Consider the following 57,671-nt stretch of genomic DNA (forward strand, 5'->3'; position numbering starts at 1 on the left):
GGTTGGGTCGGCGGCCTGCGGCGGATAGCCGCCCGGGTATGACGGAAGCTGGCCCGCGTAGGCCGGATCGACGTGCGGCGGAAAGCCGAAGGTCGACGGCTCGGTGGCCCCGCTGCGCTGCCAGGGTCGATCGGAATCCTCCGGTCGATAAGGATCGGTCATACCCACCTCATGGATTGCAGGGTACCTGCGCAGCGCCGCCCACGACCGTGTCGTCGGTCAGCCCGTTGAAAACCCGGCGGCACCCAGCGCGCTGATCGTCATCGCTCGCAACACCGCTCGGGAGCGCTCCGGCGCGGCCGACTTGGCACCGGCCGGCTTGACGCTGTAGGGGGTCGAGTTCAACAACCCGAACACCGCGTGGGCCATCAACCGAGCGTCGGGTTCGGCCAGTCCGGCGTACCGGGCGCACAGCACACCTACCCAGACCTCGACGTACTGCCGCTGGGCGCTACGTACCTGACGCTGCGCGCCGGCCGGCAGCTGAGCCAGGTCGCGGTCCTGGATCCGGATCAGATCCGGCTCTCCGAGCGCGAAGTCGAGATGGAACTCGATCAGGCCGTCCAGCACCTCGTCCGGGTTCCGCCCGCCGGATTCGACGGCGCGCGCTCCGGCGAGCAACCGGGTGCTGATGCCGACCAGCAGTTCGACCAACAGGGCTTCCTTGTTGGGGAAGTGCCGATAGATCGCCGGACCGCTGACGCCGGCGGCCGCGCCGATGTCCTCCAGGCGCACCGCCAGGAAGCCGCGTTGTGCAAACAGCCGTTCGGCGGCGGCAAGCAATTGGCTGCGCCGGTCGGATTTCAGCCTGCTTCGTCGGCTGGCCGGCTCGTCGTCGGCGGGAACGGATGCTGCCATCGCGCCTCCGCTCAATCGTGGACAGCTGAGTTAATGGTCACTAACGTAGCACCCATCCCTGGGGCCGAACCGGCTCCGGGCGACTCCGGTGGAGGACTGATGGCAACGGCGGGACGGCCCGCAGCTCGCGGCGATGTGTCCTACGCTCGCGGCGAGACCCGACCGGCCTTGCTGCAGATGACCATCGGAGCCTGTCTCGCCGCCACCGCGAGCGCGCACCCGGATCGCGATGCGCTGGTTGACTTTCCGGCCCGACGGCGATGGAACTATGCGCAGCTGTGGCGCGATGTGCGCCGGCTGGCGACCGGTCTGCTGCAGCTGGGGATCACCGCGGGGGACCGGGTCGGCATCTGGGCGCCCAACTGCGCCGAATGGGTGCTGACCCAGTACGCCACCGCTGAGATCGGCGCGATACTGGTCACCCTCAACCCCGCCTACCGCTCCCACGAGCTGGCCTACGCGCTCAAGCAGTCCGGGGTTGCAATGGTCATCGCTGCCCCGCGGTTCAAGACCTCCGACTACGTCGCGCTGCTGGGTGAGGTGGTGCCGGCGTGTCCGGACCTGCGTGAAGCGGTGTTCATCGGCAGCGCGCGTTGGCGTGAGCTGGCCGGCACACCCGCCGACACGGTGGCACTGGCGCACGCCTCCGGATCGCTGCGGGCCACCGATCCGATCAATATCCAATACACCTCGGGCACAACCGGTTACCCGAAGGGTGCGACGCTCAGTCATCACAACATCCTCAACAACGGCTACCTGGTCGGCGAGTTGCTGGGTTACACGCAGCTGGACCGGATCTGCCTGCCCGTCCCGTTTTATCACTGCTTCGGGATGGTGATGGGCAACCTGGCGGCCGCCAGCCATGGTGCGGCCATCGTCATCCCGGCGCCCGGCTTCGATCCGGCGGCCACGCTGCGCGCCGTGCAGGACGAGGCCTGCACCAGCCTCTACGGGGTGCCCACCATGTTCATCGCCGAACTCGAATTGCCCGGCTTCGCCGACTACGACCTCACCAGCCTGCGCACCGGGATCATGGCGGGCTCACCGTGCCCGGCGAAGGTGATGCGGCGGGTGATCGACGACATGCACATGACCGAGGTCGCCATCTGCTACGGCATGACCGAGACGTCGCCGGTGTCGACCCAAACCCGCAGCGGGGACTCGCTGATCCAGCGGGTGGAGACCGTCGGACGGGTGGGGCCGCACCTGGAGATCAAGCTGATCGACCCCGCCACCGGCCACCCGGTGCCGCGGGGACAGGTCGGCGAACTGTGCACCCGCGGCTATTCGGTGATGACCGGCTACTGGAACGACCCGGCTAAGACCGAAGCGGCCATCGACGCCGAAGGCTGGATGCACAGCGGCGATCTGGCCGTCATGGACGACGACGGATACGTGCGGATCACCGGGCGGATCAAAGACATGGTGATTCGCGGCGGGGAGAACATCTACCCGCGTGAGATCGAGGAGTTTCTGCACAGCCACCCTGACATCCTCGACGCTCAGGTCATCGGTGTGCCCGACGAAATCTACGGTGAGGAACTGATGGCGGTGGTCATGCTGCGCGACGGGGCGGGGCCGCTGACCATTGACCGACTGCGCGAGTTCTGCACCGGCCGACTGGCGCACTTCAAGGTGCCGCGGTACCTGCGCGTGGTAACGGAGTTCCCGATGACGGTCACCGGCAAGGTCCGTAAGGACGAGGTGCGTCGACAGGTGATCGAGCAGCTGGGTGACGGCTGACAGGACAGCGCGAGAATGGTATTCTCTGCTGTCAGTTAATCAACATTAACTGAAAACGAGGAGGCGCGGGTGGCGATAGACAAGGTCGTGGCGACGGCGGCAGCAGCCGTGGCCGACGTGACCGACGGCGCGTCACTGGCGGTGGGCGGGTTCGGACTCTGCGGCATACCGGAGGCGCTGATCAACGCCGTCCTGCAACTCGGTGTCACCGATCTGGAAACCGTCTCGAACAACTGCGGCGTCGACGGCATCGGGCTGGGAGTGCTCTTGGAACACAAGCGGATCCGACGCACCGTGAGCTCCTACGTCGGCGAGAACAAGGAATTCGCCCGGCAGTTCCTGTCCGGGGAGCTCGAGGTGGAGCTGACCCCGCAGGGCACGCTGGCCGAGCGGCTGCGGGCCGGGGGTGCCGGGATCCCGGCGTTCTACACACCGACCGGGGTGGGCACCCAGGTCGCCGACGGCGGCTTGCCGTGGCGCTACGACGGTGCCGGCGGGGTGGCGGTGGCCTCACCGCGCAAGGAGACCCGGGACTTCGACGGGCGCACCTACGTGCTGGAGCGGGCGATCCGCACCGATTTCGCGTTGGTGCACGCCTGGAAGGGCGATCGGCACGGAAACCTCGTCTACCGGGAGGCCGCGGCCAACTTCAACCCGGACTGCGCCGCAGCGGGCCGGATCACCATCGCCCAAGTCGAGCACCTGGTCGAGCCCGGCGAGATCTGTCCCGCCGAGGTGCACACCCCGGGTATTCACGTGCACCGGGTGGTGCACGTACCGAATCCGGAGAAACGAATCGAACGGGAGACGGTGCGCTGATGACACGCACACGTGACGAACTGGCCGCACGGGTCGCCGCGGAGTTGGAAGACGGGCAATACGTCAACCTGGGCATCGGGTTGCCGACCTTGATTCCCAACCACATCCCCGACGGTGTCAGCGTGGTGCTGCATTCGGAGAACGGGATCCTCGGTGTGGGGCCGTACCCGCGCCGCGAGGACCTCGACGCCGACTTGATCAACGCCGGCAAAGAAACAGTGACCGTCCTCCCGGGCGCGTCGTTCTTCTCATCGTCCGCGTCCTTCGGGGTGATCCGCGGCGGCCACCTCGACGTAGCGGTGCTCGGCGCCATGCAGGTGTCAGCGGTCGGCGACCTGGCCAACTGGATGATCCCCGGCAAGATGATCAAGGGCATGGGCGGGGCGATGGACCTGGTGCACGGGGCGCGCCGGGTCATCGTGATGATGGAACATGCCGCCAAGGACGGCAGCGCCAAGATCGTCGAACAGTGCACGTTGCCGCTCACCGGCGCCCGCTGCGTCGACCGCATCATCACCGACTTGGCCGTCATCGACGTCACCGAAGCGGGCCTCGAGTTGGTGGAGACCGCGCCCGGCGTCTCCGTCGATGAGGTGGTCGCGAAAACCGGTGCCCCGTTGAATCTTTCGAAGGTGTCATGACGGCCCCAGCATTCGCCGACGAGCACCGACGGCTGGTCACCGAGCTCAACACCAAGCTGGCGACCGCGGCGCTCGGCGGTAGCGAGCAGTCCCGGCAGCGGCACGTGTCGCGGGGCAAGCTATTGCCGCGCGACCGGGTCGACCGGTTGCTGGATCCGGGCAGCCCGTTTCTGGAGCTGGCGCCGCTGGCCGCCGACGGCATGTACGACGACGAGTGCCCCGGTGCCGGGATCATCACCGGGATCGGGCGGGTGTCCGGGCGGGAATGCGTGATCGTCGCCAACGACGCCACCGTCAAGGGCGGCACCTACTATCCGGTCACGGTCAAGAAGCACCTGCGCGCCCAGGAAGTCGCGCTGGGCAACCGGCTGCCCTGCATTTACCTGGTGGACTCCGGCGGCGCGTTTCTGCCCCGTCAGGACGAGGTGTTCCCCGATCGCGAGCACTTCGGCCGGATCTTCTACAACCAGGCGACCATGAGCGCGGCGGGCATCCCGCAGATCGCCGCGGTGCTCGGCTCCTGCACCGCCGGCGGCGCCTACGTTCCCGCGATGAGCGACGAGGCCGTCATCGTCCGCGAACAGGGCACCATCTTCCTGGGCGGCCCGCCGCTGGTGAAGGCCGCCACCGGAGAGGTGGTGACCGCCGAAGAACTGGGCGGGGGAGACCTGCACTCCAAGGTCTCCGGGGTCACCGACTATCTGGCCGATGACGATGAACATGCGCTGCGCATCGTCCGCCAGATCGCGCAGACCTTCGGGCCGAGATCCGAAAGCCCCTGGGAAATCAAGCGTTCCGTGGACCCGAACCATGACCCCGCGGAGCTCTACGACGTGGTCCCCCCGGACCCGCGGGTGCCCTATGACGTGCGGCAGGTCATCACCCGCATTGTCGACGGCAGCGAGTTCAGCGAGTTCAAGGCCGAATACGGCAAGACCCTGGTGACCGCGTTCGCCCGCATCCACGGCCACCCGGTGGGCATCATCGCCAACAACGGAGTGCTGTTCGGTGAGTCGGCGCTCAAGGGCGCGCATTTCATCGAACTGTGCGACAAGCGCGCCATCCCATTGGTGTTCTTGCAGAACATCGCCGGTTTCATGGTCGGCCGCGACTACGAGGCCGGCGGCATCGCCAAACACGGCGCCAAAATGGTCACCGCGGTGGCCTGCGCGCGGGTGCCCAAGCTGACGGTGGTGATCGGCGGGTCCTACGGGGCGGGCAACTACTCCATGTGCGGCCGGGCGTATTCGCCGCGATTTCTGTGGATGTGGCCCAACGCCCGGATCTCGGTGATGGGTGGCGAGCAGGCTGCGTCGGTGCTGGCCACGGTGCGCGGTGACCAGCTCGACGCGGCCGGCAAGCCCTGGTCGCCCGAGGACGAGGAGGCGTTCAAGGCCCCGATCCGGGACCAATACGAGGCGCAGGGCAACCCCTACTACTCGACCGCACGGCTGTGGGACGATGGCATCATCGACCCGGCCGACACCAGAACAGTGCTGGGGCTGGCGCTTTCGGTCTGCGCTAACGCGCCGCTGGACCCGGTCTCCTACGGCGTCTTCCGGATGTGACCCAGATGAATACAGCCATGTTCGATACGGTCCTGGTAGCCAATCGCGGTGAGATCGCAGTCCGGGTGATCCGCACCCTGCGCCGGATGGGGATCCGGTCGGTGGCGGTCTACAGCGACGCCGACGCCGGAGCGCGGCATGTGCGCGAAGCCGACACCGCGGTGCGGCTCGGCCCCGCGCCGGTGCTGGAGAGCTACCTGTCGATCCCCGCGGTGCTCGAAGCCGCCGCGGCCACCGGCGCACAGGCGATTCACCCCGGCTACGGGTTCCTTTCCGAGAACGCCGGATTCGCCGCCGCCTGCGAGGCGGCCGGGGTGGTGTTCATCGGGCCGCCGGCGCGCGCCATCGAGGTGATGGGCGACAAGATCTCCGCGAAGAACACCGTCACCGCCTTCGATGTACCGGTGGTTCCCGGCATCGCCCAGCCGGGCCTGACCGACGACGAGCTGACCGGTGCGGCAGCCGAGATCGGCTACCCGGTGTTGATCAAGCCGTCGGCGGGCGGCGGCGGCAAAGGCATGCACCTGGTCGACGACCCCGCGCAGCTGCGGGCTTCGCTGGCCACCGCGCGACGTGAGGCGGCGTCCGCGTTCGGCGACGACACGCTGTTCCTGGAGCGATTCGTGTTGCGGCCCCGCCACATCGAGGTCCAGGTGCTCGCCGATACCCAGGGCAACGTGGTGCACCTCGGCGAACGGGAATGCAGTCTGCAGCGACGCCATCAGAAGGTGATCGAGGAGGCGCCGTCACCGCTGCTGGATGCTGCGACCCGGGACCGGATCGGGACCGCGGCGTGCAACACCGCCCGCAGCGTCGACTACGTCGGCGCCGGCACGGTGGAGTTCATCGTCTCCGCGGATCGCCCGGACGAGTTCTTCTTCATGGAGATGAACACCCGGCTGCAGGTCGAGCACCCGGTTACCGAAGCGATCACCGGCCTCGACCTCGTCGAGTGGCAGCTGCGGGTTGCCGCCGGCGAGAAGCTGCCGTTCGCCCAGCACGAGATCACGTTGAGCGGACACGCGATCGAGGCCCGGGTGTACGCCGAAGACCCCGCGCGCGGCTTCCTGCCCACCGGCGGGCGGGTGCTGGCGGTGCACGAACCCACCGGCCCCGGTATTCGGGTGGACTCGTCGTTGCAGGACGGCACCGTGGTCGGCAGCGACTACGACCCGATGCTGTCCAAGGTGATCGCGCACGGCGCCGACCGGACGCAAGCGCTGGCGCGGCTCGATGCGGCGCTGGCCTGCACCGCCGTGTTCGGCGTGCAGACCAACGTCGAGTTTCTGCGGTTCCTGCTCGCCGACGAGCGGGTGGTCGTCGGGGATCTCGACACCGAACTGCTCGACACCAGGTCGGCCGACTTCGCGCCGGCACCCGCCCCTGACGACGTGCTGGCCGCCGGCGGCCTCTACCGCCAATGGGCGCTGTCCGGCCGTAAATCACTGTGGGCCAACCCCAGCGGATGGCGGATCGGCGCGTCGGCACCGGTACGCACCGAGATGCGCACGCCGCTTCGGTCGGAGACGGTGTCGGTGTGGGGGCTTCCGGCGGCCGCGCGGGTGCAGGTCGGCGGCGGGGAGATCCACAGCGGCAGCGCCGAAGTGGAGGGCGACCGGCTGACGGTGACACTGGCGGGCCGACGACGCCGTTACAGGTTCGCCGAGCACGACGGGCAGCTGTGGATCTCCGATGAGCGCGGCACCTGGCAGCTGCGTGAAGCCCAGGAAAGCACCGTGGTGCGGTCCGCCGTCGGTCCGCGCAGCGCCGAGATAGTCAGCCCGATGCCCGGCAGCGTGATCGCGGTGAATGTCGCGTCCGAAACGCCGGTCGACGAGGGCGATCCGGTCGTGGTGGTCGAGGCGATGAAGATGGAGCACACCTTGACCGCGCCGATCAGTGGCCGGGTGCAGGTATTGGTATCGGTGGGCGATCAGGTGACGGTGGACCAGGTATTGGCCCGACTGATTCCCGAATCAAGTGAGGACGAGCAGCAATGACGACAATCACGGCAGGCGAGCTGCCCAAGGAGTACCAGGATCTGCAGCACACGGTCGCCGAGTTCGCCCGCACCGTTGTCGCGCCGGTGTCGGCCAAACACGACGAAGAGCACAGCTTCCCCTACGAGGTGGTCGCCAAGATGGCGGACATGGGGCTGTTCGGCCTGCCGTTCCCCGAGGAGTACGGCGGGATGGGCGGCGACTACTTTGCGCTGGCGCTCGCCCTGGAGGAGCTCGGCAAGGTCGACCAGTCCGTTGCGATGACACTCGAGGCGGGGGTGGGCCTCGGGGCGATGCCGATCTACCGATTCGGCACCGAGGAACAGCGGCAGACCTGGCTGCCCGACCTGGTCGCCGGCCGTGCGCTTGCCGGATTCGGCCTCACCGAGCCCGGTGCCGGTTCGGATGCCGGCGGCACCCGCACCACCGCGCGGCTGGACGGCGACGAGTGGGTCATCAACGGCACCAAGCAGTTCATCACCAACTCCGGCACCGACATCACCTCGTTGGTGACAGTCACCGCCGTCACCGGGACCGCGCCCGACGGCCGCAAGGAGATCTCCACGATCATCGTCCCTTCCGGCACACCGGGTTTCACCGTCGAACCGGCTTACAACAAGGTGGGTTGGAACGCCTCGGACACCCATCCGCTCACCTTCGTCGACGCCCGTGTCCCGCAAGCCAATCTGCTCGGCGAAGAGGGCCGGGGGTACGCGAACTTCCTGTCGATCCTCGATGAGGGCCGCATCGCGATCGCCGCGGTGGCCACCGGGGTCGCACAGGGTTGCGTCGACGAGAGCGTCAAGTACGCCGGTGAGCGCGAGGCATTCGGCCAGCCGATCGGCTCCTACCAGGCGATCAGCTTCAAGATCGCGCGGATGGAGGCGCGCGCTCACGTGGCGCGCACCGCCTACTACGACGCCGCGGCGAAGATGATGGCGGGCAAGCCGTTCAAGAAGGAGGCGGCGATCGCCAAGATGATCTCCTCGGAGGCGGCGATGGACAACGCCCGCGACGCCACCCAGATTCACGGCGGGTACGGCTTCATCAACGAATACCCGGTGGCCCGCCATTACCGGGACAGCAAGATCCTGGAGATCGGCGAGGGCACCACCGAGGTGCAGTTGATGCTGATCGCACGGTCGCTGGGACTGTGATGAGCACCGGCAACGACCGCGAGCGGGAATCTCGCGACACAGCAGCGGCGTGTCGCGTCGCAGAATTGCGAGTCGACGAACGAGAGGGGACAGGGCGTGGGTAAAACCGTCGAGCAGCGCGGACTGTGGTTCGAGGAGTACGAGATCGGCACCACGTATGCCCACCGCCCCGGGCGCACCGTCACCGAGGCCGACAACGTGCTGTTCACCACGCTGACCATGAACACCCAGTCGCTGCACCTGGATGCGGCCTGGGCCGCCGAGCAGCCCGGCTTCCGTGGTGAGCGGCTGGTGAACTCCATGTTCACCCTGTCCACGCTCGTCGGGCTGTCGGTCGCTCAGTTGACGCTGGGCACCATCGTGGCCAACCTCGGATTCTCGGAGGTGTCGTTTCCCAAGCCGGTGTTTCACGGCGACACCCTCTACGCCGAGACGGTCTGCACCGACAAGCGCGAGTCCAAGAGCCGTCCCGGGGAGGGCATCGTGACGCTAGAGCATGTCGGGCGCAACCAGCACGGCGACGTGGTGGCCCGCGCGGTGCGGACCACGTTGGTGCGCAAGCGGCCGGCAGGAGAGTCGGCATGAACCTGCTCTCCACCGGACCGGCCTGGCTGTTCTGCCCGGCCGATCGCCCGGAGCGCTACGCAAAGGCCGCCGCGGCAGCCGACGTGGTCATCCTCGACCTGGAGGACGGGGTGGCCGCCGCCGACCGGCCCGCTGCCCGGGAAGCGTTGCGGGACAACCCGCTCGACCCGGAGCGGACCGTGGTGCGGATCAACCCTTCCGGTACCGAGGATCAGTCGCGCGATCTGGCGGCGCTGGCCGACACCGCCTACACGACGGTGATGCTGGCCAAGACCGAGTCGGCGGCCCAGGTCGATGCGCTGGCGCCGCGGCAGGTCGTCGCGCTGGCCGAAACCCCGCGCGGCGTCGTGTTCGCGACCGAGATCGCCGCCGCGCAGGCCTGTGCGGCGATGATGTGGGGTGCCGAGGACCTGGTCGCCGCCATGGGCGGGGGCTCCAGCCGTCACGTGGACGGCAGCTATCGGGACTTCGCCCGGCACGCGCGTTCGACGGTGCTGCTGGCGGCGTCGGCGTTCGGGCGTGCCGCGCTCGACGCCGTCTACCTCAATATCGGTGATCTCGACGGGTTGCGGGCCGAGGCGCTCGACGGCGCCGCAGTCGGGTTCGCCGCCACGGTGTGCATCCATCCCACCCAGGTTGCGGTGGTGCGCGACGCCTACCGACCGGCCGAGGACAAGATCGACTGGGCGCGAAGGGTACTCGCCGCGGCACAGCACGAGCGGGGCGTGTTCGCCTTCGAGGGACAAATGGTGGACTCGCCGGTGCTGCGGCACGCTGAGGCTATCCTGCGGCGTGCGGAGTAACGCCTACCGACAGGAGCGACGGCGCGTGCGCATCACCCGGATCGTCGAAAGATCGGTGCCGTTGAGCGGCGAGATCGCCAACGCACTGGTGGATTTCTCCCGGCACACCGTGTCACTGGTCGCCATCGTCACCGACCGGATACGGAACGGAAAACCGGTGATCGGCATCGCGTTCAACTCGATCGGCCGGTTCGCTCAGGGCGGCATCCTGGCCGATCGGATGATCCCGCGGGTGCTGCGCGCCGACCCGGAGTCGCTACTCGACGATGACGGCCACATCGACCCCGCCCGGGTGCTGTACCAGGCGCTCGTCGACGAGAAGCCCGGCGGCCACGGCGACCGCGCCGGCGCGGCGGCGGCCTTGGAACTGGCGTGCTGGGATCTCAAAGCGAAACTCGCCGACGAGCCCGCCTACCGCACCATCGCGCGACACTTCGGCCGCAACTTGGGCTGGGATGGGGCCGTGCCAGCGGTTCCGGTGTACGCCGCAGGCGGGTACTACTATCCGGCAGACGGCGTGGACCGGCTCCGGACCGAGATGCGTGGCTATCTCGATCTGGGCTATGACGCGGTCAAGATAAAGATCGGCGGCGCGCCGATGCGCGAGGACCTGGACCGTATCGAGGCGGCCATCGACGTGCTGGGCAGCGGCGCACGGGTGGCCGTCGACGCCAACGGTCGATTCGACGCCACAGCCGCTGGGCAGTGGGCGCAGACGCTGAGCCCCTACGGCCTGCGCTGGTACGAGGAGCCCGGCGACCCGCTGGACTTCGTGTTGAATGCCCAGCTGACCACCGGTTACCCGGGAGCGATCGCCACCGGCGAGAACCTGTTCTCCGCGCGTGACGTGACCAACCTGGTGCGCTACGGCGGCATGCGCCCGGGCCGCGACATCTTCCAGATGGACGCGGGACTCAGCTACGGGCTGACCGAATACGCCCGCATGATCGAGGTGCTCGAGTCACACGGCTTCGACCGCGGTTGCGCCTTCCCGCACGGCGGCCACCTGATCAACCTGCACATCGCGGTGGGACTGGGCTTGGGAGGCTGCGAGTCCTATCCGGGGGTGTTCGCACCCTTCGGCGGCTACTCGCCCGGATGCCGGCTGGCCGGTGGCACCATCGCGCCCACCGACGCCCCGGGATTCGGGCTCGAGGAAAAGCCCGACCTGCTCGCCGCGATCGCCCTCATGGAGGCATGAGCAGGTGAAGGTCGCGGTCATCGGATGCGGCGCCATGGGATCGATCTACGCCGGGCGACTGGCTGCCGCCGGCAACGACGTCCTGGCCCTGGACCGCTCACCCGCCCACGTCGAAGCGATCAACCGGGACGGCTTGCGCATCAGCGGGCCGCAATCCGATCAGGTGGTGGCGATGCGGGCGGTCACCGTGGCGCCGGCAGAGCCGATGGACCTGGTGGTGCTCGCGGTCAAAGCCGCCGACGTCGCCGCCGGGGCTGCCCAGGCACTGCCGCTGCTCGGCGAGGACACACCGGTGCTGACCATCCAGAACGGACTGGGATCGGCCGACACCGTCGCCGACATCGTGGGAGCCGAGCGGGTGGCGGTGGGCATCGCCAGTGGTTTCGGCGCGTCACGTCCCGCGCCCGGACACGTGCATCACAACGCCATGCGGGCAGTCCGGTTCGGAGCCTTTGCGGCGCTGCCGTTTGCGGCGGTCGAGGAGACCGCGCGAGTGTGGACCGACGCCGGATTCGACGCGGCCGCAGTCGCCGACATCGCCGCGATGCAGTGGGAGAAGTTGATCTGCAATGTCGCCTACAGCGCGCCCTGCGCACTGACCGGCATGACGGTGGGGCAGGTCATGGACGACGCAGATATGGGACCGGTCAGCCGCGCCGCCGCCACCGAGGCCTGGGCGGTGGCCCGCGCCGCCGGGATCGACATCGCCGTGGCGGACCCGGTTGCGCACGTCCGGGACTTCGGGGCGCAGCTGCCCGACGCCAAGCCGTCGGCACTGCTGGACCACCTGGCCCGCCGGGTCAGCGAGATCGACGTGATCAACGGCGCGGTAGTGCGCCGGGCGGCACCGGCCGGCCAGCAGGCCCCCGTCAACGCGACACTGACCGCGCTGGTGAAAGCCGTTGAACGGCAGTGGATGACGCCCGACGGCTGAACACCTCGCCGGGAGGCGTTCAGTTCGGGACGCGGTGCCGGTGGCGGGGTTAGCCTCAGACCCGTGACCGATGACAAGGCGCGGGTGGACCTGCACGGCGCCCCGCAGACCATGCTCGCGACGCTGTACGCCAAGGCGCTGGACGCGGACCTGCCCCACCCGATCCTGGGTGATCACTACGCCAAGGCCGTGGTCGAACGCATCGACTACGACTGGAGCGCGACCACGATCACCGCCGCCCGGTCACCGTCGGTGACCACCCGCTCGGCGCACTTCGACGCCTGGGCCGGCCAATTCCTGGCGGTCAACCCCGACGCGGTGGTGCTGCATGTGGGGTGTGGGCTCGACGCCCGCTATCTCCGGCTGCAGCCCGGCGAGGGCGTCGACTGGTATGACATCGACTATAGGTGCGTCGCCGACCTGCGGCGGCGGCTACTTCCTGCGCGCGAACACAACCACGTGGTGGCGGCATCGGTCACCGACCCGGCGTGGTTGGCCGAAATCCCCACGGGTCGACCGACATTGATGGTCGGCGAAGGGCTGACCATGTACCTCACCGAGCGCGACGGCCTCGCCTTGCTGCGTCGCGTGGTCGAGCACTGCGTGCGCGGGGAGTTGCAGTTCGACGCGTTCAGTTCGCTGGCCATCAAAACACAATGGTCCAACGCGGTGGTGCGGCGTTCCGGCGCGAAACTGCACTGGGCGATCAACGGCCCCGACGACATCCTGGCGGCGGTGCCGGGCACCCGGCTGCTGCAATGGGTCCGCTGGTTCGAGTCGGACACCTACGGGCGGCTTCCCCGCCGCTACCGGGCGCTGAGCAAAGTGGTGTCGCGGGTTCCGGCGGTGGCCAACATGTCGCAGTATCACCGCTACGCCTTCTGACGGGCACACCATTGACGAATTACGTTACGTAATGTAAATATTTGGTTCGTGGGCAGGGACAGTCGGGCGACGGCTCCGCAATCCGCCCCCGCCGCCCGCGGACGGCCGCGCAATCCGCGCACCGAGCGGGCGATCGCCGAGGCCGCCCGCCGGCTGCTCGCCCGGGATGGCTACGACCAGGTGTCCATCGAGGCGATCGCCCGTGAGGCGGACGTCAGCCGTCCCACGGTCTACCGGCGCTGGCCGTCGAAGACTCACCTGGTCTTCGACGCGGTCTTCGGCTCGAGCGTCGGGGACCTGCTGACCAGTTCGGGCGACTTCGAGGCGGACCTGCGCCGGTTCGTGGCCGGGGTCTTCGCGTTCTGGCGCTCGCCGGAGGTGGCCGCCGCGGCGCTGGGCATCTTGGCCGACCGCCACCGCGACCCGGAGCTGTTCATCCGCACCCAGCAGCTGCTCGACGAGCAGACCCGCACCGCGTTCGGGGAACTGATCAGCACCGGCATCGACCAAGGCGTGCTCGACGCCGACGTCGACGTCGAGATCGCCTACGACCTGCTGGTGGGCACCAGTTTCTATATCGCTCAGGTGCTGGCCGCCGATGCCGTCGACTCCGCCGCCGACCGACTCTGCTCCCTGGTGCTGCAAGGAATGCGAAAGAAGGAGAACCGTGATGGGTGACGAGTCGTCGGAGCTGTCTCAGGCATTCGGGGACCTGCTCGAAGAGGTTCGCGCCGTTGAGCAGCGGCTGTTGGGCGCCGATCCGCCGCTGCCGGAGGCCGACATCCTCGACGGCTACCGCTGGGCGTTGAGCCTGCTGCGGGTGGCCGCCGACGCCTACATCTGGGGGGACGCTGACAAGCCGATCCTGGTCGACGTGATCGGCCCGTACCTGAAGTGGGGCGGTGACAACTCCGACGCCTTCTACCAGCTGGCGCCGATCGACCCCGGCCGCAGCTACCGGGTCACCGGTAACCGCGGCGAGGCGGTCTATCTGTCGATGACGGTCTACGGCGGCCCCGACGACGGCCGCTACAGCGACCGCATCATCGACACCATCAACGACCGTGACCTGGGATGCGACACCGACGGTGCCTTCGAGTTCGTCATCAGCGCCACTGAGCAACAGGGCAATTGGCTCAAGCTCGAACCCGACGCGGTCTTCATCCTGACGCGCGACTACTGCACCGAGCCGGGCACGGACCGGCGAGCCCAATGGAAGATCGAGGCGCTCGACGACACGCCGCGTCGCCCCGATGGCCGCGCCGACCTGAGCCGGCGGATGCGCGCGGCGCGGACCTGGATCCGCGAGCAGGCCGCCATGGCACCGGTACGACTACCGGCCAACGAGCTGCAGGACCCCTACCCGGTCCCGAGCCGCACTGTCGGCTGGGCCGCCGGTGACGCCGCGTACGCCATGGGGGCCTACCAGCTGCAACCCGGCCAGGCCCTCGTCGTCGACGGAACCTCACCGGAGTGTGTGTTCTGGAACATGTGCCTGTGGAATCCGTTCCTGCACACCTACGACTACACCCGTGAGCGGGTCACGATCAACGGTGCCCAGGTCGGCTACGCGCCGGACGGCTCGTGGCAGATCGTGATCAGCGACACCGACCCCGGGCATCCGAACTGGGTGTCGACCGGGGGCCGATCGAGCGGCCTGATCTGGTTCCGCTGGTTCCTGCCGGAGACAACCCCGGACCCGCTGAGCTGCCGGGTCGTCGACATCGCTGAGCTGAGCTCATGAACAGCCCGCGCCCGGCGCCGATCCGCCTCGATGACCTCGCCAGGCCGGTGTTCCCGGAGGCCGCCGCGCCGATGCGCGACGGGCTGGCCGGCTACGGCGCCGCGCTGCAGCTGACACCCGAGGCGCTGCTGCAGACCGCGACCGAGCGAACGGGACTGGACAACTGGGGCGACAACGCATTCCGGGAACGTCTCGACGTCCTGTGCGGATCGCTGGTGGACGAGGCCGAGCTGTCCGGCGTGGGGCGAGCGATGGCGTTCGAGCAACTGGCCGGTCACCTGGTCAACCGGCTACGACTCGAAGACCTGATCGCGACGAACCCCGAGATCGAAGACGTCGCGATCGAACGCCCGATCATCATCTGCGGGCTGCCCCGCACCGGGACCACCCATCTGCACAACCTGATCGCCGCCGACCCCGCGCTGCGGTATTTGCCCTACTGGGAAAGTCTGGAGCCGATAGCCACCCCCGGCGAGCCCGATCCGCAGGCCCGGCGTGACCGCTGCGCGGTCGGGCTCGACCTGATCAACACCTCGATGCCCGAGTTCAAGCGCATGCACGACATGACCGTCGACCACGCCCACGAGGAGATCCAACTGCTGGGCAACGACATCTCCGGAATGCTCTTCGAGTGCAGCTATTTTCTGCCGACCTTCGCGCAGCACTACAAGGCCCACGACCAGACCGCGTCATACGCCTACCTGAAACGCAGCCTGCAGGCGCTGCAATGGCTGCGCGGCGGCTCCCGCTGGGTGCTCAAATCGCCGCAGCATCTGGAACAGTTCCCGGCGCTGTACGCGACCTTCCCCGACGCCACCTTCGTTGTCACCCACCGGGACCCGGTGGAGGTGACGCAGTCGATGACAACGATGATCAGCTATGCGGCGCGAATGGGATGCGACCGTCCGGACCCGGTCAAGATCTCGGCGTACTGGTTCGACCGTGCCGACGACCTACTCAGCGGGTGTCTGGCCGATCGCGACGTGCTGCCGGCGGCGCAGTCCATCGATGTCCGCTTCGATGACTTCATGGCCGACGAGGACGGCACCGTCGCCGCCATCTACCAACTGGCCGATCAACCGCTCGATGACCGGGCGCGGCAAGCGATGACTCAGTTCTGCGCCGACCACCCCCGCGGCCGCTTCGGCACGGTGGACTACCAGCCGGCCGACTTGGGGCTGAACACCGACGAGATCGCCGAACGGCTGCGTGACTACCGGAACCGGTTCGTCGCCGACTGATCGGAGGCCAATCCGGGCCATTGAGGGCCATCGGTGTCTAAGGGCACTTTCTCCTGGTAGCGCCATCACCGTAGCCTGGCGATCATGATTCAGTTGGGGTCACCGCCGTCCGCGGCGCCACCGGTAAAGCGCCGCCGCGGCGGGCCGCGCGGGCCGGTGTTCCTGGGCGCCAACATCGTGGTGCTGGTCTGGCTGGCCGTCTCGGTGGCGTTGCTGATCGGCCACAACGCCATCGCGCACCCGATCTGGCTGCCGATGCATGCGCTGCTGCTCGGCGCGGCCACCAACGCGATCGTGATCTGGTCGGGACACTTCACCACGACGCTGTGCCGGGTCCCCGATCCGCCGCACTGGCACCTGGTGGCCAAACTCGCCGTGCTCAATACGGGCGTGATCGCCGCCCTGGCGGGTGTCGCCTGGAACGCCGGGGCGCTGACCGGCGTCGGCGGCGCCGTCGTGGCCGTCGTCGGCGTCGCTCACGGCGCGGAGTTGATCGCGATGAAGAAGTCGGCGCTCTCGGCGCGCTTCGACTATCTCGTCGGCTTCTATCTGGCAGCCATCGTCGCCCTGTTGATCGGATCGGCGGCCGGCGCCACCATGGCCTTCGGCGTTGCCCGGTGGTATGCGCGGTTGTGGACGACCCACGTGCACGTGATGCTCTACGGCTGGATCGGACTGACCGTGGTGGGCACGCTGTTCACGCTGTGGCCCACCACGATCCGCGAGAAGATCACCCCGCGCAGCTTCGCGATGGCCCGTCGTGCGCTGCCGACCCTGACGGCTGGTTTGGCGATCGCCACGGCGGGCCTGCTCGCCGACAGCTGGTGGCTGGCGGCGGCAGGTCTGGCGGGTTACGCGATCGGCGCCGGTCTGGCGATCGTCGGCCTGTGGCCGGGACGAAGCTTCACCGGCCCGGCGGCCTGGATGCTGGTCGGTGCGACCGGCTGGCTCGGGGCGGCCGTCGTGACGGAGGTGGTCGCGCTGATCGCGGGCCGCTCCGTCGATGTGCTGCCCGCATTCGTCGAGCACACCCTGCTGCCGCTGCTGGCGGTGGGTTTCGTCGCTCAGATCCTGCTCGGTGCGCTCAGTCAGCTGCTGCCGATCCTGGTGGCCCACGGCCCGCCGATTCGTAAGGCCGTCATCGCCTACCTGGATCAGGGCTGGCAGGTGCGGGTGGTCGCGATCAACGTCGCCGTGCCGCTGGTGGCCGGGCCGTGGCGCGGGCCGTTGCCCATCGTCGGCTGGGTGTTGGCCGCCGTCGCGGTGGCCAGTTTCGTGCTGCTGGCGCTGCGACTGGCGCTGCCGGTGGCGCTGCGCGGACCGATCGACGTCGAGGCGATCAAGCCGCACTCCGCTGCGGTGACCGGGGCGGTCGCGGTGGCTGCGGTGGCCGCGGTCGCATCGGCGCTGACACTGGGGGCGCCGGCCGCCTCGGAAGTGGCTGACGTCGCCGGTGAGGCACATACGGTCGAGGTGACGCTGAACAACATGCGGTTCTCCCCGGATGTGCTCGAGGTGGCGGCCGGAACCCGACTGGTGCTGCGGGTCACCAACATCGACGGGCTGCCGCATGACCTGCACGTCGACACCGGCGAGCACACGCCGCGGCTGAGCCGCGGCCAGACCGCGGTGCTCGACCTCGGGGTGATCCGCCAAGACCATGACGTTTGGTGCGACGTGCCCGGCCACCGGGCCGCCGGGATGACGATGACAATCCGCGCCGTCGGCGGCGTGCCACGCCACCAGCACACCGTCGGTGACCACGGTGGGGGAGTTCCCGCGCCGGAAACGCTGGACCTGGCCGCCGACCCGTCGCCGGGATGGCGCCCGTACGACGCGGTGCTGGCGCCGGCAACACCCGGCGTGCACCGGGTGGAGCTGCGCGCCGTGGACCGCGAACTCGAAGTCGCGCCCGGCCGCCGCGAGATCCGCTGGACCTTCGGCGGTAGCGAGCCGGCCCCCACATTGCACGGCCGGGTGGGGGACACCTTCGAGATCACCTTGATCAACGACTCCAGCATGGGCCACGGGATCGACTTTCACGCCGGGGCGCTAGCACCCGACCAGCCGATGCGCACGCTGGAGCCGGGGGAGCGGCTGGTCTACCGGTTCACCGCGCGACGGGCCGGCGCCTGGCTGTATCACTGCAGCACCCCGCCGATGACGCTGCACATCGCCAACGGCATGTATGGCGCGGTGATCATCGACCCGCCCGGGCTGCCGGCCGTGGACCGGGAATACGCCCTGGTCGGCGCGCAGCTCTATGCCGCAGCGCCCGATGCCGACGCCAAGACGACCGCGATCCGGGCCGGACAGCCCGACGGTTGGATGTTCAACGGCACCGCGGCCCAGTACATGCACGCCCCGCTGCCGGCGCGCGCCGGTGAACGGGTGCGGGTCTGGGTGGTCAACGCCGGGCCCGGCGACACGATCGCCTTCCACATCGTCGGCACCCAGTTCGACACCGTCTACAAAGAGGGTGCCTGGCTGCTGCGGCCCGGCGACCCCTCGGCCCCGGCCGGCGGCTCCCAGGTGCTGGACCTGGCGACCGCCCAGGGCGGTTTCGTCGAGCTGACCTTCCCTGAAGCGGGGCATTACCCGTTCATGGACCACGACATGCGGCACGCCGAGAACGGCGCCCACGGCATCTTCGAGGTCACGGATTAGTCGGAACGCGTCATTTACGGTGTGGCAGTTCTGATTCCGGCTAGCAGCAGTTCCAGGGCTCCGGCGAAGTCGTCGGCCGGCGTCGAGCGTTGACTGACTTTGCTGAGCGCAGCAATGCGGCGGTGTTCGTCGCCGGCCAACGCACCGATGTAGCCGGCGGCCTCGCGCTGTTGCTGGTCGCGATCCCCACCGGCCGACCTCGCGGGCAATTCGACCTGCGCACTGCCCATCACCAGGCTCAACACCGCCCGAAAAGCCGTGAGGAGGGGTCCATCGGCCAGCTTGCCGCGGCTCAGCGCTTCGATGAGGCTTTCGGCGACAACATAGCTCGACGACGACATGGTCCGGCGGGTGAGCACCAAGGGGATTGCGTTGGGGTGATTGTGGACCGCCTGCCACATGGCCGTCGCGATCGACCGGACGTCATCGACCCAGTCGTCGCTCGCCGGCGGGACTTCGACGTCGGCAATCACTGCCTCGGCAACGAGGGCTTCGAGTTCATCGCGGTTTTGCACATAGTTGTAGAGCGTCATCGGTCCGGTACTCAGTGCGGCCGCAAGCGATCGCATGCTCAAGCCGGATAGACCCTCGAGGTCGACGATTCGCAGGGCGGCCGCCTGAATCTCGGCCACGGTGAATCGCGCTCGCATGACCACCTCCACTTGACACGTACAACGTACGTAATATACAACACGTACAACGTACGCATTGGAGAATCGCATGCCGTTAGCCACAACCAGGACCGAATTCGACTCGCATGGCACCCGCTGTGCCGCATGGTTGACGTTGCCCCGCGCGCCCGGCCCGCATCCGGTGATCGTTCTGGCGCACGGGTTCGGGGCCAATCACACGATGTCGATGGCCCAATACGAGCAGCACTTTGCCCGGGCGGACATCGCCACTCTGGCGTTCGACTATCGCCACACGGGGGAATCCGGCGGTCTGCCACGGCAACGCCTCAGCCTGCGTCGGCACCGGGAGGACATCTCGGCGGCACTGGACTTCGCGCGCAACGTTCCAGAACTCGACCACACTCGAATGGCTCTGTGGGGCACCAGTCTCGGCGCGATGCACGTCCTGAAGGTCGCCGCGGTTCGCGATGATCTGGCCGCCGTGGTAGTGCAGTGCCCCATCGTCGATGGCTTCGCGACGGTTCGCCGGTTCGGGTTCGGCGCAGCTCTGCGGCTCGGGCCTGCCATCCTCGCGGACGCCGTCCGACGGCTACTCAATGCCACACCGCACTATGTGCCGATTGTCGGCCCGCCGGGCAGCTCAGCGGCGGTGACCGTGGCAGGTGCACAGGACGGTTGGAACGGGGTGGTCTCGCCGGGCGGGTCGTTCGACAACCGGGTCGGGGCGTCCGACGTGCTCGGGATCGCAGTCACCAGCGCACTACGGTCTGCCGGCGGCATCGCGGCGCCCTTGCTGGTGTGCGTGTCCCAGCGTGAGACGTTGATGGACCCGCGGCATGCGGTCGCCGTGGCGCGGCGAGCTCCACTTGGTGCGGCCCGTCACTACGACAGTGACCATTTCGACGTGTACCACCAACCGCTACTCGACACCGTGCTCGCTGACCAGACCGACTTTCTGCGGAGGAACCTCGATGTATCCAACGCGTGAGTTGCTCTTTGACCACGACATTCGGTTCTTGGCGGCGGTTCGGGAGTTGTCGGCGACGGATTGGGCGCAACCGAGCCTGTGCTCGCAGTGGACCAACCACGATGTGCTGGCGCACCTGGCTATGGGCTACCGGGCCTCCACCGTGCGGATGGCTGTCGAAATGGGACGACACGGCGGGTCGTTCGACCGTGCTAACGCGGCGCTGGCGCAACGGCTCGCTCGGCGGCGGTCCCCAGCGGAGTTGATCCAGGACTTTGCCGCCGGGATGGCGGCGCCACGTGGCCTCGGCCGAGTCTTCCCGCGGCGTCTTCTGCTGGGGGATCACGTGATTCATGAGCTGGATATCCGCTTCGGGCTCGGGCTGAAGTCAACGGCCGGATTGCCCCAGCTGGCGGCGGTGCTCCACACACAGGTGCAGATACCGAACCCGTTCATTCCTTCGCGTTCCTGGACCCGCGGCTTGTCGTTGCACGCTGTCGACCTCGACTGGCATAACGGCGACGGGCCCCCGGTCACCGGTACAGCAGCGCACCTGGCCTCGGTACTCGCGGGTCGGCCCTGGGCGCTGAGGCACCTCAGCGGCGACGGAGTCGACGTGTTACGGCGTCGCTTGGGTGCCCCGGCTGCTCCAAACAGCTGAACCCCTACCTGGTGACGCGGTTTGGAACGGCGATCAACCGGTAGCCAGCTGGCCATCACGGTCTGCGGTAGCGCGTCAAGTAGGAAGGCAGTGAGATCCCCGGGTCGAGGTCGTCGGCCGGTTCGGGCGATCCGGCGGCCATGGCCAACGGGACGACCCCGGCCCAGTACGGCAGTGTGAGGTCTTCGGGATCGTCGACCGGACCGCCGGTGCGCACCTTCGCGGAGACTTCGACCATGTCGAGCGCCAGCACGGCGGTCATGGCCAGCTCACGTTCGTTCGGGGGTCGGCTGTCGGCGGCGCGGCCAGACGCGGCATGGTCGACGAGGGCGGCCAGCGCTTCGCGCTTCTCGCCGCTATCAGCGACCAGCCGCGCCGCGCCCCGGACGATCACGGAGCGATAGGCCAGCGAGTGGTGCAATGCCGAGCGGGCCAGCACCAAGCCGTCGATCAGCGTGACGGTGACGCAGACCGGCAAGCCGGCCGGCGCTTTCGCGGCTGCCAGCATCGGGCCGCTTCCGGTGGAGCCGTGCAGATAGAGGACCTCGCCGTGCCGAGCGTGGGTAGTGGGCAGCACCACCGGGGAACCCTCGCTGAGGTAGCCGAGGTGACAGATCAGCGCCTCATCGAGGATGCGGTGGACGGTTTCGCTGTCATAGCGCGCCCGTTCCCGGTATCTGGTGGGCGTGGTGCGAGCCGTGGGTGCATAAGACCGAGCCATCACGGTTGCCTTTCAATAATGTAATAGTACATACTGAAATATGTGACGGTACAATATCCTATTGCCGGGGTGGGTGCCGAGTCGATAGCCGCCAGCATCGAAGCGGGCATCTCCGACGGCCTGCTGGCACCGGGATCTGCGTTACCGTCGATCCGCGACCTGGCCGTTCAGCTCGCCGTGAACCCCAACACAGTCGCCGCCGCCTACCGGTTACTGCGCGACCGCGGGGCCGTCGAAACCGCCGGGCGGCGGGGAACGCGGGTACGGGCTCGGCCGGCGACGACACCACGGTCGCTGCGCGGGCTCACGGTCCCCGCCGGCGTCCGCGACCTCTCAACCGGCAACCCGAACCCGGCGCTGCTCCCGATCGCCACCGCCAGGCTGTCGCCGCCCGCGACGCCGGTGCTCTACGGGCAGCCATCCGTCTCACCGGAGTTGGCCGACTACGCTCGGGCCACCCTGGCCGCCGACGGGGTGGCGGCCGAGCATCTCGCGGTGACATCAGGTGCCCTCGATGCGATCGAGCGGGTACTGGCGGCTCACCTGCGTCCCGGAGACCGGGTGGCCGTCGAGGACCCCGGGTGGGCTAACCTGCTGGACCTGCTCGGGGCGCTGGGGCTGGTTGTGGAGCCGGTCGGCGTCGACGGCGACGGACCACTGGTCGCCGACCTGGCGCGGGCGTTGCGCCGCCGAGTACGGGCGGTGGTGGTGACCAGCCGCGCCCAAAACCCCACCGGCGGCGCGATCTCGGCGGTGCGTGCCGATGCGTTACGCACCGTGCTGGCTGAAGCCGGCAACGAGGTGCTGCTGATCGAAGACGACCACTGCGCCGGCGTGGCGGGGGTGGGACTGCACCCGCTCGCCGGGGCCGTGCGGGACTGGGCGTTCGTGCGGTCCGCGGCCAAGGCCTACGGCCCGGACCTGCGGCTGGCACTTTTGGCGGGGGACCGTCGCACGATCGAGCGGGTGCACGGCAGGCAGCGGCTCGGACCGGGCTGGGTCAGCCATCTGCTGCAGGACGCCGCTGTCGGCATGTGGCGCCACAAGGCAGCCACGCGGCTGGTGGCCGACGCCGAAGCCGTCTACACCGACCGGCGCACCCGGCTGTGCGCGGCGCTGGCGGATCGCGGCCTGGCGTCCCACGGCCGCTCGGGGCTCAACGTGTGGATCCCGGTACCCGACGAGTCGGCGGCGATCACGCGGTTGTTCGCCGCGGGCTGGGCCGCGGCCCCGGGCAGCCGGTTCCGAATCGGCAGCTCGCCGGGAATTCGCATCACCATCGCCGATCTCGCCGCCGCCGAGATCGAACCGCTCGCCGATGCCCTAGCCGATTCGGTGGGTGGCGCCGGATACGCCAGCGTCTGACGAGCCGACACGTCAACGCCGGGGCGTGCGATGAACCAGGGCGGCCGATCTTCGCTGGCATAATGAGAGCAGCGTCACAAGGAGGCTCGCATGGGCCAGCTGCCAGGCATCACCGGTCCCCAGGTCGCCCTCGAACCTGTGCAGCTGATCGGGCCCGACGGCGCACCGACGGCGGAGAATCGCTACAGCCGGGACCTGCCCGAGGAAACGCTGTGCTGGCTCTACGAACTGCTGGTGCTCACCCGCGAGCTCGACACCGAGCTGGTCAACTTGCAGCGCCAAGGGGAGCTGGCGTTGTACGCCTCCTGCCACGGACAGGAGGCGGCTCAGATCGGCGCCACCGCCTGCCTGCGCAAGACCGACTGGCTGTTCCCGCAGTACCGCGAGCTGGGAGTGTTCGTCGCCCGGGGAATCCCGGCATGGAACGTGGCGGCCGCCTGGCGCGGAACATGGAACGGCGGACTGGAATTCACCGCGAAATGCTGTGCGCCGATCTCGGTTCCAATCGGCACCCAGGCGCTGCACGCTGTGGGTGCCGCGATGGGCGCGCAACGCCTCGGCGAGGACTCGGTCACCGTCGCGTTCGTCGGCGACGGTGCCACCAGCGAGGGAGACGTCCATGAGGCGCTGAACTTCGCCGCGGTGTTCGGCGCCCCATGCGTGTTCTATGTGCAGAACAACCAGTGGGCGATCTCGGTGCCGCTGCATCGGCAGACCGCCGCTCCGTCGCTGGCGCACAAGGCGATCGGCTACGGGATGCCCGGCATCCGGGTGGACGGCAACGATCCGTTGGCCTGTTATGCGGTGATGGCCGAAGCGGCCGAGCGGGCCCGCGCCGGCGGGGGCCCCACCCTGGTCGAGGCCGTCACCTACCGGCTCGGCCCGCACACCACCTCCGACGATCCGACGCGCTACCGCAGCAGCGCCGAACTCGAGGGCTGGAGGGTGCTCGACCCGATCCCGCGTTACCGCAACTATTTGCGCAACGCCGGCGTATGGACGCAGCGCCTCGAGGACCGGGTCGCGGCCCGGGCGCAGCGGCTGCGCACCGAGTTGCGGGACGCGACGGTCGGTGCGACCGATTTCGACGTCGACGAGGTGTTCGCCACGGTGTTCGCCGATCTCACCCCGGAGCTGCAGCAGCAGCGCCGCGCGCTGCGTGCCGAGCTGGCGACGGAGCGCTGATGACCCAGATCCTTGAGCCGCCCACCCGCTCGCCGGCCACGGCCCCGACGACCGGGCCGAATCCGGGCATCGAGCACCTGACCATGGTGGCCGCGCTCAACCGGGCGCTACGTGACGCGATGGACGCCGATCGCAAGGTGCTGGTGTTCGGTACCGACGTCGGGGTGCAGGGCGGCGTGTTCCGGGTGACCGAAGGCCTGGCCGAAACCTTCGGCGAGCAACGCTGTTTCGATACCCCATTGGCCGAGTCCGCGGTGATCGGGATCGCCGTCGGGCTGGCGGTGCGCGGCTTCGTGCCCGTCCCGGAGATCCAGTTCGACGGGTTCAGCTACCCCGCGCTGGACCAGATGGTCAGCCACCTGGCCAAATATCGGACCCGGACCCGGGGCGAGATACCGATGCCGGTCACCGTGCGCATCCCGTCATTCGGTGGAATCGGTGCGGCCGAACACCATTCGGAGTCCACCGAAACCTACTGGGCTCACACCGCGGGGCTGAAGGTGGTGGTTCCCGCCGATCCGTCGGACGCCTACTGGCTGCTGCGGCATGCCATCTGCGCGCCGGACCCGGTGATCTTCCTGGAGCCGAAGCGCCGGTACTGGGCCCGCGGCGCCGTCGACACCGCTCGCCCGCAGCCGGGCATCGGTTGTGCCGCGGTGCGCCGGACCGGTGCCGACGTCACCGTGCTGACCTACGGTGGCGGGGTGGCCACGGCGCTCTCGGCGGCCGAAATCGGTGCGCGGCAACATGGGTGGAGTCTGGAAGTGGTCGACCTGCGGTCCCTGGTCCCGCTCGACTTCGACACCGTTGCGGCATCGGTGCGGCGCACCGGCCGATGCGTGGTGCTGCACGAGGGCCCGCGAAATCTCGGCTACGGTGCCGAATTGGCGGCCCGTGTGCAGGAGGAACTGTTCTACGAACTGGAGGCGCCGGTGTTGCGCGCCACCGGATTCGACACCCCGTACCCGCCGGCCCGGCTGGAGCGGTTGTGGCTTCCGGGACCCGACCGGCTGCTGGACTGCGTCCAGCGCGTCCTGGAGGCGCCGTGAGCACGGCACAGATCCAGACGTTCGCGGTTCCCGACCTGGGTGAGGGGCTCGAAGAGCTCACGGTGACCCGCTGGGACGTGGCCGTCGGCGACGAGGTGGAACTCAACCAGCCGCTGTGCACGGTGGAGACGGCCAAAGCCGAAGTGGAGATTCCCAGCCCGTACGCCGGGCGGATCGTCGAACTCGGTGGTGCCGAGGGTGAGGTGCTCGCGGTCGGAGCGCCGCTGGTGCGAATCGACACCGGTCCGGCGGCGGACTCTCCGGACGCGACCCCGGCCGGGCGTGCGCCGGTGTTGGTGGGCTACGGCGCCGACGACACCGTCGACACCAGCCGCCGAGCGTGCGCGAGCAGCCCCCGGCCCAAAGCCAAGCCGGGCGCCCGCAAGCTCGCTGCGGAGCTGGGCGTGGATCTGGGCGGCGTGCCACCGGGCCCGCGCGGGGTGATCACCACCGACGGCGTGCTGGCCGCGGCGACCGGCGACCGGCCGGCCGACGAATTGCACCCGGTGAGTCCGGTGCAGGCTGCGATGGCACAACGAATGGCCATGTCCCGCAGCAGGATCCCCGACGCCCATGCCGCCGTACAGGTGGACTGCGCCAACCTACTGCACCTGCGCGACCGCCTTGCCGACGGTGTGGAGGGCGCGTCGATCACGCCGTTCACACTGACGCTGCGACTGCTGATTCTCGCTCTGGCCCGTCATCCGGTGCTCAACGCGACCTGGGTCGACGCGCCGGAGGGCCCACAGGTCCGCGCCCACCGCGCCATCCACCTCGGATTCGGGGTGGCCGCCCCCCGTGGCCTGCTGGTCCCGGTGGTATTCGACGCGCACCGCAAGACCACCCGGGAACTCGCGGACTGCGTGACGCGGCTCATCGCCGGCGCGCGCGCCGGTAGCCTTCGACCGGCCGAGTTGCAGGGGTCGACGTTCACCGTCTCCAACTTCGGCGCTCTTGGCATCGACGACGGGGTGCCGGTGATCAACTACCCCGAGGCGGCGATTCTGGGGATGGGTTCGCTGAAGCCGCGGCCGGTGGCCATCGACGGCGCCGTCGTCGTCCGCCCGCAGATGACTCTGACCTGCGCGTTCGACCACCGTATCGCCGACGGTGCGCAGGTCGCCGAATTCCTCTGTGCGCTACGCGATCTGATCGAACAACCCGATACCGCGCTGCTGGACCTGTAGCGCTGCTGCTCAGCGGCGTCGCGCGGCGGCCAGCCGAGACGAGAACTCCGGTGATTCCACGGTCGCCGCCTGCGGACCCAGTTCGGTGCGTTTGGCGAACTCGTGCTGCTCGCCCTCGACCGCGCCCGGAACAGCCGTGGTGCGCATCGTGGCTTTGGTCGCCAACACCACCTCTCGCGGAGCCGACGCCGGCCCGGTGGCCAACGTGATCGCCGCGTCGACCGGATCGTCGGCGACCTGCAGGGCCAACCCGTGCTGCACGGCGGCCCGGGCGTCGAAACGCATACCGAACAACAGCGCCGCCCGGGCAACCTGGGGTCCCACCGCCCGATGCAGCATCCAGGTGGCGCCGCCGCCAGGATGCAGACCCAACTGCTGGAACCGGGCGTCGAACACCGCTGCCGGGCCGGCGATCCGTACGTCGGCCGCCAGTGCCAGATTCAGCCCGGCGCCCACGGCGGCGCCGTTGACCGCGGCCACGGTGGGCAACGTGCACTGCGCGACCGCCATGAAGCCGTCGTAGAGCGCCAGCAGCCCGTCTTCGGTGGCAGCTCCGAGGGCCGACAGGTCAGCGCCGGCGCAGAACGCCCGGCCCGCGCCGGTGACCACCACCGCGTGCACGCCGGTGTCGGCTTCGGCCCGCTGCACCGCTGCCCGCAATTGTGCCGACATCGCGCCGGTGACCGCGTTACGCCGGTCGGGATCATTGACGGTAATCAACGCCACCCGGTCAGCGACGCGGAACAAGACGAGATCGGATTGTGTCATCGACGATGACGGCATCGGAACCCGGTCAAGCGACCCAGGCGATGATCACGGCGGACACCGCAATCAGCGCGATCATGAAGACCGTGTAGAGGATGAGGGTGCGTTCGTGGCCCATGGACCTGCCTTTCCAGGTTTACCCGGCATCATTGCGGGTTTCCGGCACTATGTCACGCAAAGTGCCGTTGCGCTTCGCCTCGTTGGCGCGCCCCCGGCAGGACTCGAACCTGCGACCACAAGATTAGAAGTCATGTTTTAGGTATACTCCCATCATGTCGGTTAGGCAAACATGCAGGTCACGGTATCGTCATCTATGGTCATCTACGGCCACCTGCGGCTAACGTAGGGTAGCACGTAGAGACTGATCGGAGTCCACATGACCGAATGCCCAACCCCTCGCCTCAAGTCCTACGACACCGAGGCCGATGTCCCCGCCAAGGCATACCTGTGCGCCTGCGGAAACTGGCACGCCAAGCCCCGCCGTCCGCGCGGCGACGGCGGCCTCTACAAGACCGCAGACGGACGCTGGACCGCCCGCGTGGAACTGCCCCGCGCCGCCGACGGCACCCGCCGCTGGAAACGCATCAGCCGCAGCAGCCGAAACGAGGCCATCGCCGAACTGAAGAAAATCCGCAAGGAAGTCGACTCCGGCCGCATCGCCGCCACCGACAAGGCCACCGTTGAGCAATGGCTGCACCGATGGCTGACTGAGATCCATCGCGGCAAGATCCGCCCCGGCACCTACCAGGGCTACGAGCGCATCATCCGCCTGCATATCAACCCGCGCATCGGCGACAAGCGCCTCGATCAGCTCACCGCCGCCCACATTCGGACGATGAGCGAGGGCATCTCATCGACCCGCAACGCCCAGCTGGCCCACGTCATCCTCCAACGGGCCTTGCGTGACGCCGAGCGCGAAGGACTCATCGGCCGCAACGTGGCCCTACTGGTGGACAAACCCGGCCACGTCCCCGCCGAACGGGAGCCGCTGACCGCCGACCAGGCCAAGCACCTGCTGCGGTCGGCGATCGATCACAAGGACCCGTGGGCGACTCGCTGGGCCGCCGCACTGCTGCTCGGGGCGCGGCAGGGTGAATGCCTCGGGCTGACATGGGACCGCCTCGACCTCGAGGCCGGGATCGTCGACTTCTCGCTACAGCTACAGCAGTTGCCACAGATCCATGGGTGCGGGGAGCGTCACAGTGACGACACGTGGCCGTGTCACCGTAAGGCGCCCGCCGCCTGCCCGAAGGCCAAGCTCGACATCCCCCGAACCTTCAAGCCCATCATCCTCGACGGGGCACTCGCCCTGACGCCACCGAAGACGAAGGCCCGTGTCGTTCCGATCCCGGCACCGCTGGGGGAGATGCTGAAACGCCACCCCCGCGGCCGGAAGAACCCGCACAACCTCATCTGGCATCTGCCCGACGGACGACCGCAGGACCGCTACAGCGACTACCAGGCTTGGCAAGCGGCGTTGGCGGCCGCCGGACTACCGCCGGCCCCCCTGCACATCGCCCGCCACACGACGGCCACACTCCTGATGCAGGCCGGGGTTCCCGAAGAGATCCGCATGGCGATCCTCGGACATGCGGGCGCACAGGTGCATCGAGGGTATGCGCATGTCGACCTGTCACTGTCTCGCGCGGCGATGGACGGGGCACTCAAGGGACTGCTGGGCTAGTCGAAGATTCCCTGGTCACGCGCTGGCCGCATGTCGGGCATTCCCTCGCCAAGAAAACTGCCCCGGTCTTGCATGTGCGCGATCCAGCGTCCCCATGCTTTCGCGTTCGGATCGCCTTCGCGCTGTGCCGCCTCCACTTCGTCATCAAGAACCAGTGACACGACCGCCTTCAGCGGTATGCCCTTCGCATCATCGACGGAGCCGGGTCCGGTGACTACCGCATAGCAGCCGTCAGGATGTATTGCGCTGGTGACCACGACCCGCTGACCCACCACAGGCGGGGAGTCGAACGGCCAGAAATAGGCGTAGCGATGTTCGGGGCCGTTGTCCGGAACCTCTTCCTCGTAGAGTTCCTGGTAGGCGATCCTGACGACCGGCCGCTCGTGCCGCGGTGGCGGCACCGGCCGTCTTCGTCGCCAAGGGGGCCGCATGTTCCCGAACCCTAGTTCACTTCCTATTTCTCCATGGTCACTTTGTGGCAACAGGATGGTTGTGGGTGTGTCGTGGCACGTGATGTTTGGTTAACGTCCGGAATCTAGGGGCTGTCCCGAAGTGAGGATGCCTTGGACGACCCCGGCGAGTTGGAGCAGTTGCAGATTGAATACGTTCAGCTCATTGAGGACCATCCGCCGAGCACGTGGTCGCCGAACCTATTTCGCGTCGTCAATGCGGCGATTTGCCTTCAGTTCGGCGGCGGTCTTCCTGGCGGATTCGTCGGCAGCGGCCGCCACCTGACCCTCGTTCGATGACTTCAGCCGCTTGCCCTTGGGCGTGATCGCACCGTCACCGCCCCGCAATAGCAGCTTCGCATTGGGGTCGGACCGGCGCACAACCTCTGCCAGTAACTCGCGGTTGGTGGCCGCCTTGAGTGCGTCGGCGATCCCGACGACCTGAACGTCGGAACCCCGTAGATAGCCGGTATCCACCAGCGCATCTACCGGCGATACTCCGCACGCGCGCGCCAGTGTGATGACCAGGTCCGGGTCGAGGCGTCCAGCGGCGAGCTGGCGGCTGATCTTTGACTGCTGGACGCCGGCCTTAGTGGCGATGCTGCGCTGACTTTGGCCACCAGATGCTGCGCTGAGCCACTCTCCATGTTCCATGCGATGCACTATAGCATCGCCCACTGACGTGTGCTCACCTGGGCTTTTAGCGGAACGACTCGCCGCGAATCGCCACGTCTTTGCAAAACCGGATCGAATGATGCATAGTCGGTTCATACCGAACTGCTAACGCATCAGTGATTCATTGGGAGGGTCGCGCCAGATGCACCGAATCCGCCTACGGCACGGCGTAATTGACCAGATCAAGCAAGACCGAAACCTCGACAGCGATGCCCAGATCGGCGCAGTCCTCGGCGCCACCGTCGCCGAGGTGGAGCAGATGCGGCACGGCGCGGCGATCTCCCCCGAGATGGCCCTGCTGGTCGCCACGATCCAAGGTACGATTCCGGCGGCGCTTCGTTCAGTGTCTCCTCGGTGACGCCGTCGGCATCCGCGAAGTCCTCGTCCCGGCGCCGCTTTCCGGGCATTGCAACCTCGGTAGCCTGCGTGAACGGATCCATGGTGGGTGCCGTTTTCGCACGCTGCTCCATGATCGGTGGCGGCAGCGGAGTGCTGGCGTAGAGTACCTGAACCTTGTCGGTGAGTATGCCCGCAGCCAAGACCGCACCACCCAAGCCCAGATTGCCTGGCCACCACAGTACGTATTGCCGATACCCGGGAGGCTCCGGAATGCCATCCCCGCCGCCGATTGGGGTACCCCAATTCCTCCTCGATACTCAGCTGATGCTCGCCGGGCACATACTCCACCGATTCGAGCAGGCTGCCGTCCCAGTTGCGTGGATGTTTGCGCACCCCGATACGAGACCCCTTCCCGTCGACCAGAACAATCCCAAACCCGTTGCCCTTGATCGCCTTCAAAGTCGAGTCCTCGGTCTGGCGACGCCACCTCGAGAACAGCAACGTCTCCAGCAGCGTGCATGACACGGTGATTCCTCGGGGATCGTTCCCCTGATCGACGTACCGGTCCGGAACCTCCGCCAACCTCGCACACAGATCGCCATGCGTTTCGCCCAACACGAGAGCATGCTGCTCGACGAACTTCTCCACCAGCAGTTGTGGATTGTCGTGTAGGTCCATGGGGTGAATTTTTACCCCGGTATCCCACATCGGCCGGCGCGCCACGCCGTGCAAACTTGGAAAATGTTTGGCCAACCATACCTAAGAGGATACATGTATACGATGATTAATGTGCAGGTAAACACGCTGATTGACCAATAGAACGTGTTAAACCTCTGATAAGCGGTCCGGGGTCCATTCCCAATCGGGCCGCATCGTCACGCGCTTCGTCGGCGCACTGCTCCCATGCCGTGGCGACGGCGAGAACTTGGGCGGCGGTGACCGAATTCTCCTGTGCGGCAACCGGCTCGACCAGATGTCCATCCTCTGCGTAGGGACTCACGTAGTGTCCGTGCTCTACGCCGATATTGCCTTGACCTGCGCCCCCGGCAGGACTCGAACCTGCGACCACAAGATTAGAAGTCATGTGCTCTATCCACCTGAGCTACGGGGGCAATACAGCCCAGTTTATCGGCTGGTGGCAATGGAGCGGCGCCGGTCTCAGCACGCCGGCCGGTGAAACCAGCGGGAACCGACGGTCACACCGCGCCAGCGCCATGAGCCAAGGAACGCCCGAGAAGGGCGGTGTCGAACAACCACCACAGTTGTTCGACATGCTTTAGCGTTGAATGGTGCTCGTGAAGAGGGTGAATCAGGAGGGGAACGTGGTGGTCGCGGCGTCGGTGCGCGGGGCAGGCACTGGCGGCGAGCCCTCGGGAGCTTCACATGGGTGACCTCATCGACGCCACGGGCCTGCCCACCGAACTGGGGGCCGTCGACTACCTGTTGCACCGCGGCGAGGCCAATCCTCGCACCCGGTCGGGAATCATGGGCGTGGAGTTACTCGACACCACCCCGGACTGGAATCGTTTCCGGAGCCTGTTCGAGAACGTGTCCCGGCGGGTACTGCGATTGCGCCAGAAGGTGGTGGTGCCGACGCTGCCGACGGCGGCGCCGCGCTGGGTGGTGGACCCCGACTTCAACCTGGATTTTCACGTGCGCCGGCTCCGGGTGCCCGAACCCGGGGGGCTGCGCGAAGTGCTCGACCTGGCCGAGGTGAGCCTGCAATCACCGCTGGACATTCAGCGGCCGCTGTGGTCGGCGACGTTGGTGGAGGGGTTGGCCGGCGGGCGCGCCGCCACCATGCTGCATCTGAGCCACGCGGTCACCGACGGTGTCGGTGGCGCTGCGATGTTCGGACAGATCTACGACCTGGAACGCGACCCGCCGGCCCGAGCCATGCCGCCGCAACCGGTGCCGCAGGACCTGTCGTCGAACGATTTGATGCGCGACGGCATCAACCACCTGCCGGCCGCGGTGCTCGGCGGCACCCGCGACGTGCTGTTGGGGACGCTGTGGGCGGCCACCCGCACGGTTCGTGATCCGTTGTCGGCGGTGGCCGGCGTCATCGGCTATGTCCGCTCGGGCGCACGGGTGATGAGCCAGGCCGCCGAACCGTCGCCGCTACTGCGGCGACGCAGCCTGAGCAGCCGCACCCAGGCGCTCGACATCCGGCTGGCGGATCTGCACCGGGCCGCCAAGGCCGGCGGCGGATCGATCAACGACGCCTACCTGGCCGCGCTCTCCGGGGCGCTGGGGCGATACCACCGGGCGCTGGGTGTCCCGATCGCCACGTTGCCGATGGCGATTCCGGTAAACCTGCGTGCCGAGGCCGATCCCGCGGGCGGTAACCGGTTCACCGGGGTGAATCTGGCCGCCCCGATCGGGGTCGCCGACCCGGTGGAGCGGATGAAACGGATCCGGGCCCAGATGACCCAGCGGCGCGAAGAACCCGCGATGGACGTGATCGGATCCGTGGCGCCGCTGCTGAGCGTCTTCCCGACGCCCGTGCTGGAGAAGATGACCGAGTCGGTGGTCGCGGCCGACGTGCAGGCCAGCAACGTGGCCTTCTATCCCGGCGACACCTACATCGCGGGTGCCAAAGTGTTGCGGCACTACGGAATCGGTCCACTGCCCGGTGTGGCGATGATGGTGGTGCTGATCTCCCGCGGCGGCGAGTGCACCATCACGGTCCGCTACGACCGGGCCGCGGTCCGCGACGAGAAGCTGTTCGGCACCTGTCTGGTGCAGGGATTCGACGAGGTGTTGGCGCTCGCCGGTGACCCGGTACCGCGCTGTGTGGCGGCATCGTTCGAGTCGGATGCCGAGTCATGACCGGTGAAAAGTCGCCGCCGCGCGACATGCGGCTGCCCGGATCGGTGGCTGAGATCGCCGCCAGCCCGCCCGGTCCCAAGATCGGCGCCTTCTTCGACCTCGACGGCACCCTGGTGGCCGGCTTCACCGCCGTCATTCTCACCCGGGAACGAGTCCGCAGCCGCGACATGGGGATCGGGGAGCTGTTCGGCATGATCCAGGCCGGGCTCAATCACCAACTCGGCCGCATTGAATTCGAGCAACTCATCACCAAGGCGTCGTCGGCATTGCGGGGCCGCTCGATCAGCGATCTCGACGAGATCGGCGAGCGGTTGTTCGCGCAGAAGATCGCCGGGCGTATCTACCCGGAGATGCGCGAAGTGGTGCGCGCCCATCAGGCCCGCGGGCACACCGTGGTGCTGAGTTCCTCGGCGCTGACCATCCAGGTCGAACCGGTCGCCCGTTTCCTCGGTATCACCAACACCCTGACCAATGCCTTCGTTACCGACGAGAACGGTGTGCTCACCGGGGAGGTGGCCGAACCGATCCTGTGGGGACCGGGGAAAGCCGCCGCGGTGCAGAAATTCGCCGCCGAACACGACATCGATCTGCAGGACAGCTATTTCTACGCCGACGGCGACGAGGACGTCGCGTTGATGCATCTTGTCGGCAACCCCAGGCCGACCAATCCCGAAGGCAAGATGGCCTCGGTCGCGCGCAAGCGGGGGTGGCCGATCCTGCGGTTCAGCAGCCGCGGCAGTGGCGTCGTCGGTCAGCTGCGCAACCTTGCCGCGCTGGGATCGATGGTGCCGGTGGGCGCCGGCGCGATCGGGCTGGGCCTGTTGAGCGGCAGCCGGCGCCGGGGCGTCAACTTCTTCACGGCGTACTTTCCGCAGCTGCTGCTGGGCCTCAACGGTGTGCGGCTCAACGTGATCGGCAAGGAGAACCTCACCGCAACCCGACCCGCGGTGTTCATCTTCAATCATCGCAACCAGGTCGACCCGGTCATCAGCGCAGCGCTGGTGCGCGACAACTGGATCAGCGTCGGCAAACGAGAGCTGGAACGAGACCCGATCGCCGGCCCGCTGGGAAAGCTGACCGAGATGGTGTTCATCGACCGGGACGACGCGGCATCCGCGGTGGAATCCCTGCACGCGGTCGAGGAACGCGCCAAGCGGGGACTGTCGGTGGTGATCGCACCCGAGGGCACCCGGGTCGACACCACCGGGGTAGGGCCGTTCAAGAAGGGGCCGTTCCGTATCGCGATGGCGGCCGGGATTCCGATTGTGCCGATCGTGATCCGCAACGCCGAGGTGGTCGCCGCCCGGGACTCGATGAGCGCCAACCCCGGCACCGTCGATGTCGCGGTGTTCCCGGCGATTTCGGTCGAGGACTGGACAGTCGACGACCTGGCCGACCGAATCGCGGAGATCCGTCAGCTCTATCTGGACACGCTGGCCGACTGGCCGGTCGACGAGTTGCCGCAGTGGTCGCCCACGCCGGCCAAGAAGTCCGCCGCCAAGAAGACGCCGGCCAAAAAGTCCGCCGCCAAGAAGACGCCGGCCAAGAAGGCTTCCGCCAAGAAAGCGGCGGCGCCGAAGGCGAAGAAGACCGCCGGCCCGAAAGAGGTGCCGTGACGACATCCCCGGCCACCGACCCCGCCGATCACTCCGGATCCACCGTGACCGGCGACACGCTCGTGCTGGCATTCGTGTCGTCGGACGTGGAGGCGGGCCTGGTCCGGGATTGGGTGGATCGGTACCGGCAGGCGAATCCCGATGTGCTCGCCGAGCTGTTCCCGCTGGAACCGGACAGGCCGCCGTCGACGATGGCTCGGCTGGTGGGACAGCTCGAACGCGACGAACAGCGCTCGGTTCTGCCGGTGCGAGTGTTCTGGATGCCGCGTGCCGGAGCGTCAGCGCTGTCCCGAGTGGCCGCGCTGCTGCCCGGCCGTAACCCATACCGGCCCGGTGAGCGTCAGCAACGTCAGATCGTGCGTACCGACTCGGCGCTGGCCCGGGTGGTCGCCGGTGAACCGGCCACCGTCGCCCAGCTGCGCGAGCAGTGGCGTGAGAACACCGTCGGCGACAACCCCCGCGACTTCGCGCACTTCGTCACCCGGCGGGCGGTGCTGGCGCTGGAACGTGCCGAATACCGAATCCTGGGGCCACAGTACAAGTCGCCGCGGCTGGTGAAGCCGGAGATCTTGGCCTCCGCCCGTTTTCGCGAGGGACTCAAGGCCATTCCCGGTGCCACGCTCGAAGAGGCGGGCAAGATGCTCGACGAGCTGTCCACCGGGTGGAGTCGTGTCTCCGTCGACCTGGTCGGGGTGCTGACCCGGTTGCTCAGCCGCGGCTTCGACCCCGAGATCGACTACGACGAGTATCAGGTGGCCGCGCTGCGCACTGCGCTGGAAAGCCATCCCGCGGTGCTGCTGTTCTCCCACCGCTCCTACATCGACGGTGCGGTCATGCCGGTCGCGATGGCCGAGAACCGGCTGCCGCCGGTTCACGTATTCGCCGGGATCAACCTGTCTTTCGGATTGATGGGACCGCTACTGCGCCGGGCCGGGGTGATCTTCATCCGGCGTAGCATCGGCAACAACCCGCTCTACAAGTACGTGCTCAAGGAGTACGTCGGCTACGTGATGGAGAAACGGTTCAACCTGAGCTGGTCCATCGAGGGAACCCGGTCGCGCACCGGCAAGATGCTGCCCCCCAAGCTGGGGCTGATGACCTACGTCGCCGATGCATACCTGGATGACCGCACTGATGATGTGCTGCTGCAAGGTGTTTCGATCAGCTTCGATCAGTTACACGAGACCGACGAATATGCCGCCTACGCCCGCGGTGGGGAGAAGACACCGGAGGGTGCTCGCTGGCTCTATCGGTTCATCAAGGCGCAGGGCGAACGCAGCTACGGCAAGATCTACGTGCGTTTCCCCGAAGCGGTGTCGATGCGCCAGTACCTCGGTGCCCCCGACGGTCCCGCGGCGACCGATCCGGATGCCAAGCGGCTTGCCATGCAGAAGATGGCCATCGAGGTGGCATGGCGGATTCAGCGCGTCACCCCGATCAGTGCCACCGGTCTGGTGTCGGCGCTGCTGTTGACCACCCACGGGCTGGCGTTGACGCTGGACCAGATCCATCATTCGCTGCAAGACGGTCTGGACTTTCTGGAACGCAAGCAGACCCCGATCTCCACCAGCGCGCTGCGGCTGCGCAGCCGCGACGGGGTGCGCGCGGCGGTCGATGCGATGTCCAACGGGCACCCGGTCACCCGCGTCGACGGGGGCCGCGAGTCGGTGTGGCGGATCGCCCCCGAGGACGAGCACGCCGCCTCGTTCTACCGCAATTCGGTCATCCACGCCTTCCTGGAGACCTCGATCGTCGAGCTGGCACTGGCTCACGCCCGTCGCGGCGAGGGTGACCGGCTCGAGGCGTTCTGGACTCAGGCGATGCGGTTGCGGGACCTGCTGAAGTTCGATTTCTACTTCGCCGACTCGGCCACGTTCCGCGACAACATCGCCGAGGAGATGTCCTGGTTCTCCGATTGGGAGTCGCGGGTCGCCGCCGGTGGCGCCGAGGTCGACGGGATTCTGTCGGAGAAGACCCCGGTGACCTCCGATGTCATGCTGCGGGTTTTCTTCGAGGCCTACGAGATCGTCGCCGACGTGCTCTGCGATGCGCCGGCCGACGTCGGCGAGCAGGAACTGACCCAGTCGGCCCTGGGGGTCGGCCGCCAGTACGTGGCGCAGGGGCGGGTCCGCAGCAGTGAGTCGGTGTCCACCTTGCTGTTCGCCACGGCATGCCAAGTCGTCGCCGACCAGGAGCTGTTGGAGAACACCGCGGACCTGGCCGAGCGCCGCCGGGCGTTCCGGGCTGAATTACGGAGCATCCTGAAGGACTCCGACCACATCGCCCGGATCGCCCGGGAGGCATTCGTCGCCCGAGACACCGAGATGCGCCGGCATTGGCGTGGAGTGGCCGGCCAATAGCGCCGCGGCGCCTCGATACGCGGAGTTTCGGGAGCGCACCATACGCTGGGACCATGACCTCTGCTCCGGCCACCCGTGCCCGCTCGGCCAAGTTCGTGCCGGTGCTGGCCGGGGTGGCGATCCTGGCCGGCGGTACCGCCGCCGCGATCGCCGCGTTGTCGCTGGCCGATGCCCTGACGGTGACCGGCCTGCCCGATCCGGGCCCGGTGACGACCCTGGGCCTGCCGTTCGTGCGGGCGGTCGGCGAGATCGCCGCGGTGTTGGCGGTCGGCTCGTTTCTGCTCGCCGCGTTCCTGGTGCCGCCACAATCCAGCGGTGTGCTCGACGTCGCCGGCTACCGCGCCCTGCGGCTGGGCGCCGTGGCGTCGGGGATCTGGGCGGTGTGCGCGGCGCTGCTGGTGCCGCTGACCATCTCCGATGTCTCCGGACACCCCCTGTCGGAGTTCCTGAATCCGGCCACCACCTGGTCGCTGACCGGGATGATCAACACCGCGTCCGCGTGGCGATGGACGGCAGCTCTCGCCGCGGCGGTGACCTTGGTCAGCCTGGCGGTGCTGCGCTGGTCCTGGACGCCGGTGCTGCTGGCGGGTTCGCTGTTCACCCTCGTCCCGCTGGGTCTGACCGGGCACTCGGCGGCCGGCGGCTCACATGATTTGGCCACCAACAGCCTGCTGATCCACCTGGCCGCGGCCGGGCTGTGGGCCGGCGGTCTGTTCGCGCTGTTGGTACACGCGCTGCGCGGCGGTGAACACGCCGGTCTGGCGGCCCGGCGGTTCTCCGCGGTGGCGTTGTGGTGCTTTGTGGCCATGGGATTGTCCGGGGTGCTCAACGCGTTGGTGCGCGTCGCCCCGTCGGACCTGCTGACCAGCGAGTACGGCCGATTGGTGCTGGCCAAGGTCGTCGCGCTGTGCCTGCTCGGTGTGCTGGGCTGGCAGCAGCGGCGCAGCGGGGTCGCGGCGCTGCAGACCGACCCGCCGTCGAGCGCCGCGCTGATCCGACTGGCCCTGGTCGAGGCCGCTATCCTCGCGGCCACCTTCGGGATCGCGGTCGGACTGGGGCGAACCCCTCCGCCGCCACCGCCAGTGCTGAACCCGTCGGTGCCGATGGTGAAGATCGGCTACGACTTCGCCGGCCCGCCCACCGTGGCGCGGATCCTGTTCGACTGGCGGTTCGACGTGATCTTCGGCACCGCCGCAGTGGTGCTGGCTGCCGTCTACCTGGCCGGTGTGCTGCGCCTGCGGCGCCGCGGCGACGCCTGGCCGGCGGGCCGCACCACGGCTTGGCTGCTGGGCTGTGCGACGCTGCTCGTCGCCACCTCGTCGGGAACCGGGCGCTACATGCCGGCGATGTTCAGCATGCACATGGTGGTGCACATGCTGCTGTCGATGCTGGTGCCGATCCTGCTGGTGCTGGGCGGGCCGACCACGTTGGCGCTGCGGGCGCTGCCGGCCGCCGGGCGCGGCGAACCGCCCGGAATGCGGGAATGGCTGTTGGCGGCACTGCACAGCCGGGTCTCGCGATTTTTCACCAACCCGGTCATCGCGGCGGTGATCTTCGTCGCCGGCTTCTACGGGCTGTACTTCAGCACCATCTTCGACTCGATCGTCGGCAGCCACGCGGGGCACGTCGCGATGAACGTGCACTTCATGCTCAGCGGCTACCTCTTCTACTGGGTCGTGATCGGGGTGGATCCCACTCCGCGTCCGATCTCACCGCTGGCCAGACTGGCGGTGGTGTTCGCCTCGCTGCCGATGCACGGCTTCTTCGGGGTGCTGCTGATGGGCATGCACAAGGTGCTGGGCGAGTGGTTCTATGCCAGCCTGGGGTTGCCCTGGCACACCGACCTGGCCGGTGATCAGCACCTGGGTGGGGGAATCACTTGGGCGGCAGGGGAATTGCCGCTGGTGATGGTGATGATCGCGCTATTGGTGCAGTGGCATCGCAGTGATAGCCGGACGGCGAAACGGATGGACCGGTCCGCCGACCGGGACGACGACGCCGAGTTGGCCGCCTATAACGCGATGCTGGCCCAGGTGGCTCGCCGCGACGCCCTCGGGCGGCACTGACGCTATTCGCGCAATCCGGTCTCGGCGATGGCGTCCGCTTCCTGCTCGGTTGCCACCGAAGGCCCCGAGCCCGGCAGCACCTTCCCGGCCGTCTCGGGCGTGAACCACAGCGTGATCGCGCCCACGACGCCCGCGGCCATGAGGATGAAGGCCGGCAACATCACGTTGCCGGTTCCCGAGACCAGCGTCTCGGCGACCAGCGGAGTGGTGCCACCGAACAACGAGACCGAGATGTTGAATCCGATGGCCACCGCGAAAAAGCGCACCTGGGTGGGGAACAGCGCGGGCAGCGTCGACGGTGTGGTGCTGTTGAAGCACACCAGCATCAGCCCGATGAGCAGCACACCGAGTAGCCGGATCGGATAGCTTCCGCCGTGGCGGATCAGTAGGAACGCCGGCACGGAGCCGAAGATCAGTAGGCTGCTGCCGGTCCACAGCAGCGGCTTGCGGCCGATGCGATCGGACAATCTGGCCAGCGGCATCACGACGATCAACATCATCACCAGCGCCACCACGATCATCGTCAGCCCGCGGCTGCCGCTGATACCGCCGACCTGTTTGAAGTACGTCGGCAGGTATCCGGTGAGCATGTAGTTGGTGACGTTCTCCGCCAGCACCAGGCCCATGCAGATCAACAGCCCGCTGCGCTGTCCCACGACGGTCTGCCGGAACTGCTGCCACCCGGTTTCGCCGGCCACCGAGTTGTCCTCACCGGCCTGCCCCAGCTCTTCAAAGGCCGGTGATTCATCGATGCGCAGCCGCATGTACAGCGTGACGAACGCCAGTGGCACGCCCAGCAGGAAGGGGACTCGCCAGCCCCAGTGCAGCATGTCCGAAACCGGCAGTTGGGACTGGATCAGCGTGACCACGCCGGCGCCGGTGATGTAGCCGCCCAGTGTGCCCAACGGCAGATATCCGGTCAGCGCGCCCCGGCTGCGGTCCGGGGCGTGTTCGCTGACGTAGGTCATCGCGCCGACGTACTCGCCGCCGGTGGAGAAGCCCTGCATCAGCTTGGTGATGATCAGCAGGATCGGAGCCCAGACCCCGATCGCCTCGTAGGACGGCAGCAGTCCCGTGATGGTGGTGCCGATCGCCATCAGCGAGACGGTCATGATCAGGACCTTCTTGCGGCCGATGCGGTCACCGAGCGCGCCGAAGAATATCCCGCCGAACGGCCGCACCGCGAAAGCTGCCGCCAAGGTGCCGAACGTGGCGATCAGACCCACCGCGCTGGAGCTGTCGCCGGGGTAGAAGACCTGCGCGAGCGTGGTGGCGAGGAAGCCGTAGATGCCGAAGTCGTACCACTCCATGAAGTTGCCGACAGCAGTGCCGGCGATCGAGCGTTGCATGGCTTTTGGGTCCGAGACCCGGATTTCGTCGCGTGCCCATGTGCTGCGGTCGGTGTGTGCACCGCTGCCGGACTGGCCTTTGGTATCCACCGCTAAGCAAGGTATACCAACGGTTTCATCGTGGTGCGGTGCCCCTGCCGGGTCCGCGTGGTCGAGGGCACCTAGCATGACGGGCATGCGCAGGCTTCCCGCCGTACTGACTGTTGCGAGTGCCGCCGCTGCCCTGGTCGCCGGTTGCTCGTCCACCCCGCCAACCGCGCCGTCGGTTTCGTCGTCTGCTGTCACCTCGACAGTCGCGCCGACCACCGCGCCGGCCTCCGCGCCGACGGCGTCGTCGGCTCCCGAATCACCGTCGGCTGTGGAATCGCCCACGTCTTCGAAGCCGTCGGCCACGTCCTCGAAAAAGGCCAGCGAGCCACTACCGACCGCCGCAGCGATTCTCAAGGATTCCAGCGTCACCACCGCAGCAGTCGACAGCGCGCACCTGAGTCTGTCGGCGAGCAGCAGTATCGAGAACATGGCGATCAGCGCGCTCGACGGCGACGTGACCCGGCAGCCTGCCGAGGCGGCGAAGGGCTACGCCAAGATCAGGTACCGGGGGGCGCCGGCTTACGTGGAGTTCGTGGTGTTCGGGGGCGACCTCTACGTGTCGCAAGATGAGGGCCGGTGGATCGACTACGGGCCTGCCGCGAACTTCTACGACGTGGCGTCGATCCTGAGCCCGGATACCGGACTCGCCGAGATGCTGACCGAGTTCATCGACCCGGAGGTCGAGGGCCGCGAGACGATCGAGCTGGGCACTGACGAAGTGCACACCGTCCGGATCAGCGGCCAGGTGTCGGCCCGCGCGGCGAAGAAGATCGTGCCGCAGTTGCAGGCCACCAAACGCACGTCGTGCACGGTCTGGATCCAGGAGACCGGTGATCATCACCTGGTGGCGCTCAAGCTGGCGTCCGGTGCCGACGAGTCCGTTGTGATCACCTTCTCGAATTGGAATGCGCCGGTGAGCGTCGCCAAGCCGCGGGTGTAGCACCGCTGTCGGGGTTATCCCCAGTTCGTATTCCTTCCACAGCCGGCCGTGACAGCCACGGTCGGCCCGCCCCGGTTGTCGGCTGCTGCGGGCTCAATGGGTGCAGCACCGGCGGGCTGATCGCGTCCGCCGCAACCAGGAAGGAAACCCGCAATGTACGAAACGAACTTGACCGTGGTGGGCAACGTGGCCTCCGATCCGATCCGCCGCCGGGTGGGGGAGCACGAACTCATCAAGTTCCGGGTCGCAAGCAACTCGCGCCGGCGTGGCGCCGACGGCAACTGGGAGGCGGGCAACTCACTGTTCGTCACGGTCAACTGCTGGGACAAATTGGTCACCGGAGTGGGCGCATCGTTGAGTAAGGGCCTGCCGGTCGTGGTGGTCGGGCACGTGTTCACCAGCGAGTACGAGGACAGGGACGGCGTTCGGCGCTCATCGGTGGAGCTGCGCGCCACGGCGGTCGGACCGGATCTGGCTCGGTGCGCCGCGCGCGTCGAGAAGATCATCGCCGCCGGACCGGACCAGCCGCCGGCCGCTCTTCCCGCCGACGCCGACCCGGGGCTTGCGGACGGGGAACCGGGTGCCGAGGCCGCTGACACCGCCGAGGCCGACGATGGGATGGCGCTGACCGCCTGACCAGCGCCCGACGGTCGCGCCGGCTCGACCGCCTAGGATGGGCCGCGAGCAAATTCGCGAGACCAGGAGGCGACACCGCGGTATGGCTGAGTTCATCTACACGATGAGGAAGGTCCGCAAGGCGCACGGCGACAAGGTCATCCTCGACGACGTCACGTTGAGTTTCCTGCCAGGCGCCAAGATCGGTGTGGTCGGCCCCAACGGGGCCGGCAAGTCGAGCGTCTTGCGGATCATGGCGGGTCTGGACACCCCCAATAACGGCGACGCGTTCCTGGCTCCGGGGGCCAGCGTCGGCATCCTCCAACAGGAGCCGCCGCTGAACGAGGAGAAGACCGTCCGCGGCAACGTCGAGGAGGGCCTCGGCGACATCAAGGTCAAGCTGGATCGGTTCAACGAAGTCGCCGAACTGATGGCCACCGACTACTCCGACGAGCTGATGGAGGAGATGGGCCGGCTGCAGGAGGAGCTCGACCACGCCAACGCATGGGACATCGACTCGCAGCTCGAGCAGGCCATGGACGCGCTGCGCTGCCCGCCGCCCGACGAGCCGGTGACCAACCTCTCCGGTGGTGAGCGGCGGCGCGTCGCGCTGTGCAAGCTGTTGCTGTCCAAGCCTGATCTGCTGCTGCTCGACGAGCCCACCAACCACCTCGACGCCGAGAGTGTGCAGTGGCTGGAATCGCACCTGGCCAGCTACCCGGGCGCGATCCTGGCGGTGACCCACGACCGCTACTTCCTCGACAACGTGGCGGAATGGATCCTCGAGCTCGACCGCGGCCGGGCCTACCCCTACGAGGGCAACTACTCGACCTATCTGGAGAAGAAGGCCGAGCGCATCGCGGTGGCCGGCCGCAAGGACGCCAAGCTGCAGAAGCGGCTGCAAGAGGAGCTGGCCTGGGTGCGCTCGGGCGCCAAGGCGCGTCAGGCCAAGAACAAGGCCCGCCTGCAGCGCTACGAGGAGATGGTGGCCGAGGCGGAGAAGACCCGCAAACTCGACTTCGAGGAGATCCAGATCCCGGTCGGGCCGCGGCTGGGCAACCTGGTCGTGGAGGTCAAAAACCTCGACAAGGGCTTTGGCGGGCGCATGCTCATCAAGGACCTGTCATTCACGTTGCCCCGCAACGGCATCGTCGGGGTGATCGGCCCCAACGGTGTCGGCAAGACCACACTGTTCAAGACCATCGTCGGCCTCGAGGAACCCGACAGCGGCACGGTCAAAGTCGGCGAGACCGTCAAGCTGAGCTACGTCGACCAGTCCCGGGCGGGCATCGACCCGAAGAAGACGGTCTGGGAGGTGGTCTCCGACGGGCTCGACCACATCCAGGTGGGGCAGAACGAGATCCCGTCGCGTGCCTACGTGTCGGCGTTCGGCTTCAAAGGCCCCGACCAGCAGAAGCCGGCCGGAGTGCTCTCCGGCGGCGAACGCAACCGGCTGAACCTGGCGCTGACCCTCAAAGAGGGCGGCAACCTGATCCTGCTCGACGAGCCGACCAACGACCTGGACGTCGAAACCCTGGGTTCGCTGGAGAACGCGCTGGTGAACTTCCCGGGCTGTGCGGTGGTGATCTCCCACGACCGCTGGTTCCTCGACCGCACCTGCACCCACATCCTGGCCTGGGAAGGCGACGCGGATGATGAGGCCAAATGGTTCTGGTTCGAAGGCAACTTCGGCGCCTACGAGGAGAACAAGATCGAACGCCTCGGAGCCGAGGCGGCGCGTCCGCATCGAGTGACCCACCGCAGACTCACCCGCGACTAGTGTGAGGCCGGTAGCGGCGCTGCCGGAGCTGACACGTGCTCAGGAGGGGTGGGGATGACGGAATCCACCGAGCGGCGAACAGCCGCATGGACAACGCTTCCCGATCCCGCTCAGCCACACGACATCCCCGACTGGGTCGCGGGCGCCTATGTCGCCACCTACCGGGGCCCACACAGCGATGCGCTGACCGGCGACGATCGGTCCGGTGAGGATTTGGCCGGACGGGCCGCGGCTGTGGTGACGCCGTCGTTGCTGGCAGCCCACGCCCGGCTGGCGCAACACCGGCCTGCCGGTGAAACCCGGGTCGGCGTCTACGCCGCCGACGACGCCGCCGGTTTCGGCCCGGCCCTGCAAGCGGTCACCGGGCATGCCGGCATGTTGGTGGATTCCGTGGCGGTGCTGCTTCACCGGCTGGGGGTGGCCTACACCGGCATCATGACGCCGGTGTTCACCGTTGGCCGCGACGCCGACGGCGAACTTCGCTGGGTCGCGCCGAAGCCTTCGGACGGCGACAAGTCGGCAGACGGTTCGGCCGGCGAGACCTGGATTCATGTTCAGCTCTCACCGTCGGTCAGCCGCGAAGCGCTGGCCGAGGCCAAACAGCTGCTGCCCCACGTGATGGCCGACGTCCGCCAGGTCGCCACCGACTCGCAGGCGATGCACGATGCGCTCAACACCCTGGCCGGGGACGTCGAAACCAACGCGCACGGGCACTACACCGCGCCGGACCGCGACGATGTCGCCGCGCTGCTGCGCTGGCTGGCCGACGGGCACTTCGTGCTGCTCGGCTACCAACGCGGCGTGGTCCGTGACGGGCAGGTGCTGGTCGACGACGCCGACCGGCTGGGCGTGCTGCAGACGCGGAAGTCGGTGCGGCCCATGCTCACCGGTGATGACCTGCTGACCCTGGCGCAGGCCACCGTGCCCAGCTACATGCGTTTCGGCTCACACACCTACGTGGTGGTGATCCGGGAGAACACCGGTGAGGACATCGTCGCGCACCGTTTCGTCGGGCTGTTCACCGCCGGCGCCATGAACGCCGATGTCTTCGAGATCCCGGTCATCTCCCGGACCGTGCGCCACGCACTGGCGCTCTCGGAGAGCGAGCCGGGTCACCCGGGCCAGTTGCTGCTCGACATCATCCAAACCGTCCCGCGCTCAGAGCTTTTCGCGATCAGCTCCGAGCAACTGCTGAACATGGCGATGGCCGTTGCCAACCTGGGCTCGCGGCGCGGCGCGTTGCTGTTCCTGCGAGGCGACCGGACCGGGCGCTTCGTGTCATGCCTGGTGTACCTGCCGCGTGACCGCTACACCACCCCGGTCCGGCTGCAGATGGAGGAGATCCTGGCCGCCGAGTTCGGTGGCGTCGGCGTGGAGTACAGCGCCCGGGTCAGCGAAGCCCCTTGGGCGCTGATCCATTTCATGGTCCGGCTGCCCACTGACCCGAAGGCGCGCACCGTCGACACCTCCGAGGCCAACCGGGTGCGGATCCAGGCGCGGTTGACCGAGGCCAGCCGCACCTGGGCGGACCGGATGATCGGCGCGGCGGGCGGAACCCCGGTAGAACAGCACGCGCAGCACTACGCGGCGGCGTTCACCGGGACCTACAAGCAGGCCGTGACACCGGCAGAAGCCGTCGAGGACATCGCGATCATCGAGGCGGTGACCGATGGCTCGGTCCGATTGGTGGTCTCCGATTACGGCAAGGCCGACGCGGTCCCATTGACGTGGTTCCTCGGCGGACGCGGTGCCTCATTGAGTCAGCTGCTGCCGATGCTGCAGTCCATGGGTGTGGTGGTGCTCGAGGAGCGGCCGTTCACCGTCACCCGCACCGATGGTCTGACGGTGTGGATCTACAAGTTCAAGCTGTCGCCGCACCCCAGCATCGAGATTCCGCCAACCGACGCCGAACGCGACGCCGCCCAGCGACGCTTCGCCGACGGAGTCACCGCGATCTGGGAGGGCCGTGTCGAGATCGACCGGTTCAACGAGCTGGTGCTACGCGCCGGCCTGGCCTGGCAGCAGGTGGTGGTGCTGCGCGGCTACGCCAAATACCTGCGCCAGGCGCGTTTTCCCTACAGCGAGAGCCACATCGCCTCGGTGCTCAATGATCGCCCGGGCACCGCGCGGGCGTTGGTGGCGTTGTTCGAGGCGTTGTTCGATCCGTCCCGATCGTCTCGCGGCCGCGATGCGCAGGCGGCGGCAGCCGACGTGGCAGCCGATATCGACGCGGTGGTCAGCCTGGACACCGACCGGGTGCTGCGCGCGTTCGCCTCGCTGATCCAGGCCACGTTGCGCACCAACTACTTCGTGACCCGCGCCGAGTCGGCTCGCGCCCAAAATGTCTTGGCGTTCAAGCTGGACCCCCAATTGATCGACGAATTGCCGCTACCGCGGCCCAAATTCGAGATCTTCGTCTACTCGCCCCGCGTCGAAGGGGTGCACCTGCGATTCGGGTTCGTCTCGCGCGGTGGACTGCGGTGGTCGGACCGTCGTGAGGACTACCGCACCGAGATCCTCGGACTGGTCAAGGCCCAAGAGGTCAAGAACGCCGTCATCGTCCCGGTCGGCGCCAAGGGCGGATTCGTGGTCAAACGCCCCCCGATGCCCACCGGCGACCCCGGCGCCGACCGTGAAGCCACCCGCCAGGAGGGCATCGCCTGCTACAAGCTGCTGATCTCGGGCATGCTCGACGTCACCGACAACGTCGACCACGTCACCCACGCCGTCAGCGCGCCCCCGGAGGTGGTGCGCCGCGACGGCGACGATGCCTACCTGGTGGTCGCCGCCGACAAGGGAACCGCCAGTTTCTCCGACATCGCCAATGAGGTCGCGCAGTCCTACGGCTTCTGGCTCGGCGATGCGTTCGCCTCCGGTGGATCAGTCGGCTACGACCACAAGGAAATGGGCATCACCGCCAAGGGCGCCTGGGAATCGGTCAAGCGGCACTTCCGCGAGATGGGGATCGACACCCAGACCCAGAACTTCACCGTCGTCGGCATCGGGGACATGAGCGGCGACGTGTTCGGCAACGGAATGCTGCGCAGCGAACATATCCGGTTGCTGGCCGCGTTCGACCACCGGCACATCTTCTTGGATCCGGACCCGGATGCGGCCCGGTCCTTCGCCGAGCGGCAGCGGCTGTTCGACCTGCCCCGATCCAGTTGGGACGACTACGACAAGGCGCTGATCAGTGCCGGTGGCGGTGTCTATCAGCGCGAGCTGAAATCGGTGCCGATCAGCCCGCAAATGCGAGCGGTGCTGGGCCTTGACGAGGGAGTCACCGAACTGCACCCGCCCGCGCTGATCCGGGCGATTTTGTGCGCGCCGGTGGACCTGTTGTTCAACGGCGGCATCGGAACCTACATCAAGGCCGAGACCGAATCCGACAGCGACGTCGGCGATCGCGCCAACGATCTGGTCCGCGTGAACGGAAACCAGTTGCGCGCCAAGGTGATCGGTGAAGGCGGGAACCTCGGCGTGACACCGCTGGGCCGCGTCGAGTTCGACCTGGCCGGCGGCCGGATCAACACCGACGCGCTGGACAATTCGGCCGGTGTCGACTGCTCCGACCACGAGGTCAACATCAAGATCCTGATCGACTCGCTGATCACGCGCGGCAAGCTCGACCCCGCCGACCGGCCACAGCTGCTGGCGTCGATGACCGAGGAAGTCAGTGCGCTGGTGCTGGCCGACAACACCGCACAGAACGACCTGATGGGCACCAGCCGGGCCAATGCGGCCAGCCTGCTGCCGGTGCATGCCGACCAGATCCGGCACCTGGTGGCCGACCGCGGTCTGAACCGTGAGCTGGAGGCGCTGCCGTCGGAGAAGGAGATCGCCCGGCGCTCCGAAGCCGGGCTGGGCCTGGCGTCACCGGAACTGGCCACGCTGATGGCGCACGTCAAGTTGACCCTCAAGGCTGCGGTGCTGGCAACCGACATGCCGGAACAGGACGTGTTCGCGGCCCGGTTGCCGCAGTACTTCCCGCGTGTGCTGCAGCAGCGGTTCACACCCGAGATCCGCTCGCATCAGCTGCGCCGCGAGATCGTGACCACCATGCTGATCAACGATGTGGTGGACACCGCCGGCATCACCTACGCCTTCCGGATCACCGAGGACGTGGGTGTCGAGCTGACCGACGCGGTACGCGCCTACGTGGCGACCGACGCGATCTTCGGGGTGGGCGAGCTGTGGCGCCGGATCCGGGTGGCCGGCGAGCAGGACGGACTTCCGGTGGCCGTCTGCGACCGGATGACGCTGGATCTGCGTCGGCTCATCGACCGCGCCGGGCGCTGGCTGCTCAACTACCGTCCGCAACCGTTGGCGGTGGGCGCCGAGATCAACCGGTTCGCCGAACAGGTCGGGCAGTTGACGCCGCGGATGTCGGAATGGCTGCGCGGCGCCGACGCCGGCATCGTCGCCAAGCACACCGGTGAGTTCCGGGATCAAGGCGTACCCGAGGATCTTGCCGCCCTCATCGCCATGGGACTGTACCGCTACAGCCTGCTCGATGTCATCGACGTCGCCGACATCACCGAGCGCGACGCCGCCGAGGTTGCCGACACCTACTTCGCGCTGATGGACCGGCTCGGCACCGACGGGCTGCTGACCGCGGTGGCGCAATTGCCGCGGGCTGACCGCTGGCATGCCTTGGCGCGGTTGGCGATCCGTGATGACATCTACAATTCGGTGCGGTCGCTGTGCTTGGACGTGCTGGCGGTCGGCGAACCGGACGAGGACGGGATGCAGAAAATCACCGAGTGGGAATCGACCAACGGGTCACGGGTGGAACGGGCGCGGCGCACCTTGACCCAGATCTACCGATCCGATCAGCGGGATCTGGCCGCACTGTCGGTGGCCGCGCGGCAGCTCCGCAGCATGACCCGGGCCAGCGGCCGGGGATCGGCGTCATGAGCAAACCCGCCGGCGACGATGCCGTGAAACCGGGTTTCATCGCCGCAGTTCCGGTGCGCTGGTCGGACATCGACATGTACCAGCACGTCAACCACGCGACCATGGTCACCATCCTCGAAGAGGCGCGGGTGCCGTTCCTGTCGCCGGCGTTCGCGGTCGACATCACCAGCGTGGGCCTGCTGATCGCCGAGGTGAAGGTCACCTACAAGGGACAGCTGCGGCTGACGGACTCGCCGTTGCAGGTGACGATGTGGATCTCACGGCTGCGCACAGTGGACTTCACCATCGGCTACGAGGTGCGCTCGGTCAGCGCCGCACCGGATTCGAAGCCGGCGGTGATTGCCGAAAGCCAGTTGGCCGCCTTCAGCATCGACGAGCAGAAGCTGGTGCGGCTGTCACCGGCGCACCGGGAGTACCTGCAGCGGTGGACACGCTGAGCAGGCCGGGTCTGGTCGGGTGGTCGCGGGTGACCCCTCCGGCCCTCAGGCCAGCCACGCCGCGGCGTCGGGCGGCAACATGCCGTCGCCGAGTGCTGCGCTGGCCAGAATCAGCCGGCCCTCGGGCAGCACCACCGGACGCTCACCGGCGTTCAGGACGCACACCAGGCCACCGCGCCGGAACGCCAGGGTTCCCGGCGGTGAATCCAGCCAGTTCACCTGCCGTCCGCTGAATTCGGCTCGGCTGCTGCGCAATTCGATTGCTCGGCGGTAGAGCTGCAGCGTCGAGTGGCCGTCGGCGAGCTGGTTCTCGACGGTCAGCGGCGCCCAGTCCGGCGGCATCGGCAGCCAAGTGTCGGGATTGTCGGAGAACCCGAACGCCGGCTCGGTACCCGACCACGGCAGCGGCACCCGGCAGCCGTCGCGGCCGCGCTTGGTGTGCCCGGAGCGCTCCCACACCGGATCCTGCAGCGCCGCATCGGGCAACTCGACTTCCGGCAGGCCCAACTCCTGACCGTTGTAGATGAACACCGCCCCCGGCAGCGCGAGCAGCACCAGTGCCATCGCCCGCGCCCGCGCCAATCCGGTTGCGCCGCCGCCGTATCGGGTGACCGACCGCTGCACGTCATGGTTCTCCAGCGCCCAGGTAGCGGTGCCGTCCACCGATGCGACCGCGGCCAGCGAGTTCTCGATCGCGTCACGGATCCCGGCCGCATCGAAGTCGGCTTGGAGCAGCCGAAAGTTGAACGCAAGGTGCAGTTCGTCCGGGCGCAGGTATTCGGCGAACAGGTCGTTGTCGTGCACCCAGACTTCGCCGACGGACACCGCGCCCGGGTAGTCGTCAAAGACCGCGCGAATCGCACGGTGGATCCGATGAACGCCCGGCTGGTTGAACCGCGGATCGTCGTCGCGGTGCGCCAGCAGTTTCACGTCGGTGACCGGCATGTCGGGCAGTCCCGGCGGTTTGGCCATACCGTGTGAGACGTCGATCCGGAAGCCGTCGACGCCGCGGTCCATCCAGAACCGCAGCGTCCGCTCGAAATCCGCCATGACTTCCGGGTTGTCCCAGTTCAGATCGGGTTGCGTCGGGTCGAACAGGTGCAGATACCACTGGCCGGGGCCGTACGCATCGGTCACCCGGGTCCAGGCCGGACCGCCGAACACCGACACCCAGTTGTTGGGTGGCAGCTCGCCGCCGGGCCCGCGCCCGTCGCGGAAGACGTAGCGCTCCCGTTCGGGGCTGCCCGGCCCGGACGCCAGGGCCGCGACGAACCATGGATGCGCCGAACTGGTGTGGTTGGGCACCAGGTCCATGGTCAGCCTGATCCCGCGTTCGTGCGCGGCCGTCACCAGCCGGTCCAGCGCCGCCAGGTCGCCGAAGAGCGGATCGATGTCACGGGGATCCGCCACGTCGTAGCCGTGATCCGCCATCGGCGACACCGTCACCGGGTTCAGCCAGATCGCGTCGATCCCCAGACCCTGCAGGTAGTCCAGGTGGGCGATCACCCCGGGCAGATCGCCGACCCCGTCACCGTTGCTGTCGGCGAACGAGCGGGGATAGGCCTGGTAGAACACGCTGTCGGCCCACCAGGGGTGGTCGTCGGGGCTGCTGCTGTCGTCCATCAGATCGGCGCGTTGACCAGGAAATCGGCCGCCGAGTGCAGGTAGTCCAACAGCTCGGCGCGGCGTGCGTCATCGAGGGTGTCGCCGTCGATCTCGTTGATCGCGGTGACCATGCAGCGCAGCCAGGCGTCGCGTTGCAGCGGGCCGATCCGGAACGGGACGTGGCGCATCCGCAGCCGCGGGTGGCCGCGGCGTTCGGAATAGGTGCGCGGGCCGCCCCAGTACTGCTCGAGGAACATCCGTAACCGCTCCTCGGCGCCGTCCATGTCGTCGGCGGGGTACATCGGGCGCAGGATCGCGTCCTGGGCGACCAGTTGATAAAACCGCGACACGATGGCGTGGAAGGTTTCCGCCCCGCCGACGGCGTCATAAAACGAAGGTTCTTCTATCGGCTGCATCGCCACCATTGTGGGCTATCGCCGGTTCCTGCCAGACACACAGCTAGAACACACAGCAATTAGGCGTGCGACCAGCGTCGAATCATGGTGAACTGTTCCGCGGAGGATTTATGGTGCAGCACGAAAACGACTCCCGAAGGCCGATATGAAGCGTCGGGGCCACCGCAGACCCGGTGCCCCGGTGGCGAGCCTGACCGGGCTTGCCGCCACCCCCAGCCTGCACTCGGTCTCTGCTTCGGGGACTGGCGACGACGCCGCCTCGATCTGGACCCGGCGGCGGGTGCTGCTGCTGAACTCCACCTTCGAGCCGTTGACGGCGCTTCCACTGCGGCGTGCCATCGTCATGCTGATCTGCGGCAAGGCCGATGTGGTGCACGACGACCCGGCCGGCCCGGTCATCCACTCGGCGACCCGGTCGGTGGTGGTGCCGTCGGTGATCCGGCTGCGGTCCTATGTCCGGGTGCCCTACCGCGCCCGGATCCCGTTGACCCGCGCCGCGCTGATGCACCGCGACCGGCACAGCTGCGCCTACTGCGGCGGCAGGGCCGACACCGTCGACCACGTGGTGCCGCGCAGCCGGGGCGGCGACCACTCCTGGGAGAACTGCGTGGCCGCCTGCTCGGCCTGCAATCACCGCAAGGCTGACCGGTTGCTGGCCGAACTCGGCTGGACGCTGCGGTTGGTGCCCACCTCGCCGAAGGGCCAGCACTGGCGGCTGCTGGCGGTGATCCACGACCTCGATCCGGTGTGGATGCGCTACCTCGGCGAAGGTGCCGCCTGAACTAGGCCGGTTGAACGACGTGGCGCCGGTACCAGCGACGGCCATGCCAGCGCTGGTAGTGCCACACCGCGGAAGGCAGCGCCCCTCGCCGATGCAGCCAGAAGCCGGCGGGCGGGTCGAGTCGGGCCGGTTGCCGCCCCAGCGTGATCTCACCCAGGACGATGCCCTCGCCCTCGTCGGCACGCCGTTCGGCGACGACGGTGCCGTCGGCGTCGGTGATCAAGGTGGCGCCTTCGAAGTGGCCCTGATACGTCAAGGGCAGCCACGGCATGGCGCAGGTCAGGGTGCCCGCATGGGCGGCGTGCACCACCGGGGCGCCGACGTACTGGGCGAACGACACCGCCGCCCGCCGGGCGGTGCCGGCGTTATTTCGTTCCAGGCGGTCGAATAGCGCGTGCGGTCGCCACCGCGGAATCGACCACCAGCCCGAGCCTGTCATCATCAGGTCCACCCGGCCGCGCAGCCGGCGCACGGTCTGGGTGCGCATCAGCTCCCAGCACACCGCGGCTCCCACCGTGTGTTCGGCCGCGGCGAGCACCCCGTCGTCGTCGCCGGTGGTGTAGAAGGCGTTCTCCCACATCGTGGGCAGATCCTTGTCGTGCCGGCCCACCAGCCCGTCGGGATCGGCGAGCAGGTAGGCATTGCGGACGTGGCCGTCGGGATCGCGGCACAGGAATGACCCACCCACCAGGGCGCGATGTCGGCGGGCCAGGGCGGTGAGAAGCTCGGTCGCCGCACCATCGGGCGGCAGCGCGGCGGTGGCCAGCGACTCGTCGAAGCCGATCCCGGTGGTGAAGAACTCCGGCAGCGCGATCACTTCGGCACCGGCCCGGCCCGCCTCATCGGCAAGGCGCTCACAGGCGGCCAGATTGGCCGACACATCGCCCAGCACGGCCTGCAACTGGACAGCTGCCGCAAGAACCATTGATCATCGCCCTTCTGCAACGACGGTGCAGACCAGCCGCACGCTGGTTGCCAGTGCGAAGATATGGCCTCAGCCCGGGTTCCCGCCACCGGTCGATTCCCGGTGGGATACCGTCTACGGCGTGAGCGTGTTGTCATTCCTCGGCTACTTCGTCGGCATTCCGGTTGTGCTGGTCGCGCTGCTATCAGCCCGGATCTGGTCGCAGAAGGGGCCGCGCGCGGCCGTTTACCAGATGGCCGACCGTTGGACACATCCACCGATCCTGTGGGCGGCGACCGACGAGGCCGTCGGTCGCGGCCATGGTCACGGCAAGTCCGAGTTCAGTGTGGGGGGTGGAGCCAGTGGCAACTGGTGAGGTCGCGACGATCGACCCGGCGGACCTGCCGTACGGGTCGGCGATCACCTACAGCGGCCGGATTTCCGGGGTCACGGAGCCGGGCGAGGCGTCGCTGCACTACCCGTTCCCGGTCAAGGAGCTGGTGGCGCTCGATGATGCGCTGACCTACGGGTCACGGCAGACCAACGCCCGTTTCGCCGTCTACATCGGGGACCTGGGCTCAGACACCGCCGCGCGGGCCCGCGAGATCCTGGCGAAGGTGCCCACCCCCAACGACGCGGTGCTCATCGCGGTCTCGCCGGACCAGCGGGCCATCGAGGTGGTCTACGGCGCCGGTGTGGCCGACCGCATCGCCCCGGTGGCGCCATCGCAGGGTGTGGCCGCGGCGGCCGCGGAATTCAGCGACGGCAAGCTGATCGACGGCCTGGTCAGCGCGGTGCAGGTGCTCAGCGCCGGCATCACCCCGGCCTAGCCGCCGTCTTTCGGTCGCGGACGTGGCTGGGGGTGCCTCGCGCTGGCGCGGGAGCCCCGGTGGACCCACTCGCGCTGCCGTCGTATCGGCGTCGCCGGCGCACCACAGCTGGCTGGCGAACCTCGACCGGCGCGGGGTTGCCCCGCAGGCGGTGGCCGATATCGTCCGCCGGCAGCGCCTCTCCCGTGACAGCTTCCGGGCTCTGGACGCGATGGAGCAGATCACCGACCCGCACGGTCAGAGCTTCTTCGTGGTTCCCCGCGGTGCCGGCGGGAAGGAGACCCGTCACGCGGTGCGGCTGACATACCTGCTCAACGCGGGTACCGGCTACGGCCGGACCAGCACCCGCAACGATTTTCCCGAGACGCCGTACGATGTGGCCGAATTCGAGCGGATTATTCAGCGGCAGCGAGCTAACCGCTGGAGCTACGACGCGGTCCGGGTCATCTGCAACACCGGCGGTTGCCTGGTCACCACGCCCAACGGGTTGCTGATGGGGCTGGGCGGTAATCGGCTTCACGCCCAGCTCACCCGCCGTGCCGGGACCATGTGGGGTGACCTGTTCATGGTCAACATCGATCACGGGCCCGACCCGATGCGCAGGCTGCGAGAGATCGTCGAAGCCGGACGGATCTCGCCCGGTGGTCCCGAGCTGGACCGGGTGTTGCATCACGAGGAGATTCACGCCCAGCAGTGGGCCGCGCTGGGGTCGATACAGTTTCCCGCGCGCTATCTCGCCGAGGAGGCAAGAGTGCGGATCTTCGGCGGCACCAACAGCTTTGAAAGCGACGCGGGATTGTCCGACGGCGGTTACCAGTGAGCCGGCACCGGGCCTGAGCGGGTCGGGAGCTGTCCGCTCCGGCGGTGTCTGTTCAAGCGGCGTCGAAGGTGCGCGCCCGCAACGACCGCTCCACCCCGGCCCGGCCCTCCAGCACCAGCCGCCGAAGGGCCGGCGGCACCGCGGGATCGGCCAGGAACGCCTCGGCGGCGTCCAATCCGGCCTGACTGACGTCCCAGCCCGGATACAGCCCCACCACTACCGTCTGCGCCACCTCGCTGGAGCGCCGCTCCCAGACACCACGGATCGCGGCGAAGTACTTCTCGGTCAACGGCGCCAACAGCTCGCGCTGCCCGGGCTGCACGATCCCGGCGATGATCGCCCGGCCGGTGATGTTGGCCAGCGTGTCGTCCTCGATCACCTGCTGCCAGGCCGCCTGTTTGACCTCCGGGTGCGGCCGCGCCGCCGAGGCCTGCGCGCCCTGGCGCTTGCCCGCCGCGGTGGGATCACGCCGAATCTCGGCGTCGATCGCCTCGGAATCGAGCACGCCGCTGCGGGCCAGGGCCACCACGATCCGCCAGCGCAGATCGGTGTCGACCGCCAACCCGGCCAACCCCTGATCTGCGGGGTCGGCGTCTAGCAGCGCCGCCAGCACCGCGGTGTGCCGTTCGGACAGCACCGACGTGCACAGTGCGTTGACGTAGGCCAGTTGGTGATCGGAGCCGGGCTCGGCTGCGCGGGCCAACTCCAGCAGCCGGTCGGCGAACGCCGGCCAACCGTGCTCGGCGGCCCAGCCGGGTTCGGCGTAGAACCCCAGCGCGGTCTGCGCCTGCAGCAGCAGCCGCGAGGCGACCCCGACCTCGGTTTCGGCCTGAATACCGCCTTGCACCAGTGCCAGGAAATCCCGGGCGCGCAGCTCGGCCTCGCGGGTCATCTCCCAGGCCGCCGACCAGACCAGCGTGCGCGGCAACGGCTCGGCGATATCGGCGATGCGCTCCAGCGCGGTCGCCAGCGACTCCGGGTCCAGTCGCAGTGCGCAGTAGGTCAGGTCGTCGTCGTTGACCAGGATCAGCTTTCCTCGCGAAACCCCCTCCAGCGCCGGCACTGCCGTTGCCGGCCCCTCGACGTCGAGTTCTTCGCGGTGGGTGCGCACCAGGCGCCCGGCGCCGTCGTCGTCGTAGATGCCGATGGCCAGCCGGTGCACCCGGGTCTCGCCGTCGCCCGGGGCGGCACCGTCCTGGGTGACGGCGAACCGGGTGAACTTCCCGGCGTCGTCGAGATCGAAGTTCGCGCGCAGGGTGTTCAGGCCGGTGGTCTTGAGCCACTGGCGGCCCCAGTCGGACAGGTCGCGGCCCGAGGCCTTCTCCAGGGCGGCCAGCAGGTCGTCGAACGTCGCGTTGCCGAAGGCGTGCGCAGCGAAGTAGTCGCGCAGCCCGGCCAGGAAGTGGTCCAGGCCGACGTAGGCCACCAACTGTTTGAGCACCGATGCGCCCTTGGCGTAGGTGATCCCGTCGAAATTGACCTCGACGGCGGCCAGATCGGGGATGTCGGCGGCGATCGGATGCGTCGAGGGCAGTTGGTCCTGGCGGTAGGCCCACGACTTCTCGGCGTTGGCGAACGTCGTCCAGGCACTGGTGTACTCGGTCGCCTCGCTCTGGCACAACACCGAGGCGAATGTCGCGAACGACTCGTTGAGCCACAGGTCATCCCACCAGCGCATGGTGACCAGGTCGCCGAACCACATGTGTGCCATCTCGTGCAGCACGGTCTCGGCGCGCCGCTCATAGGACGCCCGGGTCACCTTGCTGCGAAAGACGTAGTCCTCCAGGAACGTCACCGCGCCGGCGTTCTCCATTGCCCCGGCGTTGAACTCGGGCACGAACAGTTGGTCGTACTTGCCGAACGCATACGGCACACCGAAATTGCGGTGGTAGAAACCGAATCCCTGCTTGGTCTCGGTGAACAGCCGCTCGGCGTCCATGTGCTCGGCCAGCGATGCCCGGCAGAACAGGCCCAGCGGGATCTCGCCGTGCTCATCGCGGTAGACGTCGTCCCACCGGGCATAGGGCCCGGCGATCAGCGCCACCAGATACGTGCTCAACTTGGGGGTGGTGGTAAAGGTGTGCACGCCGTCTTCCACAGCGGTGGTGGCGCCGTTGGAAACCACCTGCCAGTGCCGCGGCGCGGTGACGGTGATGTCGAAGGTCGCTTTGAGGTCGGGCTGGTCGAAACAGGCGAACATCCGCTTGGCGTCCGCGGTTTCGAACTGCGAGTACAGATACACCTCGTCGTCGACCGGGTCGACAAAGCGGTGCAGGCCCTCACCGGTGTTGGAGTAGTAGCAGTCGGCGTCGACTTCGACCACGTTGCGCTCGGCCAGGCCGGTCAGCTCGATACCGATCGACTCGTCGTAGGCCGACACGTCGAGTGCGCGGCCGTTGAGGGTGGCAGCGCGGATCGTCTCGGCGGCGATGTCGATCACGGTGTTGGTGCCGGGCAGCGCCTCGAAGGTGACGGTCGTGGTGGAGCGGAACGTGCGCTCGCCCGGGTTGCCGCCGCCGTCGGTCAGGTCGAGGGCGATCCGGTAGTTGTCGACGGTGATCGAGGCGGCCCGCTCGGCGGCCTGGTCGCGGGTGAGGTTAGGAAGTGCCACGCCCGCCAACAGTAGCCGTTGACCCGCTCGGGAACACCGCGCGGACGGGCATAGTTGTGTTGCACAGATGTTCCCCCGCTCCCGAGAGGACCTTGCTGATGTCCGACAAGTCGACAGCCGAGTTCTGGTTCGACCCGCTGTGCCCGTGGTGCTGGATCACCTCGCGATGGATCCTCG

Annotated in this window: 46 protein-coding genes, 1 tRNA gene and 1 pseudogene (1 of these 48 running past the window's edge); 36 read left to right on the forward strand and 12 right to left on the reverse strand. The window is 68.0% G+C overall.

The features are described from left to right. Positions 1-219: 219 nt before the first annotated feature. Positions 220-858, reverse strand: coding sequence for an SACE_7040 family transcriptional regulator (locus tag DQP56_RS04635; protein ID WP_112683819.1), 639 nt, complete (start codon positions 856-858; stop codon positions 220-222). A gap of 99 nt (positions 859-957) precedes the next feature. Between DQP56_RS04635 and DQP56_RS04640 the strand changes: the two genes are divergently transcribed. From DQP56_RS04640 to DQP56_RS04710, 15 genes and pseudogenes are all read left to right on the forward strand, one after another. Then, positions 958-2,601, forward strand: a complete 1,644-nt coding sequence (locus tag DQP56_RS04640; protein ID WP_112683820.1) for an AMP-binding protein — start codon at positions 958-960, stop codon at positions 2,599-2,601. 75 nt (positions 2,602-2,676) lie between these two features. Next, positions 2,677-3,420 (forward strand): CoA transferase subunit A, encoded by a 744-nt coding sequence (locus DQP56_RS04645; protein ID WP_041317559.1) that lies wholly within the window; start codon positions 2,677-2,679, stop codon positions 3,418-3,420. Further along, a complete protein-coding gene (locus DQP56_RS04650) occupies positions 3,420-4,061 on the forward strand; it encodes a 3-oxoacid CoA-transferase subunit B (RefSeq protein ID WP_112683821.1) in 642 nt (213 codons plus the stop codon). The genes DQP56_RS04645 and DQP56_RS04650 overlap by 1 nt, the downstream gene beginning before the upstream one ends. Continuing rightward, a complete protein-coding gene (locus DQP56_RS04655) occupies positions 4,058-5,629 on the forward strand; it encodes a carboxyl transferase domain-containing protein (protein WP_112683822.1) in 1,572 nt (523 codons plus the stop codon). Before DQP56_RS04650 ends, DQP56_RS04655 begins: the two co-directional genes overlap by 4 nt. Positions 5,630-5,646: 17 nt before the next feature. Next, a complete protein-coding gene (locus DQP56_RS04660; protein WP_112683823.1) occupies positions 5,647-7,629 on the forward strand; it encodes an acetyl/propionyl/methylcrotonyl-CoA carboxylase subunit alpha in 1,983 nt (660 codons plus the stop codon). After that, on the forward strand, positions 7,626-8,786 hold the full coding sequence (locus DQP56_RS04665) for an acyl-CoA dehydrogenase family protein (RefSeq protein ID WP_112683824.1): 1,161 nt from the start codon (positions 7,626-7,628) through the stop codon (positions 8,784-8,786). The genes DQP56_RS04660 and DQP56_RS04665 overlap by 4 nt, the downstream gene beginning before the upstream one ends. Then, a pseudogene (locus tag DQP56_RS04670) lies at positions 8,786-9,371 on the forward strand (MaoC family dehydratase). Before DQP56_RS04665 ends, DQP56_RS04670 begins: the two are co-directional and overlap by 1 nt. Continuing rightward, complete coding sequence (locus DQP56_RS04675; protein ID WP_112683825.1) at positions 9,368-10,174, forward strand: HpcH/HpaI aldolase/citrate lyase family protein; 807 nt, start codon at positions 9,368-9,370, stop codon at positions 10,172-10,174. Before DQP56_RS04670 ends, DQP56_RS04675 begins: the two are co-directional and overlap by 4 nt. Positions 10,175-10,199: 25 nt before the next feature. Further along, positions 10,200-11,375 carry an enolase C-terminal domain-like protein gene (locus DQP56_RS04680; RefSeq protein WP_112683826.1) on the forward strand — a complete coding sequence of 392 codons (1,176 nt, stop codon included), beginning with the start codon at positions 10,200-10,202 and terminating at the stop codon, positions 11,373-11,375. Between the two features lie 4 nt (positions 11,376-11,379). After that, positions 11,380-12,309 (forward strand): ketopantoate reductase family protein, encoded by a 930-nt coding sequence (locus tag DQP56_RS04685; RefSeq protein ID WP_112683827.1) that lies wholly within the window; start codon positions 11,380-11,382, stop codon positions 12,307-12,309. Positions 12,310-12,420: 111 nt separating this feature from the next. After that, positions 12,421-13,194, forward strand: coding sequence for a class I SAM-dependent methyltransferase (locus DQP56_RS04690; protein ID WP_112683874.1), 774 nt, complete (start codon positions 12,421-12,423; stop codon positions 13,192-13,194). Positions 13,195-13,242: 48 nt separating this feature from the next. Then, positions 13,243-13,872, forward strand: coding sequence for a TetR/AcrR family transcriptional regulator (locus DQP56_RS04695; protein WP_112683828.1), 630 nt, complete (start codon positions 13,243-13,245; stop codon positions 13,870-13,872). Continuing rightward, on the forward strand, positions 13,865-14,938 hold the full coding sequence (locus DQP56_RS04700) for a DUF1214 domain-containing protein (RefSeq protein WP_112683829.1): 1,074 nt from the start codon (positions 13,865-13,867) through the stop codon (positions 14,936-14,938). Before DQP56_RS04695 ends, DQP56_RS04700 begins: the two co-directional genes overlap by 8 nt. Next, positions 14,935-16,179, forward strand: coding sequence for a sulfotransferase family protein (locus tag DQP56_RS04705; RefSeq protein WP_112683830.1), 1,245 nt, complete (start codon positions 14,935-14,937; stop codon positions 16,177-16,179). The genes DQP56_RS04700 and DQP56_RS04705 overlap by 4 nt, the downstream gene beginning before the upstream one ends. Positions 16,180-16,263: 84 nt before the next feature. Beyond that, positions 16,264-18,846: a multicopper oxidase domain-containing protein gene (locus DQP56_RS04710; protein ID WP_165824899.1), complete on the forward strand. Its 2,583-nt coding sequence runs from the start codon at positions 16,264-16,266 to the stop codon at positions 18,844-18,846. A 14-nt stretch (positions 18,847-18,860) separates the two neighbouring features. Here DQP56_RS04710 and DQP56_RS04715 read toward each other — a convergent pair whose 3' ends face one another. Continuing rightward, the gene (locus tag DQP56_RS04715) at positions 18,861-19,379 is read right to left on the reverse strand and encodes a TetR/AcrR family transcriptional regulator C-terminal domain-containing protein (protein ID WP_353617097.1); all 519 of its coding nucleotides are present in this window, start codon (positions 19,377-19,379) and stop codon (positions 18,861-18,863) included. Positions 19,380-19,566: 187 nt separating this feature from the next. Here DQP56_RS04715 and DQP56_RS04720 point away from each other — a divergent pair, with 187 nt between their 5' ends. Together DQP56_RS04720 and DQP56_RS04725 are read left to right on the forward strand one after the other, a co-directional pair. Continuing rightward, the gene (locus DQP56_RS04720) at positions 19,567-20,466 is read left to right on the forward strand and encodes an alpha/beta hydrolase (RefSeq protein ID WP_112683832.1); all 900 of its coding nucleotides are present in this window, start codon (positions 19,567-19,569) and stop codon (positions 20,464-20,466) included. Then, positions 20,450-21,106, forward strand: a complete 657-nt coding sequence (locus DQP56_RS04725; protein WP_112683833.1) for a maleylpyruvate isomerase family mycothiol-dependent enzyme — start codon at positions 20,450-20,452, stop codon at positions 21,104-21,106. Before DQP56_RS04720 ends, DQP56_RS04725 begins: the two co-directional genes overlap by 17 nt. A 55-nt stretch (positions 21,107-21,161) precedes the next feature. On the opposite strand, the gene DQP56_RS04730 is transcribed toward DQP56_RS04725, so the two are convergent. After that, positions 21,162-21,827: a pyridoxamine 5'-phosphate oxidase family protein gene (locus DQP56_RS04730; RefSeq protein ID WP_112683834.1), complete on the reverse strand. Its 666-nt coding sequence runs from the start codon at positions 21,825-21,827 to the stop codon at positions 21,162-21,164. Between the two features lie 42 nt (positions 21,828-21,869). Here DQP56_RS04730 and DQP56_RS04735 point away from each other — a divergent pair, with 42 nt between their 5' ends. The 4 genes from DQP56_RS04735 (at position 21,870) to DQP56_RS04750 (ending at position 26,613) form a co-directional block, all read left to right on the forward strand. Beyond that, on the forward strand, positions 21,870-23,192 hold the full coding sequence (locus DQP56_RS04735) for an aminotransferase class I/II-fold pyridoxal phosphate-dependent enzyme (RefSeq protein WP_112683835.1): 1,323 nt from the start codon (positions 21,870-21,872) through the stop codon (positions 23,190-23,192). 90 nt (positions 23,193-23,282) lie between these two features. Further along, a complete protein-coding gene (pdhA, locus tag DQP56_RS04740) occupies positions 23,283-24,377 on the forward strand; it encodes a pyruvate dehydrogenase (acetyl-transferring) E1 component subunit alpha (protein WP_112683836.1) in 1,095 nt (364 codons plus the stop codon). Continuing rightward, positions 24,377-25,426: an alpha-ketoacid dehydrogenase subunit beta gene (locus tag DQP56_RS04745; RefSeq protein ID WP_112683837.1), complete on the forward strand. Its 1,050-nt coding sequence runs from the start codon at positions 24,377-24,379 to the stop codon at positions 25,424-25,426. Before pdhA ends, DQP56_RS04745 begins: the two co-directional genes overlap by 1 nt. Next, complete coding sequence (locus DQP56_RS04750) at positions 25,423-26,613, forward strand: dihydrolipoamide acetyltransferase family protein (protein ID WP_112683838.1); 1,191 nt, start codon at positions 25,423-25,425, stop codon at positions 26,611-26,613. Before DQP56_RS04745 ends, DQP56_RS04750 begins: the two co-directional genes overlap by 4 nt. A gap of 9 nt (positions 26,614-26,622) precedes the next feature. On the opposite strand, the gene DQP56_RS04755 is transcribed toward DQP56_RS04750, so the two are convergent. After that, a complete protein-coding gene (locus DQP56_RS04755; RefSeq protein ID WP_112683839.1) occupies positions 26,623-27,381 on the reverse strand; it encodes an enoyl-CoA hydratase in 759 nt (252 codons plus the stop codon). A gap of 373 nt (positions 27,382-27,754) precedes the next feature. Here DQP56_RS04755 and DQP56_RS04760 point away from each other — a divergent pair, with 373 nt between their 5' ends. Beyond that, a complete protein-coding gene (locus tag DQP56_RS04760; RefSeq protein WP_112683840.1) occupies positions 27,755-29,062 on the forward strand; it encodes a tyrosine-type recombinase/integrase in 1,308 nt (435 codons plus the stop codon). Here the strand turns inward: DQP56_RS04760 and DQP56_RS04765 are convergent. The 3 genes from DQP56_RS04765 to DQP56_RS04780 form a co-directional block, all read right to left on the reverse strand. Further along, the gene (locus DQP56_RS04765; protein WP_112683841.1) at positions 29,059-29,463 is read right to left on the reverse strand and encodes a hypothetical protein; all 405 of its coding nucleotides are present in this window, start codon (positions 29,461-29,463) and stop codon (positions 29,059-29,061) included. The genes DQP56_RS04760 and DQP56_RS04765 overlap by 4 nt on opposite strands. Positions 29,464-29,712: 249 nt before the next feature. Then, positions 29,713-30,165: a hypothetical protein gene (locus DQP56_RS04770; RefSeq protein ID WP_112683842.1), complete on the reverse strand. Its 453-nt coding sequence runs from the start codon at positions 30,163-30,165 to the stop codon at positions 29,713-29,715. A gap of 1,398 nt (positions 30,166-31,563) precedes the next feature. Further along, a tRNA-Arg gene (locus DQP56_RS04780) sits at positions 31,564-31,637 on the reverse strand. Between the two features lie 271 nt (positions 31,638-31,908). Between DQP56_RS04780 and DQP56_RS04785 the strand changes: the two genes are divergently transcribed. Genes DQP56_RS04785 through DQP56_RS04800 form a run of 4 tightly spaced genes read left to right on the forward strand, consistent with a single transcriptional unit; the run spans position 31,909 to position 39,399 of the window. Beyond that, positions 31,909-33,357: a wax ester/triacylglycerol synthase family O-acyltransferase gene (locus DQP56_RS04785; RefSeq protein WP_112683844.1), complete on the forward strand. Its 1,449-nt coding sequence runs from the start codon at positions 31,909-31,911 to the stop codon at positions 33,355-33,357. Continuing rightward, positions 33,354-34,973, forward strand: a complete 1,620-nt coding sequence (locus tag DQP56_RS04790; RefSeq protein WP_112683845.1) for an HAD-IB family hydrolase/lysophospholipid acyltransferase family protein — start codon at positions 33,354-33,356, stop codon at positions 34,971-34,973. Before DQP56_RS04785 ends, DQP56_RS04790 begins: the two co-directional genes overlap by 4 nt. Further along, positions 34,970-37,333 carry a glycerol-3-phosphate 1-O-acyltransferase gene (locus tag DQP56_RS04795; protein ID WP_112683846.1) on the forward strand — a complete coding sequence of 788 codons (2,364 nt, stop codon included), beginning with the start codon at positions 34,970-34,972 and terminating at the stop codon, positions 37,331-37,333. The genes DQP56_RS04790 and DQP56_RS04795 overlap by 4 nt, the downstream gene beginning before the upstream one ends. Positions 37,334-37,386: 53 nt before the next feature. Then, positions 37,387-39,399, forward strand: a complete 2,013-nt coding sequence (locus DQP56_RS04800) for a bifunctional copper resistance protein CopD/cytochrome c oxidase assembly protein (RefSeq protein ID WP_112683847.1) — start codon at positions 37,387-37,389, stop codon at positions 39,397-39,399. Positions 39,400-39,401: 2 nt separating this feature from the next. Here DQP56_RS04800 and DQP56_RS04805 read toward each other — a convergent pair whose 3' ends face one another. Then, on the reverse strand, positions 39,402-40,748 hold the full coding sequence (locus tag DQP56_RS04805) for an MFS transporter (protein ID WP_112683876.1): 1,347 nt from the start codon (positions 40,746-40,748) through the stop codon (positions 39,402-39,404). 175 nt (positions 40,749-40,923) lie between these two features. Between DQP56_RS04805 and DQP56_RS04810 the strand changes: the two genes are divergently transcribed. The 5 genes from DQP56_RS04810 (at position 40,924) to DQP56_RS04830 (ending at position 49,527) form a co-directional block, all read left to right on the forward strand. Continuing rightward, positions 40,924-41,778, forward strand: a complete 855-nt coding sequence (locus DQP56_RS04810; RefSeq protein WP_205868799.1) for an LppX_LprAFG lipoprotein — start codon at positions 40,924-40,926, stop codon at positions 41,776-41,778. A 153-nt stretch (positions 41,779-41,931) separates the two neighbouring features. Next, complete coding sequence (locus tag DQP56_RS04815) at positions 41,932-42,414, forward strand: single-stranded DNA-binding protein (RefSeq protein WP_112683848.1); 483 nt, start codon at positions 41,932-41,934, stop codon at positions 42,412-42,414. Between the two features lie 82 nt (positions 42,415-42,496). Continuing rightward, positions 42,497-44,173: an energy-dependent translational throttle protein EttA gene (gene ettA / locus DQP56_RS04820; RefSeq protein WP_112683849.1), complete on the forward strand. Its 1,677-nt coding sequence runs from the start codon at positions 42,497-42,499 to the stop codon at positions 44,171-44,173. Between the two features lie 54 nt (positions 44,174-44,227). Beyond that, positions 44,228-49,090, forward strand: a complete 4,863-nt coding sequence (locus DQP56_RS04825) for an NAD-glutamate dehydrogenase (protein WP_112683850.1) — start codon at positions 44,228-44,230, stop codon at positions 49,088-49,090. After that, on the forward strand, positions 49,087-49,527 hold the full coding sequence (locus DQP56_RS04830; RefSeq protein ID WP_435673818.1) for an acyl-CoA thioesterase: 441 nt from the start codon (positions 49,087-49,089) through the stop codon (positions 49,525-49,527). The genes DQP56_RS04825 and DQP56_RS04830 overlap by 4 nt, the downstream gene beginning before the upstream one ends. A 45-nt stretch (positions 49,528-49,572) precedes the next feature. Here DQP56_RS04830 and DQP56_RS04835 read toward each other — a convergent pair whose 3' ends face one another. Then, positions 49,573-51,150, reverse strand: coding sequence for a glycoside hydrolase family 13 protein (locus DQP56_RS04835; RefSeq protein WP_112683851.1), 1,578 nt, complete (start codon positions 51,148-51,150; stop codon positions 49,573-49,575). Further along, on the reverse strand, positions 51,150-51,557 hold the full coding sequence (locus DQP56_RS04840) for a globin (protein WP_112683852.1): 408 nt from the start codon (positions 51,555-51,557) through the stop codon (positions 51,150-51,152). Before DQP56_RS04840 ends, DQP56_RS04835 begins: the two co-directional genes overlap by 1 nt. 136 nt (positions 51,558-51,693) lie before the next feature. On the opposite strand from DQP56_RS04840, the gene DQP56_RS04845 reads away from it, so the two are divergent. Then, positions 51,694-52,329, forward strand: a complete 636-nt coding sequence (locus DQP56_RS04845; protein WP_112683853.1) for an HNH endonuclease — start codon at positions 51,694-51,696, stop codon at positions 52,327-52,329. A gap of 1 nt (position 52,330) precedes the next feature. On the opposite strand, the gene DQP56_RS04850 is transcribed toward DQP56_RS04845, so the two are convergent. Next, positions 52,331-53,254 carry a carbon-nitrogen hydrolase family protein gene (locus tag DQP56_RS04850; RefSeq protein WP_112683854.1) on the reverse strand — a complete coding sequence of 308 codons (924 nt, stop codon included), beginning with the start codon at positions 53,252-53,254 and terminating at the stop codon, positions 52,331-52,333. Between the two features lie 121 nt (positions 53,255-53,375). On the opposite strand from DQP56_RS04850, the gene ctaJ reads away from it, so the two are divergent. From ctaJ to DQP56_RS04865, 3 genes are read left to right on the forward strand one after another with little or no spacing between them, the layout of a single operon-like run. Beyond that, the gene (ctaJ, locus tag DQP56_RS04855; protein ID WP_112683879.1) at positions 53,376-53,609 is read left to right on the forward strand and encodes an aa3-type cytochrome oxidase subunit CtaJ; all 234 of its coding nucleotides are present in this window, start codon (positions 53,376-53,378) and stop codon (positions 53,607-53,609) included. Continuing rightward, positions 53,596-54,063 carry a DUF5130 domain-containing protein gene (locus DQP56_RS04860; RefSeq protein ID WP_112683855.1) on the forward strand — a complete coding sequence of 156 codons (468 nt, stop codon included), beginning with the start codon at positions 53,596-53,598 and terminating at the stop codon, positions 54,061-54,063. The genes ctaJ and DQP56_RS04860 overlap by 14 nt, the downstream gene beginning before the upstream one ends. Before the next feature lie 22 nt (positions 54,064-54,085). Beyond that, positions 54,086-54,883 carry a hypothetical protein gene (locus DQP56_RS04865; RefSeq protein WP_234825509.1) on the forward strand — a complete coding sequence of 266 codons (798 nt, stop codon included), beginning with the start codon at positions 54,086-54,088 and terminating at the stop codon, positions 54,881-54,883. Positions 54,884-54,935: 52 nt separating this feature from the next. On the opposite strand, the gene pepN is transcribed toward DQP56_RS04865, so the two are convergent. Further along, positions 54,936-57,494, reverse strand: coding sequence for an aminopeptidase N (pepN, locus tag DQP56_RS04870; RefSeq protein ID WP_112683856.1), 2,559 nt, complete (start codon positions 57,492-57,494; stop codon positions 54,936-54,938). A 98-nt stretch (positions 57,495-57,592) separates the two neighbouring features. Between pepN and DQP56_RS04875 the strand changes: the two genes are divergently transcribed. Continuing rightward, positions 57,593-57,671, forward strand: partial view of a mycothiol-dependent nitroreductase Rv2466c family protein gene (locus tag DQP56_RS04875; RefSeq protein WP_112683857.1) — the 5' end (the start) only. It continues 533 nt past the right edge of the window; only the first 79 of its 612 coding nucleotides appear in the window; the start codon lies at positions 57,593-57,595; the stop codon falls past the right edge of the window.

The organism is Mycolicibacter senuensis, assembly GCF_003284925.1.
Lineage (GTDB): Bacteria > Actinomycetota > Actinomycetes > Mycobacteriales > Mycobacteriaceae > Mycobacterium > Mycobacterium algericum_A.

Coding starts and splice junctions, on each gene's coding strand:
- DQP56_RS04665 (WP_112683824.1), top strand. CDS start 7,626: ATGACGACAATCACGGCAGGCGAGCTGCCCAAGGAGTACCAGGATCTG.
- DQP56_RS04800 (WP_112683847.1), top strand. CDS start 37,387: ATGACCTCTGCTCCGGCCACCCGTGCCCGCTCGGCCAAGTTCGTGCCG.
- DQP56_RS04845 (WP_112683853.1), top strand. CDS start 51,694: ATGAAGCGTCGGGGCCACCGCAGACCCGGTGCCCCGGTGGCGAGCCTG.
- DQP56_RS04690 (WP_112683874.1), top strand. CDS start 12,421: ATGCTCGCGACGCTGTACGCCAAGGCGCTGGACGCGGACCTGCCCCAC.
- DQP56_RS04835 (WP_112683851.1), bottom strand. CDS start 51,150: ATGGACGACAGCAGCAGCCCCGACGACCACCCCTGGTGGGCCGACAGC.
- DQP56_RS04825 (WP_112683850.1), top strand. CDS start 44,228: ATGACGGAATCCACCGAGCGGCGAACAGCCGCATGGACAACGCTTCCC.
- DQP56_RS04650 (WP_112683821.1), top strand. CDS start 3,420: ATGACACGCACACGTGACGAACTGGCCGCACGGGTCGCCGCGGAGTTG.
- DQP56_RS04785 (WP_112683844.1), top strand. CDS start 31,909: ATGGGTGACCTCATCGACGCCACGGGCCTGCCCACCGAACTGGGGGCC.
- DQP56_RS04700 (WP_112683829.1), top strand. CDS start 13,865: ATGGGTGACGAGTCGTCGGAGCTGTCTCAGGCATTCGGGGACCTGCTC.
- DQP56_RS04840 (WP_112683852.1), bottom strand. CDS start 51,557: ATGGTGGCGATGCAGCCGATAGAAGAACCTTCGTTTTATGACGCCGTC.
- DQP56_RS04760 (WP_112683840.1), top strand. CDS start 27,755: ATGACCGAATGCCCAACCCCTCGCCTCAAGTCCTACGACACCGAGGCC.
- DQP56_RS04655 (WP_112683822.1), top strand. CDS start 4,058: ATGACGGCCCCAGCATTCGCCGACGAGCACCGACGGCTGGTCACCGAG.
- DQP56_RS04850 (WP_112683854.1), bottom strand. CDS start 53,254: ATGGTTCTTGCGGCAGCTGTCCAGTTGCAGGCCGTGCTGGGCGATGTG.
- pdhA (WP_112683836.1), top strand. CDS start 23,283: ATGGGCCAGCTGCCAGGCATCACCGGTCCCCAGGTCGCCCTCGAACCT.
- DQP56_RS04815 (WP_112683848.1), top strand. CDS start 41,932: ATGTACGAAACGAACTTGACCGTGGTGGGCAACGTGGCCTCCGATCCG.
- DQP56_RS04790 (WP_112683845.1), top strand. CDS start 33,354: ATGACCGGTGAAAAGTCGCCGCCGCGCGACATGCGGCTGCCCGGATCG.
- DQP56_RS04805 (WP_112683876.1), bottom strand. CDS start 40,748: ATGCAACGCTCGATCGCCGGCACTGCTGTCGGCAACTTCATGGAGTGG.
- DQP56_RS04710 (WP_165824899.1), top strand. CDS start 16,264: ATGATTCAGTTGGGGTCACCGCCGTCCGCGGCGCCACCGGTAAAGCGC.
- DQP56_RS04830 (WP_435673818.1), top strand. CDS start 49,087: ATGAGCAAACCCGCCGGCGACGATGCCGTGAAACCGGGTTTCATCGCC.
- DQP56_RS04715 (WP_353617097.1), bottom strand. CDS start 19,379: ATGACGCTCTACAACTATGTGCAAAACCGCGATGAACTCGAAGCCCTC.
- DQP56_RS04810 (WP_205868799.1), top strand. CDS start 40,924: ATGCGCAGGCTTCCCGCCGTACTGACTGTTGCGAGTGCCGCCGCTGCC.
- DQP56_RS04730 (WP_112683834.1), bottom strand. CDS start 21,827: ATGGCTCGGTCTTATGCACCCACGGCTCGCACCACGCCCACCAGATAC.
- DQP56_RS04725 (WP_112683833.1), top strand. CDS start 20,450: ATGTATCCAACGCGTGAGTTGCTCTTTGACCACGACATTCGGTTCTTG.
- DQP56_RS04755 (WP_112683839.1), bottom strand. CDS start 27,381: ATGACACAATCCGATCTCGTCTTGTTCCGCGTCGCTGACCGGGTGGCG.
- DQP56_RS04660 (WP_112683823.1), top strand. CDS start 5,647: ATGTTCGATACGGTCCTGGTAGCCAATCGCGGTGAGATCGCAGTCCGG.
- DQP56_RS04675 (WP_112683825.1), top strand. CDS start 9,368: ATGAACCTGCTCTCCACCGGACCGGCCTGGCTGTTCTGCCCGGCCGAT.
- DQP56_RS04720 (WP_112683832.1), top strand. CDS start 19,567: ATGCCGTTAGCCACAACCAGGACCGAATTCGACTCGCATGGCACCCGC.
- DQP56_RS04635 (WP_112683819.1), bottom strand. CDS start 858: ATGGCAGCATCCGTTCCCGCCGACGACGAGCCGGCCAGCCGACGAAGC.
- DQP56_RS04770 (WP_112683842.1), bottom strand. CDS start 30,165: ATGGAACATGGAGAGTGGCTCAGCGCAGCATCTGGTGGCCAAAGTCAG.
- DQP56_RS04640 (WP_112683820.1), top strand. CDS start 958: ATGGCAACGGCGGGACGGCCCGCAGCTCGCGGCGATGTGTCCTACGCT.
- ettA (WP_112683849.1), top strand. CDS start 42,497: ATGGCTGAGTTCATCTACACGATGAGGAAGGTCCGCAAGGCGCACGGC.
- DQP56_RS04745 (WP_112683837.1), top strand. CDS start 24,377: ATGACCCAGATCCTTGAGCCGCCCACCCGCTCGCCGGCCACGGCCCCG.
- DQP56_RS04705 (WP_112683830.1), top strand. CDS start 14,935: ATGAACAGCCCGCGCCCGGCGCCGATCCGCCTCGATGACCTCGCCAGG.